The sequence below is a fragment of the [Clostridium] symbiosum genome, from assembly GCA_036419695.1.
GTDB lineage: Bacteria > Bacillota > Clostridia > Lachnospirales > Lachnospiraceae > Otoolea > Otoolea symbiosa_A.
The window spans coordinates 3690832-3748502 of sequence record CP143946.1 but is presented as its reverse complement, the minus strand read 5'-3'; the positions used below and the strand labels follow the sequence as shown (position 1 = coordinate 3748502).

Below are 57671 nucleotides of genomic sequence, written 5' to 3'. Positions count from 1 at the left end.
TCAGGTGAAAGTTCTTTTTTATTTTCTTAAATTCAATTGTACCCTTTTTTAATTCCTGGATTGCTCTTTTGAGTTCATTCCGGTTCTTTAAAGTTTCTTTTTTATTCCATTCAGTTTTTTATTACAGATGGTTTGAGGTTTTATTTTACTCCGGTGTTTTAGAGCGTGTCCTGTTTTTGTGACGGTGGGGAGGAAGCGGTATTCCCTCTGACATGGAGTCAGGCGGCAGATCAGCACTGGACGCAGGCGCATTCTAAGCAGCTGCACGATACGTATTGAAAAGCAGTTTATCAGAAAGCAGTTCATTAAAAGCAGTTTATCCTAAAAAGGAGGGAGGAAAGTTGTGAAAAAGGAAATATTCATTGTAGTATTTTGCACAGCCTTTGCCGTATTGTCGGCAGGGAGGGATTCGCTTGCCTCTGAGGAGGGGGAAGGGGAGATAAAATACACGGTTTCTTTTGTAGATGCTGACAATTATGACACGGAGATATTTAATATGCAGCAGGGAACTGTCCCGGAAGGAACAACGCTGAATGTATCCTTTCCGGAACAGATTATCGGATCGGACGGGCATATCTGGAGATCGGAGGCTGCCAGCCCGCAGGGATTTACCGTGTATCAGGCCGGAACCCATAAGTATTACGTCGAATATAAACAGGGAAAAAAGGTATTGGAACCGGATGGGCCGGATACGGACGGCAAAGCAAAGCTTGAGGAATGGCTTCAAAAAGCCTGGAAGGCCGACTGCGCCATCACCGGACAGTCAGCGGAGGAAAGCAGGGATCCCGCTTTGACGGTGGATAATGATTCGCGGAATAACAGCCGGATAACGAATCTGATTTCCATGATCCGGGACGGGGAATGGCATTATTTTTACATGATCGGCCGAAATTATGTACCTCAGACGCTGGTGATTGGTACAAACTTTGATGCGGAATATTCTGCCGTGACGGAAGAAACATTCCCGGTTGACAGGGAGGACTATACCGTGCTGCGCATTGGAGTACGCAGAAACTGGCGCCCGGAAAGCTGTGCTCACGAATGGGAGTCGGTGGAAACGGTTGTAAACGGCTGTCTGGAATATGGCCGGGAGGTCTGCCGGTGCCTGAAATGCAGGACGGAGGAGACCGTATCGCTGCCTGCTCCAGGACACCGCGATACAGACGGAGACTCTCTCTGTGATCTTTGCGGGAAACGGGCCTTTGAGCAGACGTTGGGCGATACGGTCCAGACCGTTATCAGGACAAAAAACGGGGACATCCCGCTTGCATTCCGCTGCCTGGATACGGACTATAACGGAACGGGAATGATGATGTACCTGGCCGAAGAAAATCTGGGGGAAGAAATCACGGGAGTCTGTTTTGAGGAGAACGATTATAACGATTCTCCGCTGAGAAAATACTTTAACATGGCTTTTGCAAACAACAGTTCCGTTGCGGCGGCTCTTCAGCCGATTGCAAGGGAGGATGGAGACGGCCGGGACGATTATGCTTCCCTGCTGTCGAAAGAAGAGTACGAACGGTATAAGGATTCCATCGGAGGGGAGGGAGACTGGTTTCTGCGCACCCTGACGGACGACGGTATCTATGCGGTCAATTCCGGCGGAATGCTGACACAGGCATCGGCTGCCGGAAATACCTCCTTTGGGGCAAGGCCCTTCATTCTATTGAAAAAGCCGGAGACCGGGGAACGGGCCGAATCGGTGTGGTGGAAAAAGGATGATATCCAGATGAGAAAGATAGGAAAAAAAATATACCGGTTCCGGTGCATTGATGAAGATTACAGCGATAATCAGGATGGACACCGGAAATCCGCCCTGTTTCTATGTGACGGCGTCATCCGGGCCGATGTGGACAGCGACAGCCGGAACTTGAAGAAACTGACATTCGGGACGGATAACAATTACAAAACATCCGTTATCAAAAAATGGCTCGATCAAAACAGTTTAAACAGCAGCTTTAATCTGGAGCCGGTTTCCATCGGTGTCAGTACCGCGTACACGGGCAGTACGGCAGCCGGAACCAGGGAGCAGATGGAAGACAGCCATCTGGTGCGTCACCCAATCGGATACCAGTTCATGCAGGGACGGCTGTTCTGTCTTTCCATGGAGGAAGCGCTTAAATACAGGGAAGAGCTTTGGCGGTTCGGTACTTTTCAGGGTGGGCCGGAGAGCTGGGTAAGTCCCTATTCACAGGGATATTATCTGAGGACACCGTTCTACAGTGAGGGAAATGACGGAGATTTTTGTTACGGTGACGACATTTATACGGTCGATTTGGTAAAGGGAAACATTCACACGGTAAAGACGTCAAGTGAGACGTATGGCATGCGGCCGGCGTTTACGCTGCCACAGGAATAAATCCGGGAGGAAGATAAAATGGAAAAGAGACTGGGAAGAAGAGGAAGAAACCTGACATCTGCGGTTCTTATCACGGCCGTGCTGCTTACGGGGGCGGCACCGGCAGCCGCGTCCGCGGGCAGCTTTGTTTTTGAAGATTTGGACGGGGCAGCCGGGCACGAACACAGGCCGGGTGGGAGAGATGCCGGTACGGGGAGTGAACTTTATGGAGAAGATGCATTTGCCGCTTCAGGCAGCAGTATGGCGTCCGGCAGTGAAATACCGGCATCGGTTTCGGTTGCATTATTTGCAGCAGGAGCCAGTTCCCTCGGAGACATATGGGATGGATGGGGAGGTGATTTCTCTTTCCTGAACGGGGATTTTGGGGATGGTTCAAAGCAGAAACCGTACCAGATTAAAAATAAAAGCCAGCTTATGGGACTTTCTCAGCTTGCCGCAATGGGAATGAGAGTCCAGGCCGGGGAGGGCGGCAATGAGATAATTGGTTCCTATGATGGAAAATACTTCAGGCTGATGAACCACATTGATCTGGGAGGCATGGACTGGAATCCGATTGGTTTTTACCGGGATTCCTCGGAGCTGGCCGGAGATGTGGCTGGCAAGTTCTGCGGACATTTCGATGGGAACGGGAAGACGGTATCCAACTTTAAACTGAACAATACGTCATGGAACCATGTCGGCTTCTTTGGAGCGGTGGAAGACGCCACAATCAAAAATCTGACGCTGAAACCGGGAAAGACCGTATATGGCGGGGATCAGACGGGAATTCTGGCCGGCAGCGCCAAGAATTCCAAAATCACGGACTGCACGGTAAACGGCAGTGTGTCGGCGGCAGGTACGGCCGGAGGTATTGCAGGAACGGTAGAGGGAACGGTTCCTTCCGATTCGGTGATCGAGAATTGTACGGCCAACGTTACCCTGAATACGGGCGGCCAAAGGGCAGCCTGTGTGGGAGGAATTGCAGGAAAGGCGGCGGGAAGCAGCATTGTGGACTGCCGCGTTGAAACAGGAGACAACGATACGGCCCGGATACAGGGGCGGGATGCTGTGGTTGGCGGCATTGCAGGTTTCCAGAACGGAACGGATATTTATAACAGCTACGTATCGGGTACTATCGGGGGTGTCGGCTCGAAGATTGTGGGGGGTATTACAGGCCAGTATGCGTCGGGTCATCTAAAAGTAGCCAGATTCGAGGGGACAATCGGTTTGTCGGGAACCGGAACAGCCGGTCACAGAGGACTCTTTATCGGCCACCGCGAGCCGGGGGATTACTATCGCTGGGGAACGGATATCGGCTATCTTTTCTCAGATTCGGAAGAAAAGATCGGTTTTAACGTATGCGGAAGTGAGATACCGGATGATAACGAATATACGTACTCAAGCAGAGTCGGCTATTCCCATTCCGGAGACTTGTACTGTTCCCTCGTGCAGGGAGGCGTGTCAAAGGATATATCCGATCGGTATTATTATGAGCTGCTGGAGGAGGGAATCCTCTCCATCCTCGATCGGGATCATGGAGGAGCCGGTGCGGAGGAAGCGGGATATTCCCTCGACCATTTTGCGCCGAACGATGCCGGACGGCCGACCAGGGGATACCTGGTGTCGGTTCCCAGAATCGATACGGTATCTTCCGGAATTCATTATTATGATGCGGCGCTGCTGGAAGTCCAGGGGAACGGCAGCTATTACCGCACCATTGATAAAGAAAACAGGGGAGCCATTGCACCGGGCAGGAGTGTTACGGTTACTACCTCACCGAAAGACACGGAGGAGGCAAAATTCCAGATGGAGGGGGTGCCGACCTACATAAAAAACGGCAGAGAAACCGATACGGTATACAGGAGCGGCGGGGAGTATATTTTTACAATGCCGGCTGAAGATACACAGGTAAATGCAGAATATAAAAAGGTTGCGGTGAAGGTATCTGTAATCCCTTCCGTTTTCAGCATCCATGTGGTCGAGGAACGCACCGGAAACCGTAAGAATCCAACAAAAATTACAAAGGTGACTGATCAGGGCGGAAAGCTGATTGCGAGCTATATCAACGGTGAACTTGAACATGGTACGCAGATCCAGCCGGTGCAAATCCAGGCCGTTGTGGATGTCAATAACGATGTGGCCGACAATTCCGTAAAATGGTCGGTAGACGACCCGAACTTAATTCTTCTCTCTGCGAATGATGACGAGGACACGGAAGGGTATACCAAAAAGAGCGCCACCATCCGCCTGAATATCAATGCCTCATTTTTTACGGACACAATCAGGAAACTGGAGAAAGAACAGGCGGAAAAGAATTACCGCTATCCGCTTCCCGATACGATTTTCGGGGCCGGACATCAAAACGGCGGCGTTGCCATCCTGACCGCATCCACCAGACCGGCGGCCAGTTTTGAAGGGAAACCTTGTACCGGCAATTGCAGGCTCAACGTCACCTTTCAGGTAAAGGATAAAACTTATGTGGGAAATGAGGGAGCCGCCCTGGATAAAGAGGAAATTGCATTTACCGTTACACGGACTCTGAGCGGAGACAGGAGGAAGCCGGACGAGAACATCCGGGTAACGCCGCCTCAGAATTTGACTGCCTCATTTACACCTGACTTCTTTGATAAAAAAGATATTTCCTGGTCGGCAGACGACCCGGCCTTATTAAGCGTTGACGGAGAAAACAAATCGGCAAGTGTGTCGGCCCGGAAAAATGCAAAGTGGATTCTGGATATCATAAAATCGGATGCCGGTATTCATGCAAATGACCCATATGCAGTTTTGAACGGTTCCGGAAGCAGGACTGCCGCAGTGACCGTGACGGCCGACGATATGCTTGGCAGCCGCCGGACCGCGGTCTGCAATGTCGTGATTCATTTTGTGACCGATGATCAGACAACGGTTTATGCAGAAGGGATATCGGCCGTTCCTGAGAGACTGAGCTTTGAACTGGGCTGCGAAAAGAGCGGAAACCGCAGTAATCCCGTCATTACCTGGACAGGCAACGGGACGAGGCAGCTCAATGTCGCCGTGCTGCCGGAGCAGGCATTTAACAGGGAATACCGCTTTACCGTTTCCGACGATTCACTGGAGATAGACGGGGATGGAACCGTGACGGTAAATACGGATGCCAAATGGATTCGCGAGGCCAATCAAACGTATCCCTATGAAGCAGGGCATACGGCGGTCATCACCGCAGTGGCGGAAGACGGCGGATTTAAAGCACTCTGTAACGTTGCATTCAAATATAAGCTGACCGACAATACTTACAGCTCCGGGGGCAAAGGCTCGTCCGGCGGAGGAAGTTCATCGGGCGGAGGTTCCTCCTCCGGCGTCAGCCCGGACGGAGGCGTAGGTCCTGCCGGTAACGGTCCGGCAGCGGGGACGGCAGCTCCGACGGGAAGCATTGTTGGAACCTGGGTAAATACGGCAGACGGCCTTTGGGCATTCACGGCGGGCGGCAGAACCTACCATAACGAGTGGGCTTATATCCACAACCCATACGCAGGCGGAGAACAGAGTGGCACGGACTGGTTCCGGTTTGATGAAACCGGCCATATGGTAACCGGATGGTATGCCGATACGGATGGAAACACGTATTATTTATGGCCGTTTCCAGATGGAACACAGGGCCGCATGGTGACGGGATGGCAGTGGATTGCCGGTTCGGATGGGAAAGAACGCTCCTTCTATTTTAATTCAATATCGGATGGCACCAGAGGAGCGATGTACCGCAGCAGAACAACGCCTGACGGAAAGAGTGTCAATGAGAAGGGAGAGTGGACGGTAAATGGAGCCGTCCAGATCAGGGAAAACGGCCGGTAAACAGAGATTAACCCGGGCGTACCGACCATTTATTTTCTTTGCGGTGAAAATACAGGGAAATCTGTTTTTTATATCCGTGATCAAGATATTCGCACTGATAGATGGTTCCAAAGATAGAGTTCGGTTTTCTGCCTAAAATTTTCGTAATCGGAATATCGATGTAAGTTCCGTCGGAATTCATATGGCGGAAGTATAAAGGCATACATTCACCTTCAACATTGTAACTTGCTATCACAGAAACAAAGGTGTTTAAGGACGGGTTGATCTGTTCAACCGGCGTCTGCTCTGGTTCGTAAAACGGCATGACGCAAGTCTCCTTTCATAGAATATGGGTAACTTTTTGTTACTGTTCACAGGTAGTATTCCGCGAGGTGTTTTTTTGTGAGTGGAGCGTGGCGGATGTCACAGAAAACCCGTGAAGATGATTATATTGTAACGAACAAATGTTCTGATTTCAAGAGGGGGAAAATGGGAAATCATATGGGAAAAGGTAAAACTGGAAGACGGGTGACGGCACTGCTGCTTTCCGCCGCATTGTTTTTAGGCAGCATATCATTTTCGGATTTACATACGGCATTTGCAGCAGCCGGGCAGGATATATCATGGACACAGGAAGCGCTGGATGCCGCGGCGGCCAAGGGCTATATACCGACCGGACTGGCTTACCGGACCAGTACGTCCGCGATAAAGCCGGAGTTTGGCTTCATGGGGGAGAAACAATATCTTCACGGTTCGGGAAAGTATTCAGAATTTACCAACCGGTATATTTACTGCATTAATCTCCATAAAGACAACGGCGGTAAATTGCTTTACGATTCGCAGGCATTCCACTCGGGCACTTATAATATCGACAGACTTCCGAATGGGATTATAAAAGGCGCTTCCAGCGAGCAAAGGAAATTCAATTTCCTCGTGATTGTCTATGCCGCTTCCTATCAGGCAAAGCAGGAGGTCAAAACACTGGAACCGCCTAATGCCAATGTGGGAGTAGACATATTGACGGTCTGCAGCCCAATCATCCAGAATGCCGCGGATAATGCCGTATTTACCGGAGACTGGGCGGCCGATTTTGCCTGGTTTAAAAATGTGATTTATCCGTTGACCCTGGCATCGGTAGGTCCGGTCAATACGATGGGGGATGCGGCCACGTACCGCCGCCTGACCTCCACGGACATTCCGCAATGGACACGGGAAAAGGGATGCGTCAACCGGGCTCAGGCAATATTCTGTTACATCTGGACGGCAGCGAAGCTTTCCAGCCACGTTGAACTGAACAATGGAAAAGACACCTGGAAATTTAAGGCAGCGTTGGAGGAGGACGGGCTTTACCACGTCCGAATTCCGTTTGACGGCGAAAATCAGTATATTACGGAGTATTTGCGCGTCATCCGGGCTGAATGCTATGGAGACTGGCAAAAGCAGGAGGATACCGCCTGCCTGCACTTTATTTCCCCGACGGGACAGACGCCGTCCGAAGGCAGCATTGCAAGACTGACGTATGCCGACAGTGAGGGAATGATTGCCGGAAACCTTTCAGAGGCAAAGCTGTACGAATTTAAATTCTATACCACAGGAAATCGGGAAACGGGTTTTGATAACGTCCAAAGCTATTTTTCCGCCATTATGGATCGGGAGCTTGAAATCTATCTTGTAACGGGAGATGTATCCGGCGGCTCTGCCGACATTCAGGTAAACCGGTATGAGCACGAAGAGTCCTGGAATGCCGATTATAACGTCAGGCTGCTCAAATATGACTCAGAGACTGGAAAACCGCTGGAGGGAGCCCGTTTCGATATATTGGAGGCTTTCGACGATTCGCAGCTTGATGAGACGGCGTTGGATATACAGGACAGCGCCGGAACCGATGTATCTTCGGGTTCACTGAATTCCACGGTCTGGGGGGACGATACCATTGCGTCGAATTACAGCGGGGACACAGGCCTTCTGAAGACGGATGCCCTGCTTTATAATTGGGCCAATGAAGGAGGCAGCCAGTTTGAACGGTGGGACGATCCGACGGACGATCCCTGCAATGATGATTCCGATGTCACGGACTCCACGGGGAGGCTGACCTATCAGGACGGAACCGGGACGTCGACCGGCGAACCGGCCCATTCGGATGTCCGGAGTTACATTTACCATAAGGGATACTGCGACGGTCATCCGGCTCCCGTGATTCAGTATGAAGAACCGGAGGATGAGGGAGGTGATGAAGACGGGGGAGACGGCGGTGAGGATGTGGAGGCCTATAACCAGCAGCTTCATGATGAAGCCTGGGCAGCCTGGTACGCAGAGGTGGAAACGTGTGCGGAGCTGACGTCGGAAGGCGGTTTCTTTCATGCGATTGAGCCGGAAATCGCCAGGGAGGCCATGGAGGCGGATCGGGACCGGTTCTATGAAGATTTTATATCACTGACCTATGATTACTCCGCCCGGGAACTGGAATCCCGGAAGGGGTATATCCTCCACGGCCTGCATGAGGATGACGTAGAAATTGAGTGGCGGACCGTAACTTCCAGCCAGTATAAGGATTTTGTGAAAAACGGCATATCCCATTCGGAAGGCACAGGAGACGTTGATAGTGATATCCGGTCTTCTGAAGCGCCGTTGCAAGCAGAATTAATTACGGTGCAGGGGGAGGATGGCTCTCAAGAGACGGATGGAGAAGAACAGTTTTCCGATAACGGGAAGAAATTTCTGTTTATTGATGAGGAGGGACGGTACACTTCTGCATTATACTCCGAGGGAAAAAAGAAAGCATATTCCAAAGGCAGCCCGTCAGAAGCCGATATGGCGGCACCGGAAGAAGCGGGCAGCTCCCCGGAAACAGTCGGCCTTCCGGAAGCAGCCAGCCCTTCGGAAGCAGTCAGTCTCTCGGAAGCAGCCAGCCCTTCGGAAGCAGACGGTTCCTCAGAAGCAGCCACCCCCTCGGAAGCGGCCACTCCGTCGGAGGCGCTCCGAAAAAGAATCGCATTAACCGGATTTATGGCGGAACAGCTTATAAACCACAACGCCGGAATCGGTTTGTATGCACTTTGGGCAGACAGGGGAGGCAGCATAAGAAATTCCATATCCTTTGAGAAATCACAGGCAGGGACGGTGAAGCAGGGGAAAAGTGGCACGGTTGACTGGACGTTTATCCTCTATGACCACCGGACCGAGGGAGAAGTTCATATCGGCAAGCAGGACCTGAATTTAAACAGAGGGAAAAACGGTATCTATGACAGCTATGGCGACACCCAGGGCGACGGTACGCTGGAGGGGGCCGTGTACGGTCTGTTTGCCGCTGCGGATATCGAGCATCCCGACGGAAAAACAGGTGTTGTATTTAAAAGGGATGAACTGGTGGCCGTGGCGGCTACCGATAAGAACGGAGAAGCCTCATTTCCCGCCATTACCGAGGCTCCGGGAACCCGTTTCAATTTTGATACCGGAGCGGTTGAGAGGCCGGAGGACGCCGGCCCGGAGAATCTTTATACCGGCCGGGAAAAGGCGGATGCGGTACAGGATAATGAACGGTTTGAGGGACACAGTGGGAACGGGAGCAGCCTGGCGTTGCAGGAAAGTACAGACGGAGACGGTACGGGATACCGAAAACTGACTTCCAACCAGGGCGTCGATGGGGCCGGGGACGGCGGGGCAGGCTACCGGATCCAGAATAATGAGGCCAACAATGGAAATTGCTGGATTGGCCGTCCGCTGCTCATCAGCCGGGAGGGCGGCAGCTACTATATCATGGAACTGGCGCGTTCCGAGGGATATGAATTGTCACGCTATGGCGCAGATGCGGACGTGACCAACCGGGAGGCGGATGCAGCCGGGAATTTACCGTCCGCGGAAGGAACGGTCCACATGTCTGAGATGGAGATGAACCGGAAGGGCGGTTATAACCAGTTTTCGGTGCTCAGTAAGGATGCGGCAAACGGATATGACATTGCGGTGACCGGACTTCGGGACGGCGCAAAATTCTATACGATCAAAACAGAGATTGTGGTAAATCCGGATGGAACTCATACGGAGCTGGTGCCGGTCAAAGAACCGGTTTACGGAATTCCGGGAACTCAGGTCATTATTGACGGAAAGGCCGTTGAGGCATCGGTTGGAGATATCATTGCACTCCCGAATGGAGGCAGCGCGGCGGTCAAACGGATTTCAGACGCCCCCCGGCTTCTGACAGGGATTCGTCCGGGCAATGCCTTTCAGGTGGAACCGCCTGAGATCATTGGTGAAGAGAAAACAGCGGTCAAAGCCGAGTTTATACAAAAGGTGAACGAGAGACTTAAAAAGGCCGGATATAAAATCCCGGAAGAAGGTTCCCCGTGGATTAAGGCAGCATTGAACGGAAGCTCAGAAAAGAGCTGGTGTGAGGCGGTGAATGACTGCCTGAAGCGTTACCGGGTATTCAATGCATTCCTGCTGGAAGATGTGGTGGAGGAAAACGGGGAGTTTTATGGGATTCTGCGTTACACCTATCTTCAGGCCGGGATATCCCTGCCGGCTCTTTATGACGAGACCGGAAAAAGCGTTTGGATCAGGAAAAAGATGACCTACCAAACAGATGGAAAACAGGTGGACGGATATCTGTACTTTGAATATCCCTCCGGCAGTTATGATATCACAGAAAAAAACGCCGCTGGTTTTGTGACGGCGGCAACGATAAGGCAGCAGTCGCCGGAAAAAAGCACCGTGGCCTGGGGCGAGGATCTTTCCAATATACGGCTTAAGGATGATTTGGGAAAACAGTACTGGGTCTATGCAGAACACGAGCAGGCATATGACAACAGAGGAAACCTGGTCTATAACACCCGCTATGAAAGTGAGGAGGCCGCCCCCGGATACGAAGAAAAAGTAACGGAAACTTTGCTTGACGGAAACTTCGATGAAGATACGATGCTCTATACCGTCCATGTGGCGCTGGAGCTGATACCGGCTGACGGCAGACTGGATTACAGGATCCGGTATGATGAAGAGTTTGTGGACGGTGGTAACACATCCTATCCCGACTATGTACAGAGGAATGCGATTGTGTCCGCATACCCGGTTAGAACCTTTCATGACACTTATATTAAAAATGTCCTGCTGGCCTACCCCGGACAGACGCGGATATATCAGGATGCCGGGACAAGAGAACACCCGATTCCGGTATTTGAGCGGATAATCCGTCAGAAAGTAAGGATTGTGAAAGACATAGGAACGACGCCGGAAGGAACTTATGCCCATAACACCAATGCCGGAACCGGCCATCAGGATGGTTTTACATCCGGCCCGGGAGGGATGGGGGCGAACGCCCACAAACTTCCGAACTTCCGTTTCAAGATATACCTGAAGTCGAACCTGGAACGGCTGTACCGGAACGGAGGAGGCGAAATAAACTGGATAGACCGTAACGGAAATGAAGTCAATATTGAAGCTTACAAAGCCTCTTATCCTGAGACGGAGCCATTCGGCAGCGTCCAGAAGCTGTATACCAAAGTACCTCACAAGGCGGGCTCCCTTACCACAGGTTCTGTCAGCAACAATACATGGGAAGAGGCGGTAACGGTTAACAGGGCTCTCTATTCCTTTGATGACGAGGGAAGAATAGGAGAAAACCAGAATACGGGGTATACCCGTCTGCTGGAAACGGTGACCCGGACAATGGAGGATGGGGCCGGTAAAACGAGACGGGTGGAGGGTTATAACTATGACAAGTTCTTTGAGGCCATCCGGACGGCCAATCATGATAAATGGGATGGAAAGGGGGATGACAGCACGTCCTTTAAACCGTCGGCCTTTATCCGCGGGCTTATATTTGGAACAAACGGAGGGGAAAAAGAGTATCCTGTTTCCCATAATAACAGTGCGTCAGAGAACCAGGCCAGCACATCAAAAGAGGCCAAAGAAAATGCGAAACGTTCCGATTCCGTGCGCCAGTTTGCGATCAACTGGTACCTGGATGAGGAAGTGAAGAAGCTGACGGAAGAAATCGGACAGGGAGAAAGCCAGGCGTCCGGTGGGAGTGAATCCTATCAGGATGAGGTTTACGACCGGGCGTTGTATGCGGCTATTCTAAAGGCGGAAAACTACTTAAGCCCGTTCTTTGCCTATGATCTGGATGAAATATATGCGGTTGCCTGGGACGGTGAGGCGGACGGAGGAAGCGACGGAGACAGGACTACGCTATCAGCGGATACGCTTTATGAAACGGCCGGATATTATTACGGCGTGTCAAAATACCTGCCGTACGGGGCCTATATTGCGGTGGAACAACAACCGTTCAGCGCTGAACTGGGAGATTTTTACAATAAACATTATAAAACGGATCAACCAAAAGAAATCATCCTGCCCGCCCTTTATGAGGAGGGAGAAAATGAAGGGACGCCGGTGGTCTATAACAGGAACTATCAATTCAGCAGTGAGGATACTCCGGAAGAATTGCAGAAAAAATATGATATCAGGATCAATGAAGAGTGGAAAGAAAACCATACGGATGACTTAAGAAACTACGTAATCCAGGCTCACAATAATGACGGTGACTTTGAAATCTATAAATACGGACTAGATTCCGCCAGACTGACCGGCCGGATTGCCTATCCGGGAGGCAGTTTTGACTATCAGGGTTTTTCGGTTACCCAGGAAGAATTTAATCCTTATAAAGATGTATACAAAACAGAGAATGCGGCCAGTGTTTACCGGAGCAACGAAAAGGTGGGGGCGTATTACCGTTATGCCTCCCTCTCAGAGCGGGCCGGTACTGCCGACAATGTGATGTATCAAAACGGAACCGCCGCCGATGATAGCAACCCGTCCGGATTCTATTTTAAGGATGGCGTAAAAACAATCACGGGAGCCTTAACCGGGTACGATGGAATGTATTTTGCCGCCCTTGTGCCGTGGACAGTGACAGAACCGGCCGATGCCGGGATAGATAAAACGGATGGCTTTACCGGATATGCGGATGGGAAGTTCAGAAATACGTTTTATGTTTCAAAACTTCGAATTGAAAAGCTGGATTCGGAATCTGGTGAAACGATTCTGCACGACGGGGCCGTATTTTCAATTTACAGTGCGGAGCGGGAGGATGGAGAATACAGTAACGGCCGGGTGAAATTTTATGAAACAGATACGGTTATCACCGGAAGCCGGGAATTCCTGACGGCGATGGGAGCAGCTGGAATCACACCGCTTGCCAGGCCCTCCCTTCCGTGGCAGGTGCCCTATAACGGAAAATATTATGGGACTGTGCCGGCCGGAACTCCGATCTGCCGGGAGAGCGAACAGGTTATAATGGCTGATGAATCAGGAGAGAAAACAGGACAGTTCCGGGCATTTACGACCACAAAGGATCGGGGAACGGAAAATGGCAGCCAGAACGTGGGATATTTAGAGACTCCGCAGCCTTTGGGAGCCGGCTGTTACGTCCTGTGTGAAATAAAGGCGCCCTCCGGTTATACCGGAAGCAGGCCGGTGGCGGTCGAACTTTATTCAAATGAGACTGCCTATTATCTGAATGGTTCTGCCGATAACCGGGTAGTGGCGGCGGTTTACGGGGAGAATGTCACAAGAACACAGGATAACGGCGGGGAGATTACAAATCCGGACGGCACGAAGCCAAACGGAAACAAGCCCCAGGACAAAGGAGCAACGGCAAGGATTTATCTGAATAATACGCCCATCCGCCTGGAAGTGGCAAAGATAAAACCGGATGATGATATGGTGTCATATGAACTGAAAGGCCGCCTGGAGGGCAGCATTACAGAACTGAAAGGACGTTATGGCTTGGAAAATCTGGAACTGGCCTGCAGCGCTTCGGGAAAATATCTGGGCTATGGGTGGAAAAAGGGATTTTTAGATTCCCTGAAGAAAAAGCAGGAGGCGGGCGAGAGTATAGAAATCCTGTATGAAGATGGAGTTTTTACCGGTAATGCAAGGCTCTTCAAAGTTCCGGAAACAGCCGATGATGTGAACCGGTATCTGCCCGGAGCGGTGATGACCCTGTATGATGCGATTGAAGTGAAACAAAACGGGGACAGGGAGGACTACCGGTTTGACGGTGTGAATGTGGAGCGGGACCGCTATGGGAATGTAATCAATATGTACGTTCAGAAGGGATTTGCCGGAACAGGGCTCAGATTTGTCCTGGATAAAACAAAGGCGGACAGTGACGGCCTTGATGATTACGGGAACTACACCTGTGATGATCAGGAAAACGACAGGGGAGCGGGAACATGGACCTATAAGACTGTAGAACGGGAGGATACCGATATCCTGTTTTATGACCTCGGAGGTCTTAATGTGCTCCGGAAAGAGAATGGTGTTCTGTATGGTTTTGATAAAGAGGGGAGGAAGATACGGGCCAAAAACAACAGTTCGCTTTTTGCACTGAAAAACGGGATGCCGTTTCTGGAAATCGTTTCTCCGGACTATGGGGCACTGCGGTATAACGAAAAAGACCGCGTGTTTGACCGGGTGCCGGAAGGAACGGTGCTGTACCATTTAGATGCGGAGAGGAACCGGGACAGCCTGGTTGAACCCTACACCGGAATGGCTTACGTGGTGGAGGAGAAGACCGGGAAAATCATGGTCTGGCCGGTGAAAATTTCAAAGGATCAGTATGGCAATGTGACGGCAAGAGAGAAGATTACCACCGGCCGTATTGCCACGATGGAAGCGGATACGGAACGGGAGTGGACCGTCGGAATGATGAAAAAGGGAGGGTTTAAAAAGACGGTAAATCCCGTTCTGAATGAGCACGGGCAGCCGGTTTATTACCGGAGAACGGATGAAACATATCAAAAAGGCAGCCCGGTTTACGACAGGGACGGCGATTATATCCGATACCGGTATGATGATAAGCTGAAACAATTTAATGATAACGCATGGAGGATTGACAAAATCCCCGCTCTTAAAGATATAGGCCCAGATCCGGAAAATCCGGCAGACGACCGTCCTCTCTATCACCGCCAGGGAGAAAGCTATATTATTGAAAATACATGGACGACCGGTGAGACAGCCCCAAACGATCCGTTCCAAAGCGGGATGACGGACGGGCAGGTGGACGTGCTTAAGAGGGTTCCGGCCGGTCTGTACATCATGGAGGAATTAACGGCGCCGGAGGGATATGTGAAAACAATGCCGGTTGGAGTGACGGTGGAGGATAAAACAGAGATTCAGACAGCCAGGATAACCGACCGGCCGATCGGCGGATACCTGGAAAAGGTGGACGCTCCGGCGGCCTTCCGTGTAAAGGTCCGGGATTGCGATAAGGCGCTTGACGAGGCTGAGACACGGACGGAAGGAAAGGCATCTTATTCCTATGGCAGTGTAAAGGGAGCCAGGCTGGCTCTGTTCCGGGCGAAACGGGTCGCCACAAACGATCTGGACAAGCACCCTTCCGGCTATTATCTGGAAAAGACGGAAAAAACTCCGGCCAGATGGACCAAATTTGATGAAAACAACCGGAAAAAAACGTTTGTGGCCGAATGGATTTCCGGTGACAGCCCAGAGTATCTGGAAGCAATTCCAAAAGGATTTTACATCCTCGAGGAACTAAGCGCGCCCGCCGGTTTTATCCGGTCATCAATGGAACTGGAAATAAAAGAAACGGAGGGACTGCAGCATTTCCTGCTGCCGAATGATCATACCAAGGCAGAGATATATAAATATACGGAGATGGATGGAATGAAACATCCTGTTACAAACGACAATCCCGCCGAATTTGCCCTGTATGACGGCAAGGGGGAGCTGTTTGACCGGTGGACGACGGATGACTGCGCTGAATATACAGCTGCCGTCGACACAACAAAATACAAAAAAACAGGGTTTTTAAATGCGCTGCGTCTTAAGTTCGGCGTATCAAAGACCACTGGGCTGAGCGGCTTTACCTACAATTACCAGAGCCTCTTCAAAGAATATGGGACTGCGTTTGATGAGCTTTACTGGGATGTGGAGCGCACCGCCGTTAGGGACGCTGCATCAGACAAAGTATTCAGGACGTCGACCGGTTATAAGATTATTGTGGGGCAGGATTCCATCACATTTCAGGAGGGGATGGATCCTGACGAGAGGGAGCATTTTACAGAAGGGTACCGAAAGAACGAAAACGCCCTTACCGTAAGCTGGCTGACCCGGAGAACGGCACGCAGGCTGACATCGGAAAATACAGATAAAAATGAGTCTGTTCGGCAGATCTGGGAGACAGATACGGGGAGCCAAATACTGATTTGCTCCGAAAAGAACCTGACGCCGGAAGGAAAATGGGACTACAATTTCGATTACAAGTTCAATTATAAAAGAATCAGGCCCGCTCAATATCCCTGCGCGGTAAGTTATGACACTTTGCAGGGCAACCACAGAATGGATTATATTCCACAGGGCCGGTACAGGCTGGTAGAGCTGAAAGCGCCAGAGGGGTTCGCCGGGGTTTCCGACAGGTTTATCACGATAGAGGAAACCACCGATATACAATTGTACTCCGTGGAAAATAAACCACGCTGCCTCTATGTAGAGAAGCTTTCAGAAGACGGAAAGGGGCTGCCCGGAGCCGAGCTGGCGTTATATCGTTCGGATGGCCGGGGAAACTTTTCACCGGTTCCGGAGTATCTTCAGGACACCTGGATATCAGGGGCGGAGGGTTATTATACGGAGGATGACTATTATGAGGGGAAAATACCGGATGGTTTCAAGGCCGGAGATATGAAACCGCACCGGATTGAATTCCTGGAGGCAGGAATCTATTATCTGGCGGAAATCAGGGCTCCGGAGGGATTTGAAACGATGGAGCCGCAAAAGGTGGAAATTACCGGCGATGTGCAGGATGGCAGTCCCCTCAGCGTCACGGCCGTGAACCGGATAAAAAAGGGAACGCTTCTCATAGAAAAGACAGATGCAAAAGACAATGATAAAAAACTTCCCGGGGCAAAGTTTGAGGTGAAGAACGAGAGCACAGGTGAGAGATATCTTCTTGTCACGGATGAAAACGGCCGTGCCGTGCTTTCTGGTCTGGTGACAGGTTCCCTCCGGGAAGGAAAATGGATTCCGTATCAATTTGCCGTGAGAGAACTGGCTCCTCCCGAACGGTATTCGCTGTCGATGGAGACGAAAAAATTCAGTTTTACCGATGTACAGGATAGCAAAATACTTACTTATCAGTGTGAATTCAAAGACGAATCTACCGATATTTTAGTTTCGAAAACCGATTTTGAATCGAATGAATTTGTAAAAGGAGCCAGACTTGCCATCTATCGGGCGGTGGAAGATGAGGGCGCGTTTGTGCCGTCGGGAGAACCGCTTGAGGAGTGGACTTCAGATGGAGGGAAACACCGCGTTATGGGAAAGTTGACGGCAGGAGGAGTCTATTTCCTCACAGAGCTTGAAGCTCCCGACGGATATCTAAGGTCATCCCCTATTCTGTTTGTCCTCTCCGATGACGGCAGGAAGATAAGCAGCATCTGCGATCAGGAGCGAATTGTTGATTTTAAGACATCGGAACTGTTTAGTGATGCGGTGGAATCAGTCTCGGTTCAGGGGCGACGGCCGGTGGGGACGGAACGATGGCTGACCCATCTGGATACAGGAAAAATATACGTTATTCCATCGTATCAAACCGCGCCTCTGACCGGAGCGGACGGACTGTTAAACGGCGCTCTGTATGAGGAAAAAGAAATCATCCGATACACGGACGGGAACAACCGGATCACAGGACGGCAGATCTTCCGCATGAATCTGAATACGGAGGGAGAATACCGGCCGAAACTCAGGACAGCCGAAAAGACACTCTTAAAAATGGAGACGGAGAGCCGTGGCCTGATTGAAGAATGGGAGGTGGAAAACAGAGAAGGGAGCGGATACCGCCATGAGATACAAAATCCCGTATATGAAGAAAAAAATGGGATAGAGGTGGCGGGAGAAAATGGAAAGAACGGTTCATCCGTTCAGCCCGACAGCGTTATAAGATATAGCCTTACCTGCAAAAATACGCAGAAGACGGAAAAGGATATGAAAGTTTCCATTCTTCTGGATCCGCAGCTTGAATACATGCCGGCCAATTCAGATCAAAGATGGAACAGAGAAAAGAGCGGAAGACTTACAATGACATTCGGGAATATGGCTCCCGGGGAAGAAAAAAGTATTCTCCTGACTGCGGCAGTAAAGCCGGATGCTGAAACGGCAGTTACCTGCAGAGCGGAAATTGGAGGCGTTCTGTGCCTGTGGAAGAATCCGGTTGCAGGGGAGGGAAGTCTCGCGATTGTGAACCGGCTGACAGGGACGGCGGCAGACCAGACTACATACCAGACCACAGGCCAGGCCGCAGACCAGATGGAACGGGAACAGGATACATATACCGTCGAACTGCACGATGGGAAGGGGCAGTCTTTGACAGGCAGTTTCAGCTATACCGGGAACCAGGAGGGGAGTGTGAAAAGCGGCGGCCGGATTGTGCTTAAGAGGAATGAAAGTATTGTAATCACGGGTCTTCCATGGGGAACCGCATATAAAGTGTTCCCATCGGACAGGGAAGACAACGGTTCATCCGTTAACACATTTGATACGGAGGGAACGGTTGGACGGAAGGCTAAGAGCGCAGTTTTCATCCATAGGAAAAACGACGGCTCTATCCGTGAAGTTTTTAAACGGGGAGACGTCTGCCATCTCACGGAAACAACGCTTTATGCAGACGGAAGCAGTCTTATAACGGGAAGAATCACGTTTACGCTGGATGAGTCTGCTGCCGCCGGCGGTCTGGACATGAAGGATCAACCGGTCCGTGTCCTGATTTCCAAGACGGATTTGTCGGGAGGGATAGAACTACCGGGAGCGGAATTCTGCCTGCGGGATGAAAGTGGAACTGTTTTAGATGAATGGGTATCCGACGGCAAGCCTCATGAGACGGATGCGCTGATGGAACCGGGAGAAACATATTGTCTATCGGAGTTAAAACCGCCTGACGGTTACGCGGCGGCGGAAGATATCTGCTTCACTGTCCCGGAAGACGGGGCAGTGACGACTGTCACAGTAAGTGACAGGCCGACGAGAATTCTCATTTCAAAGAACGGCGCAGAGACAGGGGCAAATCTGGCGGGAGCCGGGCTGGAAATTATAGACAGTGAAGGAAACAGGATTGAAAAATGGATTTCAGACGGCACTGTCCACATCCTGGAGGGAAAGCTCACAGCAGGAGAAACCTATACTTTGAGAGAAATTTCCGCCCCTCCCGGCTACCGTATTGCGGAACCTGTCAGTTTTACCGTGTCGGAGGGCGGCAGTGACGACACCATTATCATGGAGGATGAACCTACCCGGCTTATGATAGAAAAAGTTGGCTGTGAACCGGATGGAAAAACGGAGACGGGGAGGCTTGCCGGGGCGTTGATTCGGATCGAGGATAAGAAGGGGCGGGAAGTATACCGCTTCCTGACCCGGGAAGACGGCGCCCATGAAATTACCGGAATACTGAAAGCCGGGGAGGCTTATACGGCTGTTGAGGAGGAGCCGCCCTACGGGTACGAATATGCCAAACCCGTAACTTTTACAATTCCTGAAGAGGATGAAGTGGTATGGATAAAGCTTATAGACCGGAAGAAAGCAGAGCCGCCCCATGAGAGAGATAAAGGGAAAACGTTCCCGGAGATAGCAGTCCGCAAGTATGACGGCGTAACGTTAAGAGGAGTAGCCGGTGCAGAGTTTGCCGTCTACCGCAGTGACGGAAGTTTCCTGCTTTCGGTGTGTACAGGAGAAGACGGCAGAGCTGAAATTAAGGTACATGAGCCGGGAACGTACACGCTGGTAGAGACAAAAGCGCCCCCGGGATACAGGCCGTCGGAGGAGGAATATCCATTTACGGTAACAGGGAATGAGAACGGAAGGAAAGAACTGTCCGTCGCAAATTATCCGGTTCCGGAAACAGCCGGCGTTATTACGGTACATTATGACAGGAAGCTTGGAGGAGCCGGAACTTTTTTCCTGAAGAGAAGAAGGCTGTTTCCGCTGCCGATGGCCGGTGATGATTCGGCCGGAGTGGGTGACTTAATATTGGGGGCCATTCTTTTAGGGGCAGCGGCGATGCTGTGGACGCGGAGGAGAAAACGGAAGAAACGTGAAAAGGACGGCCGTGCTGAAGGATAAGGCATACAGGAAGACCAGGCTGTACTGAAAGAACAGGAGGATAAACAGTATGAAAGAGGGCATGGGAAAAAAGATTATATTTGCCGTGGCCGCCGGTCTGTTTGCCGTGGCGGGGAGTATCCCCGCCATGGCGGCAGAGATTAAGAAAGTAAAGATAAAGCTGGTGGCGGAGACGTTTGATGAAAAAGGGAAGCCGGAAGTGAATTTTCTGACGGACAGTGATGAGTATGAAATCGTTGGTTTTGAAGAGCAGCAGGATCATGTATATGAAGTGGAGCTGGCGGCGGAGGACGGGAAAGGTTTTGGAAGGATGGAGCAGAAAGATATCAGACTTACGGGGATTAAAGCCACATGCAGCAGGGCCGTCAGGAGGAGCGGAAAAGAGGCGCTGGAACTGACAATCAAAGCGGAAGGGCTTGACGATGTCGTCGGTGAGATCGGCCGGGCCAGTTTCGGGGATGGCTTGGCTGTGTGGGACAAGGCCGACAACGCCTGTGCCTATTCCGTAATGCTGTTCAAAGATTCAAAACGGATCGGATATACCCACAGAACGCAGGGAAACAGTTATAATTTTTCACCGCTGATGAAAGAGAAGGGAATTTATCACTTTAAGGTCTATCCTCTCTCCGTGAATGAAAAAAAGGGAATTCCGGTTGAATCGGAATGGTACCCGGTAGATGAGAGCAGAGCGGAGAAAAACAGGACGGAGTATGGGACGGTAAAAATGGAATTTCCCGGTTGGGAACAGGATGAAACAGGCTGGCGTTACTGGCAGAAGGACGGAATTTTTCCGCAGGAGAGCTGGCTGTTTCTGGATGGAGACTGGTACTATTTTGATTCCTGCGGATATATGGTGACAGACTGTTTGATACCCCGTAACGGCCGGCAATATTACCTGAATACAGACGGAGCGGCCAAGGAATGGGAAGAATAGTGAAAAACATTGAAGAGCAGTGAAGAATATTAAAGAGCAGTAAAGAACAGCAGTGATGAAACCGGTCAGGCCTAAAATAGGGAAATGTCTATATCCGGCAACGGTTTTAAGCGGCTTTTGGCATGACAGTAATAAGAGGGGGTAATAAGTGCAATTATTAAAATTATATAAATAAAATAAAAAAAGTGATTGAACATACAGGAGATCTATGATACCATGTAAAGCACAAATATATATCCTATCAGTTCCGTCCTGCGTCTGGGCAGGCAACGGGAGCTTCCGTCTATAGAAGTGGTAGGGTACTCTGGAGAGTCTCCATTTTGAGGAGCGCCGAAGGTGTAAGACAGATTCAAGTCCATGGTATCTGTTGATCTCTCAGGCAAAAGGACAGGGCATACATAAAAAGCAATGGGATAAGTCCCGTTGTATGCAAATGTTCTACTCTTTGGAGAGCTGGTATTTATCAGCTCTTATTTTATTGCCGCAAAACGGCAGCGCAATTAAAAACATAGAGGAGGATAACAAAAATGGACGCATTATTAGCATTGGTAACAAAAGGTAACGATTTTCTCTGGAGTTTTCTGCTGATCGTACTGTTATGCGGTACCGGTATTTACTACACAATCAGGCTGAAATTTATTCAGGTGAGAAAATTCGGTGAGGGATGCAGGCAGGTATTCGGCCATATCAAGTTGAATGGCGAAAAGCATGAAAAGGGTGAGATGAGCCCGTTCCAGTCTATTGCAACGGCAATCGCAGCACAGGTTGGTACCGGAAACCTGGCAGGTGCGGCAACGGCCCTGATCGGCGGCGGTCCGGGAGCGATTTTCTGGATGTGGGTCAGCGCTTTCTTCGGAATGGCTACTATTTATGCAGAGGCAGTACTTGCACAGACCTATAAAACCGAGGTAAACGGTGAAGTGACGGGAGGCCCTGTTTACTATATCAAGGCGGCCTTCAAGGGAACATTCGGTAAGGTGCTTGCCACTTTATTTGCAATTTTCATCATTCTGGCCCTGGGTTTTATGGGCAATATGGTTCAGTCCAACTCCATCGGAGCAGCTTTCGTGGAGGTGTTCCATGTATTTAACCTGAACATTCCTCCGGTAGCCGTAGGTATCGTCGTTGCAGCATTTGCAGCATTTATTTTCCTCGGCGGCACACAGAGGCTTGCAGCGGTAGTTGAAAAGATTGTTCCGATTATGGCAGGCGTTTACATTGTGGGAAGCGTTATCCTGATTGCAATGAATTTTACCCAGATTCCGGAGGCATTCAGATTGATTTTTGTGGGAGCCTTTGATCCCCAGGCAGTACTCGCTGCAGGCGCCGGTATTGCGGTAAAAGAAGCGATCCGTTTTGGCGTGGCAAGGGGATTATTCTCCAATGAGGCCGGTATGGGTTCCACACCGCATGCCCATGCAAGAGCAAAAGCGGAGACACCTCATCAGCAGGGACTCTGCGCTATGATCAGCGTGTTTGTCGATACATTTATTATCCTGAACCTGACCGTATTCTCCGTTCTTACAACAGGCGCAATGAGCTCCGGTAAAGACGGCACGGCTCTGACACAGGCCGCATTCATGCAGGGATTTGGTACATTTGGAATTATATTTGTGGCAATCTGCCTGCTGTTCTTTGCATTTTCAACAATCCTCGGCTGGCATTTCTTCGGGCTTATCAATGCAAAATACCTGTTCGGTAACAATGCCGCCAAGGTATATTCCGTGATTGTTGTCATTTGTATTGTGATTGGCTCAACCCTGAAGCTGGAACTTGTGTGGTCACTGGCAGACTTCTTCAACGGACTTATGGTAATTCCGAATATCATGGCGCTTTTGGCGCTCAGCGGAGTTGTTATAAAGGCAGGACAGAAGCTGAAATAGAGACTAAATATAGAAGCTGGAATAGAGACGGATACAGAAAGTAAAATAGAAGCCGGAATAAAAACTATAAAATACAGCCGTGGAAAGCAGCAGAATAATCTGCCGATTTACACGGCTGTTTTATAGCTTTTTAAATGGCCGATTGGCCGATACCCTGTTTTGTATAGGCCCCCCGGTATTGATATGGACTCCGGCGCCAAACCGGACATTATTTCTGATTTTAACAGGGGTTTTAAGATTTCTTCCTGTTCCGCCCCGGGCTCACTGTTTTTCCGTTACCATCATATACCGGTTATGGGCGTCTTTCATACAGGCGATCAGCGGTTTTTGGGTCAGGGCAAAATAACGTTCCCTGATTGTCCGTTCCAGTTCATCCAGATCCGTTTTGATGCTTTTGCCGATAAACATGGATGCTACAAAATTCCTTGTGACGGCAAGGATGGTATTGCATTCGATGTCCAGGATCTTTCCCGAGTCTTTTTCAACTACGAGGCTGATGTAAAATTCTCCGTGGAGGGTATAGATGGCATCCTCCCGGCTCGGTTTGGCCTGGCCTACTATCAGCAGAGTATCATTATTATACATAGTATTAATTCTCCTTCCGGTCTTACTTCAATGTACCGTCTTCCTATGGTTTCAATTCTTTTCCCACCATGAGATTATATCAATACCACGGCAATTTTTCCATACAAAAAATCCTGTTTCTGGATTATCTGCCGGAAACAGGGAATTGCTATGGCAGAATCCTGTCTTTCCCCGCCGGATACCGGTGTTATGGAAAAGGTGGGACGGAATTTGTCTGGCGGGAAACGGAATGATGTGTTAAAATGACGTTGTTAAAGTTGGGGAAATGGGGAGGCAGGAAGTCATGACTTTAAATCAGCTGAATTATTATGTGGAAATTGTCCGGCAGGGAAGTTTCACCAAAGCCGCAGAGAAACTCTTTGTAAGCCAGTCGACACTCAGTAAGGCAATCCGGGCTCTGGAGGAAGAGTTTCAGATGGAGCTTATTAACCGGGGAGCCAAGGAGTTCCAGTTGACGGCGCAGGGCGATGTTTTTTACGAATATGCGGTCAGGATACTGGATTTTTATCATACACAGACGCAGGAACTGTTTCAGCGTCTTCACAGTGCAAACGGCACGCTGAAACTGGGAATTCCGCCGACGGCGGGAGCCATTTATTTCTTTTCGATTCTATATAAATTCCGAGAAACGTATCCGGGAATTGATCTTAAAATAGAGGAAATCACATCAAAAGCAGTCCATGAACTGGTGGCTGCCGGAAAACTGGATATGGGAATTGTGATAGAACCGTTTTCCGATGACAAATTTTACAAGCGGCCCAGCTACACCTCCGAGGCCGTTCTTCTGGTTTCCCGGAAGCATCCGCTTGCGGCAAAACGCAGCGTTTCATTTTCAGCCCTCCGGGGAGAGAAGTTCCTGCTCGTAACACCGGATTATATGTTCCATGACGTTGTATTGGAAAAATGCCGGGAGGCGGGATTTGTACCCGATGTCACGTTTGAGAGTTACCAGTGGGAACTGCTGTTTGAGATGGTAGCCGATAATCAGGGGATCTGCATACTGCCGAAACCGCTGGTGGACAAATTTAACAATACGCGGGTACATCAGATTCATTTAAAAGAACCCGAGTTCCCCTGGACTCTTTCGCTGATTTACCGCAAGGATAAATTTATCACGGTTCCGATGCAGTGTTTTCTGGATCTGTGTTTCGGAACATGACACAAGGGACGAAAGTGACGGAATATGGTGGAAAGAACAGCAGAGTGCAGGATCAATGCCATTGCAGTATGGCACTGGTCCTGCACTCTGTTTTATATCATAGGAAAGTGATCCTATGATATAAAAAGCCCTCCGGTCAGGAGCGTATTGCGGCGGGCATGAATTGAATTCATACCCCATTAAAAAAGGCCATTTTTCATTTGAAAAACACCATGCTATAATCAAACCACAAAGCCGCAATGGCCATGCGGATCAGAGCAAGTTTCAAATTCAATCAACAAAAACAGCGCTGGAATTTATTGATAAGAGGGACTCAATCTGAATAAGAAAGTTACGGTAAATGGGTTTCACTTGAAAAGAGGAAAGGAATTGTGAATTATGGGGAATCAACAAACAAAAGCTTCTTCATCTAGAGCTGTTATAATCGAATTCGTAATGTTTTTCACCTATGCGTTTTTTGCGGTAAACTGGATTGCGGGGAGTACGCTGACACCGCAGATTATGGAACATTTTAACCTGAAAACTTTTGCTTCGGCAACCTTTATTTCAAACGCGATTACGCTGGCAAAAATCATCGGAAATTTCATGGCGGCAGGTATTTTAAGCAGGCTGTATCCGAAAAAGGCCATCGGCCTTGGTTCCGGGCTGATTGTACTGGGAAGCGTACTGGCAATTTTCGCCCCGCAATACTGGCTGTTCATTCTCGGGCGTTTCATCATGGGATTCGGAGGAGCATTATATGTGGTATATTTCAGCCCCGTGGTGATTCATTATTTTGAGTCCAGGAAACGTCTCACGGTCAATGCGCTGAATGGCGCGGCGTACAATTTCGGCGGTATTGTCGCCATGTTAATTGTAGGACCGGTGATTGCCTGGCTCAAAACCTGGCAGTACAGCATGGGATTTTTTGCAGTGGTCAGCGCCATTCTTTGGGTCTTATGGCCGGTTATCGGCCAGGACTTTGAACTGAACCAGGGGACCGGGACAAAAAAGGCGCCGTATACGATCGGCCAGGCCCTGAAAGAAAAAATTAACTGGATTCTGCCGTTTACCTACTCCGGTCTGCTTACTTTTTACATCGTCATGCTGAATATCTTCCCGATTTCGGGAACAACGGCAATCAGCAGCAAGGCACTGAGCACGCTCGTGGCGGTGGGAGGAATCATCGGTTCCCTGCTTGCCATTGCAATGGGAAGAGTCTATTTTAAACGCCTTCCGGTGATTCGCATCTCCGGCCTCGCCATGACACTCTTCGGCGTTCTGATGTTCAGGACGGACAGCGGAGCCTTGTCGGCAGTGGCGGCTCTTCTCATCGGGCTGTTTATGTTCCTGCCGGTCAGCTCCCTGATGATGATTCCACAGGAACTTCCGGGAATGACACCGGCCAAACTGACAACGATTATGGGACTTTTCTGGGCGCTGTCCTACATTATTGAGACCGCCGCCTATTTTATCATCGGTTTTATTATCGACCAGTTTGGTTACGGAATGGGATTAAACTTTGCATTGATTATGAGCGTTACATTTTTTCTGGGTTCCTTCCTTCTGCCGGAAACAGGAAAGGATGGCGCAAAGGAAACATCCGATGCAAAACTTAAATGCAGCTAAGGTTACCGCCGACAGCGGATATTATAAATAGAAGAGGAGAGTAAAAATGAAATCATTCGAAGAAATCTATCGTGAAAAAGTGATGACAGCCGACGAGGCCCTAGAACTGATAAAAGACGGAGACTATATGTTTTCCGCACAGGCGGCGGGAGAGCCGGCGGCAATCCTGTCCCATCTTCAGCACCTGAAAGAGACGGGAGTTAAAAATACTACCATCAATACCTGTCTTCCATTACAGTATTATGATGCATTCAAGGATCCGGAAATGCAGGGGGTAATGTCCCATAACGGATGGTTTTTCAGCCCCGGACTGCGAGATGCGCATAAAAAGAAACTGGTCAGCGCCATCCCACAGAGTTCCACCTCGGTTCTGCGTAAAGTGCTGAGCCGTCTGGAATATGAGAAGCGCCGCCCGGTAGTCCTGGCGACCGTTTCTCCGATGGACAGCCACGGATATATGTCGCTGTCCGTGAGCGCAATCTATGAGCGGGATTTAATCAACAGCGGAGCGCTGACAATTCTGGAGGTGAACCCTAATTTCCCACGTACCTTCGGAGACACGCAGGTCCATGTTTCCGAGGCAGACGCCCTCGTGGAATCCGACCGTCCCATCCCGGTGAGCAAGGTTGCGCCGTATACGGAAGTGGACGCGGAGATTGGAAAATATGTGGCCTCCCTGGTAGAGGACGGTTCCACAATTCAGCTGGGAATCGGCAATATTCCCAATGCCGTTGCTGCCGAGTTGAAGAGCAAAAAGCATTTGGGGATTCACACCGAAATGTTTACGGAGACCATGGTCGACCTGATCGAGTGCGGGGCGGTGGATAACTCCCGCAAAGGTCTTTTAGACGGATATTCGGTCTGCTCCTTTACGATGGGAAGTAAGCGCCTTTATGATTATATTGATAATAATCCGGCCGTACTGTTTAAATCATGTACATTTACAAATGACCCGTACACGATCGGACTTAACAACCGATTTGTCTCAGTCAATGCGACCCTGGAGGTGGATCTCACCGGCCAGTGCGCCTCCGAGACGGTGGGCCATGATCAGTGGTCGGGCACCGGCGGCCAGTCCGAGACGGTGCAGGGCTCCCAGATGTCCAAGGGAGGAAAATCCATCATTGCAATGCATTCCACATACAAGGCTAAGGATGAGAACGGCGGGGAAGCGCTGCGCTCCAAGATTGTGCCATTCCTGCACGAGGGGGCCGTCGTCACCACATCCAGGAACGATACGGATTATATTGTTACCGAGTATGGAATCGCATGGCTGCGCGGAAAAAATGTGGCCGAGAGGGCGGAGGCGTTAATCAGCATCGCCCATCCCGATTTCCGCGACGAGCTGAGGGAAAAAGCAAAAGAATACGGAATTTGGTAAATAACAACGAAAAGCACGCTTCGCGGACTTTTCACTGCAACTTACTAAAAAGAGCGCCCGATACCTGTTTTTAAGCAGACACCGGGCGCTTTGCATTTATATGAAACCGGAAGAGGTACGGATAAATGCTACCATGCGATACCCTGGGCCATCATCGCATCCGCAACTTTTTGGAAGCCGACAATGTTGGCGCCCGCTACCAGATTATAGCCGAGGCCGTACCGCTTCGCCGCGTCGGCCGAGCCGTCATGAATTTCGGTCATGATCTGATGCAGTTTTGAGTCAACTTCTTCGGCAGTCCACGAAAGTCTTTCGCTGTTCTGGCTCATTTCAAGTCCGGATACAAGCACGCCCCCGGCATTGACGGCTTTGGATGGAGCAACCACCATGCCCGGCTGTGCCATCAGGAATTTAAGCGCTTCATTTGTAGTGGGCATATTGGCGACTTCAATATAGTACTTAACACCGTTTGAAACAATTTTTTTCGCCTGTTCCAGATCGATATCATTCTGGGTAGCGCAGGGCATGATAATGTCAACCTTCTGTCCCCAGGGTTTCTCGCCGGGGTAGAACGGCACGCCGAATTGATCCGCATAGTCCTGGACTTTGTTGCGTCCGGACGCCCTCATTTCCAGCATGTAACTGATTTTTTCATCGGTCACAATGCCGTCCGGATCGTAAATATATCCGTCCGGTCCGGAGAGTGTAACCGCTTTAGCGCCTAATTCGGCCAGCTTCTTGGCGGCGCCCCATGCCACGTTGCCGAATCCGGCCAGGGCAACGGTCTTACCGGCCAGCGTGTCGTTCTCATGCTTCATAACCGCTTCCACATAATAAACGGAACCGTAACCGGTAGCCTCCGGGCGGATGAGGGAGCCGCCGAAGGATCTGCCCTTTCCGGTAAGGACGCCGTTCTTAAATCCGCCGACAATTTTACGGTACTGGCCGTACAGGTATCCGACTTCGCGGGCGCCGACGCCGAGATCTCCGGCGGGAACGTCCACATCCGGTCCGATATGGCGGTATAATTCAGTCATAAAGGCCTGGCAGAACCGCATAACTTCCCTGTCACTTTTTCCGTTTGGATCAAAATCGCAGCCGCCCTTGGCGCCGCCCATTGGTAGCGTTGTCAGGCTGTCCTTAAACGTCTGTTCAAATCCGAGAAACTTCACAACCGAAAGATTGACTTCCGGTGAAAAACGAAGTCCGCCTTTGTACGGTCCGATTGCTCCGTTAAACTGTACCCTGTAGCCCGTGTTTACATGGATTTTTCCGTTGTCATCCTCCCAGGGAACACGGAATTCGATGACTCTTTCCGGGATGACCATCCTTTCCAGGAGCGCGTTATCCTCATATTCAGGATGCGCATCAATCACAGGACTTAAAGAAGTGAGAACCTCTTCAACCGTCTGGACAAACTCCGGCTCATTCGCATTTTTTTCTCTTACCTCATTCAGAACTTTTTTGATATATGCATTCATGGAAATACCTCCTCTAAAATTGATTGTTTTGGAAAAATTAATAGGTCTGATGGCAGTACATTTTTTCAAATTCTTCCCGGATCAACGGTGAAACCCACTCGCTGGAGAACATCGGATGGGAAGTGGCGATTTTATAAACTTCCTGCCTGATTTCATCGAGCACGGCCGGATTGTCCTTGTTCTTAAGCCCCCGGCCCAGCATACGGCCGATATTGTACATTTCCTCTTCCTTGGCGCCTCTTGTGGTCATGGTAGGGGAGCCGATTCTGAGACCGCTTCCAAGACGGGGCGGAAGTGTGTCATAGGGAATCATATTTTTATTGGTGATTATGCCGAGACTGCAGAGAAGAGTCTCCGCCTCCTGTCCGTTGGCAATGACGGGAGTTACATCCAGCATGACCATATGTGTATCCGTGCCTCCGGTAATCAGGCGCATCCCCTCATCTTTACAGCCTTTTGCAAGTGCTTTTGCATTCAGGCAGACCTGTTTTGCATATTCTTTAAATTCCGGTTGAAGCAGCTCCTGAAAGAGGACTCCGCGTGCGGCCAGCATGTCGCCTTTTGGGCCGCCCTGAAGTCTTGGAAATACACCGCGGTCGATTTTCTGGCCCAGATCCTCACGGCAGAGGATAACGCCGCATCCGCGGGGACCCCTCAGTGTTTTTTGGGTGGACATGGTGACAACGTCGGCGTAGGGAACCGGGCTTGGAATGGCGCCTCCGGCGATCAGGCCGCAGTCATGGGCACAGTCTACCCAGAAATAGGCGCCTGCCTCATCGCAGATTTCCCGGAATGCTTTATAATCGATGGCGCGTGGATAAGAAGATGCGCCGGTTACAATGAGTTTGGGCCTGTTTTCAAGGGCCATCTGCCGGACCTGCTCCATATCAATGCGCTCGGTCTCCTTATTCACGCCATAATGGAGGGCGTTAAATTCACGGCCGCTGTAGTGGAATTTGGCTCCGTGGCTTAAATGGCCTCCATTGTCGAGTTCAAGGGCGAGGAAGGTGTCACCTTTCTTTAATAAACCGGTGAGAACCGCCATGTTGGCAATGGTAGCGTTGCCCGACTGGATATTGGCGTGTTCGGCGCCAAAGACCTTCTTGACACGTTCAATGGCAAGGAGTTCGGCCTGGTCTGCCAGCTGGCAGCCGCCTACAAACCGTTTTCCCGGGTAGCCTTCGGTGTTTTTGTTTGTAAATGCGGAACCTTCCAGGGCGGAAGCAAGTGGGGAAACAACGTTTTCTGAAGCAATAAGACCGATTGTTTCAAACTGGCGCTTTTCTTCGCGGTGAAGAAGGCCGGACATTTCAGGGTCAAAGACATCAAGTAATTTGACAGCATCCTGTTTTGTTGAGTTGGACATGAGAAAATCCCCTTTCATAGATAATTTATGGTTTATTTCGAACGCCTGCCGGCAATTCTACTCCTGTGAAATAAAAAAGGAAGAACAAACAGACATTGGTTGCAATGCCGGGTTTGTTCTTCCCTAAGATGATTAATCGGGGGGTGGCCGAATAATCTTTAAAAAAGATCGTATAATGGATGTTAAAACACTAAAGCTTAGCTTCCGGATACGCCATAAGATAACGGTTCTGCGCGTCCCTCAGAGCGACAAGGACCGCCTTTTGGGCCAGCGCCAGGAATCTTTTTTTGATGATTTCGCTGATGAGGGCGACGTCGGTGACAATATTTTTCCCAACGAGAATTTCTCGTAGAAAGAGATTGGTGTCTTCCATAACCATGTTGGCGCTGGCATTGATAATCGTGTTCGTATGAATATCAATTACCATACTGAGGGAAAATGCACCGTACATGGCGTTGATGGCATCTTCTTTTGATACCTTGGCAACGCCTGTGATAAATACTGAATCTTCCGGAAAAATTTTAACCATACAAGTTCTCCATTTCTTTAAAACAACGAAAAGCACGGTTCGCGGACTTTTCATTACCAATAACAAAAAGACGAGAGAACTACTCCATAATGATAGTTCTTTCGCCTAATTTATTTTAGTTCTGAGAGGATATCCCAAAACCAATATATTCGACTGACATCAGAATAAATGATCTTGAAAAAATAGTCAATCATAAAAATAGCTAAAAATTAAGCGACAACTTTGTTCAATATTTCTATTGTCATCTTTTGAAAACTATGCTTTACTAATCTCAAAGTAAATGCTTCTGCGCAGAACATTGGCTTCAGACAATTGAAACCTTATATGCACGTATACGGATGCAATGGATGCTCTCCCTATATGAATGTTTTTAAGGCTCAAAAGAATAGCATACATCTTAAGATGCATGCAGTTCTTTTGGGCCTTTTTGTATATAAGAATATCACATTATAACTTAAGTGAAATGAGAAGGGGAGGGGACAAAGATATGGAATTATCTTTAAATCTTTATCAGTCAATGGCATTGGCGGTTGCAGTGTTTTATCTTGGAAGTTTTTTGAAATCAAGAGTCAAATTTTTTCAGAGGTATTGTATTCCCAGTCCTGTCATCGGCGGAATTATTTTTGCCATATTAAGCCTGGTTTTCTATGAATTCGGAATTTTGAATCTTACGGTTGATACGACGCTTCAGAGTGTATTTATGAACCTGTTCTTTACAAGCGTCGGTTTTACCGCCGGCTTTGGAATGCTGAAAAAGGGGGGGAAAACCCTGGTAATCTTTATGGCGGCGGTTGCAGCCTTAATCACCATCCAGAATGTATGCGGCGCGGCGCTCTGCAAAGCGTTCGGGCTGAATCCGCTTATGGGGCTGGCCCTTGGTTCGCTCCCGCTGACGGGCGGCCATGGAACGTCTTCCGCATTCGGTCCGCTGCTGGAGAATATGGGGGTTGAGAATGCGCTGACGGTGGCCGTAGCAGCGGCAACCTATGGCCTGATTGCAGGCAATGTGATCGGAAATCCGCTGGCCAGCCGTAGAATCAGGAAGATGGAGCTGAAAAGCCGCGGTTCCTCCGAAGTGGCGCAGGAGGCTATGGATGAGTTAAAGAAAAATACCGACGTCACGGAAAAACTTGATGTTGGAAAGGGAACTCTTGGTCTTGCGCTGTTATTTACCGCGACGGGAATCGGAACTCTGATCAGTATGGTATTTGAGCGGGCGCATATTACACTGGCCTCTTATGTGGGCGCCATGCTGGTTGGTATTATTATCAGAAATGTCTGTGACAGCAGAAATGTAAAAATCCCGGTTCAGGAAATCAGTACGATCGGCTCTATCTCCCTTAACTTCTTCCTGGCACTTGCCATGATGGGAATGAAGCTGTATCAGCTTGCCGATTTGGCGATGCCGATGATCGTGATTCTTTTGGTTCAAACCGTGCTGGCCGGATTGTTTGTATACTTTATTACCTTTAATCTCTGTGGCAGGGACTACGACGCGGCCGTTCTGTCGGCCGGACACTGCGGATTCGGAATGGGAGCCACGCCGAATGCAATGGCCAATATGGATTCCCTGACACAGGTATACGGTCCGTCCGCGAAAGCCTATCTTATCATTCCGGTCTGCGGAGGGTTTTTCACCGATATTATTAATTCACTGCTGATTACGGCCTTTATGAACTTCCTGTAATTTATGTCATGATTCATTTTGCCGCAATACGTTTAATGAAGTACGCTTATATCAATACCTTTTATTTTTGTAGCCGATGTACTCGCGCTATGCTGATTTGAAAGGGTAGAAATCATATTTTGATTTCTACCCTTTTAAATTGAGTAAATTTCATCATTTCACCGGCGGCTGGCGGTGATTGGCTCACAAAGTTCATGTTCCATTATTTTTAAGGAGGTCAGAATTATGGATAATCGTCCGGTTGGCATTTTTGATTCAGGAGTGGGAGGGCTGTCGGCCGTAAAAGCCATGCTTCAGGCGGCGCCCAATGAGAGTATTATTTATTTTGGGGACACAGCGCGCGTTCCTTATGGGAACAGAAGCAGAAATGAGATAACCTGCCTGTCGATGCAGGACGTGAATTTCCTTCGTATCTTTAATCTGAAAACAATTCTGATAGCATGTAATACCATAACGGCAAACTGTATTGATGCGCTGAGGGCGGCAAATCAGGATATTCCGATTATCGGCGTGGTGGAATCGGCGGCAATTGCGGCCGCAGAAGCAACCAGAAATAAAAAAATCGGTGTAATTGCAACACAGGCAACGGTGGAAAGCGGAATTTACAGGAGGAAACTCGAAGATACTCTGCCCGGGGTTAAGGTATTTGAGCAGAAGTGCCCAAAGTTCGTCCCCTTAATCGAGAGAGGCCATATCAATCCGGACGATCCGAAGCTGCTCCCGGTGGTGGAAGAATACTGTAAGGGGTTGAAGGAGGAGAAGGTCGATGTGGTAATACTCGGCTGCACCCATTACCCGCTGATCCAGGAAGCTATCCGGAACTATATGGGCAGCGGCGTAACCCTGATTGATTCCGGAGGAGAATCCGTTAAAGCGGTGCTTAAGGGACTCTCGGAAAAAAACCAGAAAGCGGCTCCTCTCATCAAAGGAAGCGATAAGTATTTCTGCAGCGGGGATGTTGGAAGATTCGGCACCGTGGCAAATATGTTTTTACAGAAGAATATCCAGCCGTATGCATCGGAAATTAATATAGAAAGATTCTAAGTGTTTGTTTGCAGAGGAGGATTCCATGATGTATTTCTGTGCATTTTTGGATAAACATTCCGAGCTTTGCCGACGTGAAACGGCATTTGAATAATCACGATTATAAAACAGGAGGTAGATCCATGGCTGAAATATTAGATGGTAAGGAAGTAGCCGCCAGATTGACGGAAGAACTCAGAATGAGGGCGGAAAACTTAAAAAGCAGGGGCGTAGTGCCAAAATTGGCGATAGTGCGGGTGGGAGAAAGGGTCAGTGACGTCAAATACGAACAAAGCGCGGCGAAAAAATGCGCCACAATCGGGATTGAGGTGGAACTGTTCCATCTGGGCGGAGAGGCTTCACAGGAGGAGCTGATTGCCTCAATAGAAGCGGTAAACCGGGACGGTTCCATCCACGGCTGCCTGATATTCAGGCCGTTCCCTGAAGGATTCGACGATGCGCTGATACGTTCGAAGCTGGACCCGGACAAGGATGTGGACGGAATCACCAATGGTTCCCTGTCGGGCGTTTTTACCGGGACGAGGACGGGCTATACCCCCTGTACCGCAGACGCCTGCATGAGAATCCTGGAACATTATGGCTATGATCTGGAAGGGAAAAATGTGGTTGTTATAGGGGCAAGCCTTGTTGTCGGCAGACCGCTGGCCCTGATGTTTCTGACCAGAGAGGCCACGGTTTCACTCTGCCATATTAAGACACGGGACGTCAAACGTTATTGTGACAACGCCGATATCATCGTATCCGCTGCAGGCCATGCGGGGCTTGTCAAGAGGAATATGGTGAAACCGGGACAGACCGTTCTCGATGTAGGCATTAATGTAAATAAAGAAGGAAAACTGTGCGGTGATGTTGATTTTGACGCGGCCGCCGAAATTGTGGACGCAATAACTCCCGTGCCGGGAGGCGTCGGCTCCGTGACAACTTCCGTGCTGGCAATGCATACGATAGAGGCGGCGGAAGCTGCATGGGCTCCAAAAAACTGAGATTATACAGAACTACACAGAGCTGCGCAAAGCGCTGAAAAAGGCAGTCGCCCGGAGCGCAATTACTTAGAGCGCAGCCACAGCTCCGGAAGTTGTAAAAAACTTTGCAGCCGCCGTCACCACCGGCAATATCCTGGGCGGCGTATCCGCGGAATCGCCATGTGGCTGGGGCACGCACGCCGGGACAGATAGGGGTTATGAAAATAAGAATTTATGTCGAAAAGAGTTTGTGAAGATAAGAGTAAGGTATCAAAGTGTCTATGGACGCTTAATTAACCTTACTCTTTTTAAAGGCGGTAATCTGCCGACAGAGTGTGCTGTCTATCATGGCACGTAAGTCGGCTGCCCTTTATAATCAATTCTCATGCCTCAAGCGGTTCTGCTATCTGTAATTCAACATCAAATGCCGCTCTTTGCGCCTGTCGTCCGGAATAAAGAGAAACGGTTCGGTTTTCATTTCATCCAGAGTTTTCTTTGTCAGTTCCGACACGGCCCGCAGGACAGACAGATGAGTGGCCAGGTCCAGATGATCCACGGAAAGGGTCCTCTGTTTCGTGCATCCGTCTACGCCGCCGGCGTCCACGACACGCCGGAGAAGTTCGGTTTCCTTTTCCTCCGAAGGAAGTAAAAAACGGCCGGTATTGATTGAGAGGAGAGCAGAGAGCCCCCAACCCCACCAGTTGGAAACGCCGCTTGCCAGAGCAAGTTCGGCCGATTCCAAGGCACAGATTTCACTGCCGCAGGGAACATTTTCAAGGATTTGACGGCGGAAAGCGCCCATTCCCATCTCGTTGCCTCCGTCTCCAATTGAGATGGTATGCGCTCCGTTCTTTTTTGCTTCGGATAAGAAGGAAGAAGAATCCACAATCATATCATCAATGATTTCGCCGCGCATATTGTGGTAATGGCCGTCCGCTGCTTTTCCGGGCCGTTCCAGGCTGATAAAATGTGTCGGCCTGAATTCATAAAGAACCGTCCGGATAAAAGATAACGAGTTATTGTCCGGAAGCAGGACGAGAGAAGCTCTGGGAGCGGCAAAACGCAGCGCCTCCTTTAAAAGAGGGAAGGAAGCGGCATCCGTAACAACGATGGTCTGGCACCCGGTTTTTGTCAGCGCCGAAGCGAGGTTGGCGGCGCCGGACGGACCGTCCGTTTCGCCGACAAAAGTTCCGTCCGGCAGACGGACCGGAAAGCCGGTTAAAATCACCGCACGTTTGGCGTCTGCAAGGACAGAGGCCGTTTCAGCAAGCGGTGAAGCGGGAAGTGAGGCCAAAAGGCCGCGTCCTCCCATATCCTGTTTCATAATCAGGTCCAGGGTCTTATAAAAGTTCATAACATCAATCCTCCAGGTATTTGCATAATGCAGATATGCGCAGCTTTTTTATCCGCAGGATAAATCCTGAAAATAAAAAAAGACCCACGCATCCTGTAAAGATTCATGGCTCTTATTTACGGAGGGAACATCCGGGCAGGAGTCCCGATAAATAAAAGAATCAATTTGTATTTCATCCTTATTGTAGTGGATGGGGAAGGATTTGTCAAATGGTATTTAAGTTGAGATGCGGGGACGGGGGAGTGGGAGAGTGTATATGAGTCTTCAGTCCCGGTTTATAGGGGGTGGTGAGGGGGAATCTTTTCTCCTTCCTTCCCCGGGCAGGTTGTCGACGGGACTGAAGACTCACAACCAAGAAAACAAGAGGCTGCCCAAACGTTCGTTTTGCGTTTGAGCAGCCTCCCTATCTGTTTAAAAACTCCTGATATCACTCTTTCCCACTCCAGCAATAAGTACAGAGCTTACATGGTGAAATCCCGATGGAAGCGATTAAGTCGTCAAGCCTGTGGTACTGAAGTGTCGTGAAGTTGAGTTTTTTCCGGATGCATTCTATCATGTCCTTATAATTCTGGCTGTCGGGGTTAGCGTAATCTGCCAGGACCTCGGCCGATACGTTGTCGCCCTCGCGGTCTCTTATGATCCTTCTGGTAATCAGATCCAGATCGGAGTTGGAGCGTGAGAAGTTCAGGTATTTACATCCGAATAAAAGCGGCGGACAGGCCGGCCGGATATGGACCTCCCTGGCTCCGCTCTGGTATAAAAATTCCGTTGTCTCGCTGAGCTGTGTGCCGCGCACAATGGAGTCGTCGATTAAGAGAAGGCTCTTGTTCCGGATCAGGGAGTCAACCGGAATCAGCTTCATGCGGGCAATCAGGCTTCTCTGGTTCTGGCTGGTCGGCATGAAGGAGCGCGGCCAGGTCGGGGTATATTTAATGAAAGGACGTGAAAAAGGAATGCCGGACTCGTTGGCATATCCGATTGCATGGGCAATACCGGAATCAGGGATACCGGCTACCAGGTCGGCCTGCGCATGATCACGTTTGGCCAGCATACGGCCGCAGTTGTAGCGCATCTCCTCCACATTGATCCCCTCATAGGAAGAGGTCGGGTATCCATAGTATACCCAGAGGAAAGAACAGATTTTCATTTCTTCTCTGGCAGGGCTCAAAACTTCAATGCCATCCGCTTTCATCAGGACGATCTCGCCCGGGCCCAGCTCCCGATAGGCGGAATAGCCCAGATTAATAAAGGAAAAACTTTCAAAGGCAGCACAGTATGCGCCTTCTTTTCTTCCGATAACGGCAGGGGTGCGGCCGAGCCTGTCCCTGGAAATATAGACGCCTTCCGGGGTCAGCAGCAGAATGGTCATGGATCCCTTGATTTTTTCCTGGGCCAGCAGAAGACCGTCCACGATGGATTCGGCCTGGTTAATGATGGCGGCAACCAGCTCGGTTGAGTTGATTTTGCCCCCGCTCATCTCAAGAAAATGAATGTGGCCTTTTTCATAGGCTTCTCTAACGAGCTCTTCCTGGTTGGCAATTTTACCGACCGTCGTAATTGCATAGCTTCCCAGATGAGACTGAATTAAGAGGGGCTGAGGTTCCATATCGGAAATACAGGCGATGCCCATATTGCCTTCCAGTTCTTCGACATCCCTTTCAAATTTCGTACGGAACGGAGAATTCTCAATATTATGAATAGAACGGTTAAAACCACCGGGTCCATAGACGGCCATACCGCCTCTTCTTGTTCCCAGATGAGAATGGTAATCTACGCCGAAAAACAGATCCATCGTGCAGTTTGTCTTAGATGCAACACTGAAAAATCCACCCATTTTTAACTTCCTTTCAATATTTGGTAAGTTTATTTTTTTATCCCGATCTTATATCTGAAGATACAAAATTTTTGCATGCTCATAAGAATAAGAACATCATTTTCATCATAGCATATATTAGGGGGATTGGACAATAGACTTTATTTATTAAAAATTTTAATAGATAACCCAGGTTTTCATGATAATGCACTGTTTGGCAGAAAAAGGGAGCAGAAATACCGCAATTCAGGTAAAACGGGGTTCCTTTGAGGGAAGGCATGTGGTACAATTGGTGCAATATAATGAAAACATGCTCTGCAGTTTTCGTTATTGAGTGGCAGTGAAAAGTTTGCGAAGCGTGCTTTTCATTGTTATCGGTGCTGGCAACAAAAATTTTCTAAGTTGAGGAGAGGAAAATGATTAAGTTAAACGGAAAAACAGGAAAAAGAATGGCGGCCATGCTTCTGGCAGCGGCCTTTATGATTGCAGCGGCGCCTGCTTCGTATGCGGACGGGCCGTCCGGTCCGGCGTCGGATACAACGATAGTGGAAAGTACCAGGAATGAAGCCACGGGCCCCGGAGCCCAGAATCAGGAACAGCAGGCAGGACAGGCAGAACAGCAGGCGGGACAGGCAGAGCAGCAGGCGGGCCAACCGGAGCAGCAGCCAGTACAGCCGGAGCAGCAGCCGGTACAACCCGAGCAGCAGCCGGTACAGCCGGAGCAGCAGCCCGCCCAGCCGGAACAACAGCCTGCCCAGTCGACGGAAGGGCTTGTTGCGAGCGGAGGCCGCTATATTGATCCAACCAAACCGATGGTGGCCCTGACCTTTGACGACGGCCCTTATGCGCCGGTCGGGAACAGAATTATGGACAGTCTGGAACAGAATAACGGACGGGCTACATTTTTCGTTGTAGGCAACCGCGTAGCGTCCTACAAGACAGAAATCAAGAGGATGCATGACAACGGCCACGAAATCGGCAACCATACATATGAGCACAAATATCTGAATAAGCTGGACGCAGCCCAGATCCGCAGCCAGATAGAACGCGGCAATCAGGCGGTGGCCGCGGTCACGGGCGAGTCTCCGGCTCTTGTACGTCTTCCGGGAGGCAGCAAGAACAACACGGTACTTGCCAACATCAATCAGCCGATTATCATGTGGAACATCGATACTCTGGACTGGAAGACAAAGAATGCGTCAAAAACCATCCAGTCGGTGCTCGGAAGTGTAAAGGACGGCGATATCGTACTGATGCATGAGCTTTACACGGCTTCCGGTGACGCCGCCGTAGCGCTGATTCCGGCGCTCACCGAGCGGGGGTACCAGCTGGTAACGGTCAGCGAACTGGCCAGATTCAGAGGCGGCCTCAGCAATAAGGGAGTTTACTACAGCTTCCGCAAGTAGCAGGGCGAAACGGTGGTTACTGCCGTTTCTGTGCATCGTAGAGCGGTAATTATGTACTACGGAACCGTTATAAATTAAATTGATAAAAAGCAGCAGCACAGGATGGAAACCGTTGAGTTCCCGCCTGTGCTGCTGCTTTTTGAAACCTTCGTCCCATGCAAAAGTGTATTTTCATGCATTCTTTACTCCCAGAAACCGTCCTAACGGAATATCCTAAAGTAAAGAAGGAAGAAAGCTGGGCATATTTTGTGGATCAGGCAAAAAAATGGATACATTGTGACGGGGCATACCGTCTCGGCCTGACTGGAAAAGGCGTAGGTGTAGCAGTCCTGGATACGGGGATTTTTCCCCATACGGACTTTGAAAATAGAGTTGTCGTATTTAACGATATGCTGAAGAGAAGATTCCTGCCTTATGATGACAACGGTCACGGTACACACATTTCGGGAATTATCGGAGGAGGAGGCCTGGCCTCCGAAGGAAGATACCAGGGCGTTGCGCCCGGATGCAGCCTAATCAGTGTGAAAGTCCTTGATCAGAAAGGAAACGGCTTTGCTTCCGATGTGCTGTCCGGACTTAAATGGATTGAAAAGCACAGACAGGAGTTTGGTATCAGGATCATCAACATATCGGTAGGCTCCTTCACCAGGAAGGGGATGAGCGAGGATTCGGCTCTTGTTAAAGGGGTTGATGCCGCCTGGGATGCGGGTTTTATCGTGGTGGTGGCCGCAGGCAACAACGGGCCGGGGCAGCATACGATTACGACGCCGGGAATCAGCCGTAAGGTAATCACGGTAGGCTGCTCCGATGACTACAAAGAAGTGGATGTGGCGGGAAGCCGCATGATTGACTATTCCGGCCGGGGACCCACCAGCGCCTGCGTATGCAAGCCTGACATTGTGGCTCCCGGCTCCAGTATTATAAGCTGCGCCAACCGGCAGAACGGCTACACGGTCAAAAGCGGCACTTCCATGTCAACGCCTCTGGTTTCAGGGGCGATTGCCCTTTTACTGGAAAAATATCCCTGGATGAGCAATAAAGACGTGAAACTCAGGCTGCGCGAGCGGGCCGTTGATCTGGGACTTCCCCATAACCAGCAGGGCTGGGGCCTTTTAGATGTGGGACGTCTGGTGAATTGAGCTTTTTTCAGAAAAGGCCAATGCTTTCCCCAGAATTATCTGAAAAAAACACCGGCCCCTATTGACTGGCTGTAAAAAATGATTCATTGAAAGGCGGTGTAAGGTTCGAAAACGTACCTTATATCGCTTACATAATCTGTCTGCTGTCCTTCAGCATAACGTCATGGGCTCCGCCCTCGACAATACTTGTGGAGGAGATCAGGGTCATCTTGGCATTCTTCTGCAGTTCCGGAATGGTCAGGCAGCCACAGTTGCACATGGTGGAGCGTACTTTGCTCAGGGACAGGCCTACATTATCCTTCAGGCTTCCGGCATAAGGCACAAAGGAGTCCACACCCTCTTCAAAGGAGAGCTTTGCGTCGCCTCCCAGGTCATATCTCTGCCAGTTTCTGGCTCTGGCGCTTCCCTCGCCCCAGTATTCCTTCATATAGCTTCCGTTGATATTCACCTTTTTGGTAGGGCTCTCGTCAAAACGGGCAAAGTATCTTCCAAGCATCAGGAAGTCAGCGCCCATTGCCAGAGCCAGGGTGATGTGGTAATCGTGAACGATGCCGCCGTCCGAGCAGATCGGCACATAGATACCGGTTTCCTTATAATAATCGTCACGCGCCTTGGCAACCTCGATCAGGGCGGTAGCCTGTCCGCGTCCGATGCCTTTTTGTTCCCTTGTAATACAGATGGCTCCGCCGCCGATGCCGACTTTAACAAAATCCGCACCCGCCTCAGCCAGGAAACGGAATCCTTCGCTGTCTACAACGTTGCCTGCGCCGACCTTGACGGTGTCGCCGTAATTCTCTCTGATATAATCAATTACGATCTTCTGCCATTCGGAGAAACCTTCGGAACTGTCGATACAGAGCACGTCGGCGCCCGCTTCGAGAAGAGCCGGGATGCGTTCCGCATAATCCCTTGTATTGATTCCGGCGCCCACCAGATATCGCTTGGAGGAGTCGATCAGTTCGTTTTCATTGGTCTTATGGGAGTTGTAATCCTTGCGGAATACCATGGAAACAAGGCGCTGCTCCTTGTCAATGATCGGCAGGCTGTTTAACTTGTGCTCCCAGATGATGTCGTTGGCTTCCTTCAGCGTGGTGGTTTCATCGGCCCAGATCAGATGTTCGAAGTTGGTCATGAATTCACTTACCTTTGTGTCGAGAGACATACGGCTCACCCTGTAATCACGGCCCGTCACAATGCCTAAAAGTTTGCCTCCGGCCGTTCCGTCGGAAGTTACGGCAACGGTGGAATGGCCTGTCCGCTCTTTCAGATCCAGGATGTCCTTGAGGGTGTTTTCGGGAGTGATGTTGGAGTCGCTGCTGACAAAACCAGCCCTGTAGTTCTTCACGCGGGATACCATCTGAGCCTGGCTCTCAACGGACTGGGAACCGTAAATAAAAGAAAGCCCGCCTTCTCTTGCCAGAGCGATGGCCATATTGTCATCGGATACCGACTGCATGATAGCGGAGGTCATGGGGATATTCAGGCTTAAGGCCGGTTCTTCACCCCTTGCGTATTTAACCAGAGGAGTTTTCAGGCTGACATTAGCCGGAATGCATTTCGTGGATGAGTATCCCGGAATCAGCAGATATTCACCGAATGTGTGGGAAGGTTCGTTCATGTAAATTGCCATAATGATTCGTCTCCTTATCTCTTAACTTTATTTGTATGATTCATTTCCATTTTACCTATTTTTATTATTATACTGAACTGGATCTCTGCCGTCAATGGGGCAGGATGAATATAATTTTATTTAAGCGCAGCTAATACATTGTCCACGGAATCTGTCCGCGTAAGGCGGACTTTTCGGCAGGATATGGAAGAAGACAGGCATGGTAAAGTCAGGCAGCAGCAGGTTCCAGCCTTTTATTCGGTTTTATATTGGGAAGAGATAAAATGAGTTCCCCGTTTTGTCGGAATTTATACAAAATACTTTACAAAATGAAGAAAAATAGCTGTGATTCAGTGCATTTTCAATAGACTGCGGCGGCAATCGGCGATATAATTAGGACATCTGAAGAGTAAGGATACGAGCGTTAAGTATTGGCCGGACGGGGAGTTGCCGGCTGAGCGAAAAGCCCAGGCTTGCGGTTCGTATTCTGCATCCTGCTTCATACAGCAGTGGAATGGAAACGCTGAAAGCGGCCTTCTTTACTTGCTATATGAGCAAGGTAAAAAGGAGGTTATTTTTTATGTCAACAAGACAGACTGCAAAAACGGGAACAAGGGCTTCTTTCGGGAGCCTGCAGGTACTTATCATGATGGCGCTTTTTATAGCGCTCAGTATTGTGTTGGGCAAACAGCTGTCATTTACGGCCGGACCGTTCCGCATCAGTTTTGAAAACCTTACGGTGCTGATGGCGGGAATCTTTTTCGGTCCCCTGGCCGGACTTACGGTGGGAGCGTGTGCCGACCTGATTGGCTGCCTTCTGGTCGGATATGCGATTAATCCGATCATCACGGCCGGAGCGGCATCAGTGGGATTTATCTCGGGACTTGTATACAAAAACTGCTTCCGTTCCAAACCAAAACTCAGGCTTGCGGCATCGGTGGGCGCAGCGCATGTCATCGGTTCGATGATCATCAAATCCATTGGCCTGCGTATTTATTTTGGCTACCCGCTGCAGATGATCGCATTGAGAGTGCCGTTATACATTGTAATCGGCTGTGCGGAGGGATATATTATTTACCTTCTCCTGCGCAACAAGGCGTTTGGCAGACAGCTTGAAAGGATGAAAGACAGATGAAATATGAAGAGGCAATAACCTATATAAAAGAATCGACTTCTCCCGGAACCATGCCGGGACTGGAGAGGGTAGGCAGACTGCTTTCCCTTCTCGGCAATCCGCAGAACGAACTCAAAATTATCCATGTGACGGGAACCAATGGAAAAGGTTCCGTCTGCGCCATGCTGGAATCCATTCTGGATGCGGCGGGCTACAGGACAGGGCTTTTTACATCGCCCTATATCAGAAAGATGAATGAATGCATCCACCTTGACAAAAAGCCCATTGACGACAGGAGTTTTGCGGATGTCATCGGCTTTATCCGTCCTTTGGCGGATACGATGGAGGAAAAACCGACGGAATTTGAAATCCTGTCCGCCGCAGCCATGAAGTTTTTCAGCCAGAAAAAATGCGACGTCGTTATCTGTGAGACCGGTATGGGCGCCAGACTCGATGCGACGAATACAATGAAGGAAACGCTTGTCTCAATTATTGTAAATGTGGAGCTGGATCACATGGGCTTCCTGGGAGACACGATAGAGAAAATCGCCTTTGAAAAATCGGGTGTTATAAAACCCGGCTGCCCCGTTATTTTCGGTGGGACAAGAGAGGGAGCAAGGCAGGTTATCGCAGAGCAGGCGAAGCTTAATAAGGCGAAGTTAACAGAGGTTGACTACGGCGCGCTGCAGAATGTGGAAACGGATCTGGGAGGCTGCTCCTTTGATTTTAATGAATACAAGAATGTAAGGCTCTCCCTGCCCGGTCTATATCAGCCGTCCAATGCCGCGGTAGCGCTCACGGCCCTGTCTGTTATGAAAAAAAGAGGCATTTCCGTCAGTGCCGAGGCAGTGAAGCAGGGAATGAGAGCCGTATCCTGGCCGGCCCGTTTTGAAACATTGCTGAAAAATCCGCTCACAGTCTATGACGGAGCCCACAATATGGCGGGAATGACGGTTGCCGTGGAGAGCATCCGAACCTATTTTAAGGGTGAAACGGTCAATATCTTCATGGGAGTTATGGCGGACAAGGAATACGATGCCATGGTTGACATGCTGAAACCATATACGGAAGCCGTGTATACCGTTACGCCGGATAACCCCAGAGCCCTGCCGGCAAAAAAACTGGCGGACTGTTTTAAAAAGCACGGTGTGGAAAAGGCCAGGCCCTTCGATACGCTCAGGGAAGCGGCGCTCTGCGCGCTGGAGGACTGCATAAAGACAGGAAAACCTCTTGTCGCACTGGGAACGCTTTATATGTATGAGGAGGCGGAACGCACCTTCAGACAGTGTGCGGCTGAGCTGGGCCTTGATGAAGGTTCTCTGCCCATACAGGAATCAATCGACGGACGTTAATGAGGGAAACAGTATGAAAATATCGATTCTAAATGAAAATACGGCGGGGAAACGGGGGTTCCTTGCGGAACACGGCCTCTCCCTGCTGATTGAGCATGAGGGAAAGCGCTGGCTCTTTGATACGGGGCAGACGGATGTGTTCATGAAGAATGCGGCCCTGCTTCACGTGCCGCTTACGGAGCTTTCGGGTATTATCCTGAGCCACGGCCATTTTGACCACTGCGGAGGCCTTGAATTTCTGGTCAGGGAGTATCAGAAGAACGGGAAGAAGCTGCCTCCCGTTTTCGTCAGGGAGAGCGCGTTTCTTAACAAAACGGCAATCAATCACGATCACAGAACATACCGTATCATCGGTATTCCATGGAAACGGGAACTGATAGGGAGCGCCATCCGTCTGACCAAAAGCCGGGAAGAGATAGCTCCAGGAGTGACGGTCATGGGTGATATCCCATATACGCCGGGGCTTGAAAAAAAGCCGGATTGGTTCTTCATAGACAACGGGACGGAGAAGATCCCCGATTACATGAGCGACGAGCAGATGCTCGTATTCGAGACGGAAAAGGGGCTCTGCCTGTTTGCCGGCTGCTGCCATCCGGGGATATTAAATTGCCTGGAATACGTCTCACAGGCTTTTCCCGGGCAGAAAATACACAGTATTTTTGCCGGAATGCACCTGGCCGGGGCGTCCACGGAGCGGATTGCACAGACGGTAAAAGAGCTTGGAAAAAGAGATTTTGATCTCCTTATGCCGGTCCACTGTACCGGCATCGAAGCCATGGGCCGGATGAAAGCATCATTCGGCGCCGGATGCCGTCTGGTGGAGACGGGAATGACGCTGGAACTTTGAGTGTCAAAGGCACGGGAGGAAAGACGCGCAGCGCGTTAACCTCCCAGTGTCACATCCTGTTTCCCATACCAGGCAAATGCTTCCTCCACATGGCGCGGAGTGAAATCAGGCCAGTAATCATCCACCACATAAAAATCGGAATAAACCGACTGGAGCGGCAGAAAACCGGACAGCCGTCTTCTCCCTCCCCACCTGATAATCAGATCGATCCGGGAGATATCAGAGGTCTGAAGCTTTGGGCCGACATTTCCTTTCTTAAATCCAAGATCCCATTCCCAACTGTAATTGACAAGAAAATTAATCTTCATACCGCCGTTTCCAAAGTCCTTACGCGTCGTGTAGGGCAGCAGTTCCTCCGGAAACATGGCGGATTCGGTATTTCCCGCCACAAGCAGGCTGGCGTCCTCTTTGGACAGCACCTTTACCGCGGCAATGCAGGCCTTTGTAAATGCCTGGCGCTGGAGGGAAGGGCGTTTTGTGTTATCCGCGGTGAAACCGTAGAAGGACATTTCTTTCACACCGAGTTTCTGGCAGGTATGGAACAGCGACATGCCGGGGGAAATCCCGCGTTCATATCCGTCTTCCTTTTTCAGCCCGTTTCCGACGGCCCATCTTCTGTTTCCGTCGGGAATAATCCCAACGTGTTCCGGTACTCTCATTTTAGTTCCTCCGCTTATCATTCAATTTCTCCTAATTCCCGCACAGCGGCCGCGCAGGGGCCGGGGGAATCATCCTGTGTGGAGTATTGCCGGAAAATGGAAGAAGTATTCAGAACAGAAGAGGAGACAGCAGTGAAAAAGCGAACGTCCATACCGGATAAAAAATGCCCTTACCACCGGTTACTGCAAACCCGGCGGCAAGGGCATTTTTATGTTTAGTGGACAAAACGGTTGATATCACGGTTTGCTCCGAGAATCACGAGGATGTCGTTCGGCTTAAATACGTAGCTTGCTCCCGGGAGCGGATGCAGGGTATCGCTGTATTTGATTGCCAGGATAGTAATGTTGTATTTATTGCGGACATTCATATCGACGATGCTTTTGCCGATCCACGCGTCGGGAACCGGAATTTCGTAAATAGAGTGTTCCTGGGTCAGTTCGATGTAGTCAAATATATTATCGGAGCTGTAACGGACGGCGGAGCGGACCGCCATTTCTTTTTCCGGATAAACCACCTGGTCGGCGCCGTTTCTCAGCAGGAACTTGGCGTGGATATCACGGCTTGCACGGGAAAGGACGAATTTAGCTCCCAAATCCTTTAAAAGGGATGTAATTTCAAGAGAACTCTGGAAATTATCTCCGATTGCCACGACGCAGACGTCAAAGTTGCGGATTCCCAGGGAACTCATATATTGTTCATTGGTACAGTCGCCAATCTGGGCGCTGGTGACATAAGGCAGGACAGCGTTGATTCTCTCTTCAGAAGTATCGATAGCCATAACCTCGTGTCCGAGCTCGTGAAGTTTCATTGCCATAGTGGAGCCGAAACGGCCCAGACCGATGATAAGAACAGTTTTCATTTAAAATATCCTCCAAATTTTATGATAATCAGCCGACGGTGATACGTTCCTGGGGAAGGAGCACCGGAAGTTTCTTTTTGTTTGTGAGTGCATAAAGCATGGTGAGGCCGCCGACACGGCCGAAATACATCAGTAAAATTAAAATGATTTTTGAAAATACGCTTAAATGGCCTGTGATGCCAAGGGACAGGCCGACGGTTGCAATAGCCGACGTGGTTTCAAAGGCCGCCTGCATCAGGTTGACGTCGTCCAGCCAGGTGATGAGAAAAGTGGCCGTCAGCATCAGGGAAATATACATCGCCAGTATTGCAATGGCATTTCGGAGGATATCGTATGGAATCCTTCTTTTATAACACTGGATGCTCTCCTGGTTCTGGAACGCGGAGCGTATGCACAGGATGGCCAGGGCGAACGTAGTCGTCTTGATACCGCCTGCCGTGGAACCCGGTGAACCGCCGATAATCATCAGGATGACAATGAGCAGCTGGGCCGCCTCCGAAAGAAGGTTTAAATCCACACTGTTAAAACCGGCTGTCCTTGTCGTAACCGACTGGAACAGGGAGGCCATAAAACGCTCCTGGAGCGTCAGACCGTCCCAACAGTCCCGGGTAAACTCAAACAGGAAGAGGAACAGGGCCGGAAAGAGGATCAGGCAGATCGTCGTGGTGAGAACAATCTTAGTCTGTAAATGGTAATATTTATGCTGGAGCTTATGGGTCTTAATATCGTCCCAGACAAAGAAACCAATACCGCCGATAACGATTAAAAGCATGATCGGAATGTTGATAAAAGGATTTCCCGTGTAGCTTGTAACCGAGGAGGTGGGACCGCTGGTGCCTCCCATCAGGTCGAATCCGGCGTTGCAGAAGGCGGAGATGGAGTGGAATACGGAGAACCAGATCCCCTTCAGGACTCCCATCTGCGGGCAGAACTGGAATGCCATGATAACGGCTCCCATGACCTCAAAAAAGATGGTCCCTTTTACGATAAAGCTGGTCATGCGGACGATTCCTCCTACCTGCGGGGCGGAAATGGATTCCTGCATAACGTAACGCTGTTTCAAACCGATCTTCCTGCCCGACAGGATGGTGATGGCGATGGCGAGCGTCACAACGCCCATGCCTCCTATCTGGATCAGGATAATGATGACCGCCTGGCCAAAGGTGGACCAGTAGGTATAGGTGTCATGAACGATCAGGCCGGTCACACAAGTGGCTGAGGTAGCCGTAAACACAGCGTCGATAAATGGAGTCGCTTCACCGGTCTTCGATGCAATGGGAAGGCTCAGAAGAACAGCTCCTGTGATAATAATAAGGAAGAAACCGCCAAGAATAATCTTGGCCGGAGTCAGCGACCACACTTGTTTTCCAATCATATTGATTTTTCAGCTCCTAAATTCTTATATTTTATTATTGCCTATTGATTATATAAAGAACCGCCTGAGATGTCAACGTAAGAAAATGTAATGATTATTACAGCAGTCCATAAATACCGCCGCCCGTCTCCCGGAAGGAGGAGCTAAAAAGAGGAGAACTGTATACAGGAATCTCTGTGGACATACGGCCCGGGAAATGATATAATGCTCTTACTTCTGAAAATAAAGTTTTTACAACATGTCTTGCGGTGCCCGCTGTCGGCTGTGTACCGCCGTTCTGACCGGCTGCTGTTAACTACCGTGCCCAATCCCGCGTTTTACGATGCACGGAAACGCAAAAAAAGCCGTTTCTCGCCGCATATCCCGGTTTTTTACAAAAAGCACGCATAAACACCCTGCGTGAATAGTAACTCCGGCTGCATTGTCCGCATAAAACCGGGAAAATAAGGGTTGACATTTTAAGTCACTTATACTATTATAAGAACAAGAATAGAACGTTTGTTCGTATTGAAAAATCATTGGAGGATGAGATGAACAGAGATGACAAGATGAAGGCACTCGATGCCGCACTGACACAGATAGAAAAGGCATACGGCAAAGGTTCCGTGATGAAGCTGGGAGATTCCGGAGCCAACATGAATATAGAGACAGTTCCGACCGGTTCCCTCAGCCTTGATATTGCGCTGGGACTGGGCGGCGTACCGAAGGGAAGAATCGTGGAAGTTTACGGGCCGGAGTCCAGTGGTAAGACTACGGTTGCACTCCATATGGTTGCCGAGGTACAGAAGAGAGGCGGAATTGCAGGCTTTATCGACGCCGAGCATGCCCTGGATCCTGTTTATGCGCGTAATATTGGTGTAGATATCGACAACTTATATATTTCCCAGCCGGATAACGGCGAGCAGGCTCTGGAGATTACGGAGACGATGGTGCGATCCGGCGCGATTGACATTGTCATTGTCGACTCGGTTGCCGCCCTTGTTCCGAAGGCGGAGATCGACGGCGAGATGGGAGATGCCCACGTAGGCCTTCAGGCCAGGCTGATGTCCCAGGCTCTGCGTAAACTCACCGCTGTTATCAGCAAGTCCAACTGTACCGTTATCTTTATCAACCAGCTTCGTGAGAAGGTCGGAGTCATGTTTGGAAACCCGGAGACCACCACAGGAGGACGGGCCCTTAAGTTCTATTCCTCCGTACGTCTGGATGTCAGAAGAATTGAGACGCTTAAGCAGGGCGGCGAGATGGTCGGCAACCGTGTCCGTGTTAAGGTTGTCAAAAACAAGATTGCCCCGCCTTTCAAGGAGGCAGAGTTTGACATCATGTTCGGCAAGGGAATTTCCAAGGAAGGAGATATCCTTGATCTGGCCGCGAAAGAAGATATTGTGGAGAAGAGCGGAGCCTGGTATGCTTACGAAGGCAGCAAGATCGGACAGGGAAGAGAGAATGCAAAGAACTTCCTGATGGCCAACCAGGAACTGTGCGCCGAGATAGAGGCCAAAGTACGCGAGAAGTACGGGCTGCGCGAAGGAGCGGCGGCCGGTGCCACAGAGAAGAAGGATGGAACTTTACCGCCGGTAGAGAAGAAGGCTGACGCCGAATAGACAGGGAGCAATCGGAGGCCCGGCGGCCAAAAGGGGCAGGAACTTCCATCCGCGTATGAATATGAATCAGAATTTGAAAATAAGAGAGTAACGGTTCGGGAGGCTTGATATGACAGTAGACAAAATTGAGCCCCTTGATAAACGAAGGAGCAAAGTCTTCATTGATGGAGACTTTGCCTTTGTTTTATATAATGGGGAGATACGGCATTACCATATAGAGGCGGGCGGAGAACTGGCCGAAGCGGTTTACCGGGAGATACTTTACAGCGTAATCTGTAAAAGAGCCAAGGAGAAGTCCCTTTACCTTCTGAAATGTTCCGGCAGGACAGAGAGTGAAGTGAGGAGGAAACTGAAATCGGGCTTTTATCCTGAGACGGCCATCACCGAGGCGATCGACTTTCTGAAGCGTTACCATTATCTGGATGACCGCGAATACGCGAGGAACTATGTGGAACTGTACGGAGATAGAAAGAGCAGGACGGAGCTGATTACTTCTTTAATGAAGAAGGGGATCGACAAGGGAACGGTGGAAGAGTTCTGTAATGAGCTTCAGGCCGACAGTTCCGGCCAGATTATGAACCTGTTGAAGAAGAGGCGGTACGACCCTGGATGCACGGACAAGAAAGAACGCCAGAAGCACGTGGCATATCTGATGAGGAAAGGTTTCTCCTATGAAGAAATACGAAATGCAATGGGATTATTTGGAGAAGAGGATTACATGATTTAACGGATTTTCCATCCTTTGTTAAATAGTGACGAAAAAAGCCGTGATTACCGCCGGTGGTTCCGTGAGAAGTTTTTTTCGGCTGAGACGGGGCAGAAGTCTGAAAAGACGCGGGAGCAGCGGTGTGAAAGGGCGCCCCTATCTGTTTTTATGCACTGTAAAGCGTGTCATTGACAGCGGTTTGGCCTGTTTTTGGAAGACTGTGAATAGTAACCGAAAAGAGGGTTTCAGACTCTTAATATACTTGACATAATGTATAAAACAGTTTAAAATTAGATCGTTGTATTCTTGTACAATGAAAACTAAATAAGGAGGTGCTCCTGTGTCACAAGTAATAATTCCGTTCATTACAGGTATTATTGTAGCTGTTATTACTTGGTTTGTGGCCATTAACTATCGTCAGAAAACGTATGAAGCGAAAATTGGCGGTGCTGAGGAACGATCAAGGGAAATAATAGATGAAGCATTAAAAGTTGCAGAGACTAAGAAGCGAGAAGCTCTCCTTGAAGCAAAGGAAGAGTCCTTAAAGACAAAGAATGAGCTTGAGAAAGAAACAAAGGAAAGAAGAGCTGAGCTTCAGCGCTATGAACGACGTGTACTGAGCAAAGAAGAGAATTTGGACAAGAAGTCCGAGGCAATGGAAAAAAGGGAAGCAAGTCTGGCAAACAGGGAAGAGGCCCTCAAGAAGAGAACCGCCGAAGTGGAGGAGCTCTATGATAAGGGTACGCAGGAACTGGAGAGGATATCCGGTTTTACTTCCGAGCAGGCGAAGGAATTCCTGCTTAAATCTGTTGAAGAAGATGTTAAGCATGACACTGCAAAGCTGATTAAAGAAATGGAAACCAAAGCCAAAGAGGAAGCTGATAAGAAAGCAAAAGATTATGTGGTAACGGCCATTCAGCGCTGTGCTGCTGATCATGTGGCGGAGACGACAGTTTCCGTGGTGCAGCTCCCCAATGACGAGATGAAGGGACGTATTATCGGACGTGAAGGACGTAATATCCGCACCCTTGAAACACTGACAGGCGTAGAATTGATTATTGACGATACGCCGGAGGCAGTCGTACTTTCCGGATTTGAGCCAATCAGAAGAGAAGTGGCAAGAATTGCCCTGGAGCGTCTGATTGTGGATGGCCGAATTCATCCGGCCAGAATTGAGGAAATGGTAGAGAAAGCACAGAAGGAAGTAGAGACTATGGTGCGCGAAGAAGGAGAGGCAGCTCTTCTGGAAGTCGGCATTCATGGAATCCACCCCGAGCTTGTGAAACTGCTTGGTAAGATGAAGTTCAGGACAAGCTATGGACAGAATGCGTTAAAGCATTCAATTGAAGTGGCTCAGCTGGCGGGTCTGCTTGCCGCAGAGGTAGGCGTGGACGTCCGTACGGCGAAGCGCGCAGGTTTATTACATGATATTGGAAAAGCTGTTGACCATGAGCAGGAAGGTACTCACGTGGAATTAGGCGTTGCCCTTTGTAGAAAATACAAGGAGTCAGCGACGGTAATTAACGCAGTTGAGTCCCATCATGGCGATGTTGAACCGCAGAGCCTTATTGCATGTCTCATTCAGGCCGCTGATACAATTTCAGCCGCCAGGCCGGGCGCAAGAAGGGAAACTCTGGAGACATATACGAACCGGTTGAAACAGTTGGAGGATATCACCAATTCCTATAAGGGAGTGGACAAGTCCTTCGCAATCCAGGCGGGACGTGAAGTCCGCATAATGGTAGTGCCCGAGCAGGTCAGCGACGATGATATGGTGCTGATGGCAAGGGATATATCGAAGAGAATTCAGGAAGAGCTTCAGTATCCTGGTCAAATTAAAGTAAATGTGATCCGCGAATCAAGAGTTACCGATTACGCGAAGTAATTCTCCGAAATGAAAAATAAATGCCCTAAAACCGTAAGAATCAAAGATTCTATGGTTTTAGGGCATTTTTTGAATTCTTATAATGTTACATTCTATTAATCTGTACGTTTATAATCTTGTGCCGTTTTTATCTGTTACAAGTTTTCCTTTGTAATACAACTCCCCATTTTCCCCCTTTGAAAAACGGCAGAAAAATTCATCGTAATAGAACCAGGGATCCTGAGGCGTTATTGCATGCGGCTTTTCCAGCGTAGTAGTATACCGTACCATAGGTACACCGCCTTCTGTTTTCCACTCCCGGTTTAAATATCTGCCGGTTCTCCAGCAATCCGGTGTATCCTCGTCCGAAAGTTGATACCTCGTTACCCAGTAATGAACCGTTCTTGCGGCATTGGTATTATTTAAAAGAGTGCCGCCTCCTACATCTTTTTCTCCCATCTGAATCCATATGGGGACAGGAATATCGGTACGGACACCAGGGGTATCGAAATTTCCCATAAAACCGCCTGTAACGACGCCGGAGTTGCTGGCTGCCGCTGCAAAGATATCCGGCATGGCAAGTGCTGCACGCTGGGCCATGGCTGCGCCCATGGAGTGTCCGCAGGCGTAAATCCGTCCCGGATCCACCGGATACCGCGATTGGATATCAGCTAACATATGGCGGATCAATTTCTCATCATCCATATGATCCGAAAGCCCGGCTGCATTCCAGGCCGGATGCGGCATTACATTTTCCTGTTTCCGCATAGTTCCCGTCGGCATAGCCAGGATAAAACCCCTTTCCCTGGCCGTCTGCACCCATTCATGAGAGTAAAGACCACTGAGGGCGCTGGCAGAGCCGCCATGAAAAAATACGACCACAGGAATTTTATCATCCGCCAAAACGGCAAGCCGTTCCGGAATATATTCGTACCAATGGCGTCTGAAACCGTCTATCTGAATTTCCTTCCGCCTGATTCCCCATTGCTCTTCCGTGCGGTAAGGATGGAGGTCGTCATTCAGTATTCCGGTGGCCCGGACTGTTTTAGACAAGAAGCGCTCCCATACTTTTTGACTCACATCCTTTCCAAACAATTCCGTATCCAGCCACGCTACGCGCGCAACCGGCTGGTGGTCGACCGAAGAACCGTGCTGTGCCGCATCGGGAAGCCATACGGTCATATTGTCCTGCTGGTAAGCTTTTTCTTCCGTTTTATCGGCACGGCGCCAATAGCGGATTACATACTCAGGATACAATTCCCGAAGGCCAATAAAACATACCGGGCAAGCTACTTCTCTTTTCGGAATGTCTGAAGCCGCAGTCCCTTTTTCGCCCTCCTTCTCAAGTTCATCCCGGCTCATCACGATTTTGCCGAAAAAAGCCGCTGATGCATAGATGGCAGGATTTGCACTCACATAACGGTGTCCATGCTCCGCGCCCTCACCGTATGCTGCAAAATAGCTGAACGCCCTTTGCGTATCCATATAGGTCCTGTCGTTTCTTACCCGATTTAATGATACCAGCCGGGACGCGGCCTCCCCGTCGGTCAGCCACGGATCTTCATTACTTCCCGCCATCAGGAGAAGAAGTTTTTCCTTCATGGAAATTTCTATCCATCCGGTTCTTTCCAAAAACGCATCCACACTCTCAGAATTGGGAACCAGCAGTACCAGATGTTTACAGCTGTATTCCATGCCTTCGGGGAAATAAACCCAGTATTGATGCATTCCGTTTTCTGTTTCCATCGTCCCCTGGTAACCGCCGGTCAGAAGCGTCTCATAAGGGTGCTCCGAAGATATATTTGAATACTGTTTTGTGAAATCATTGGGGAATTTTTTCCATTCCATATTTTTATGCCTCCTACCACTGCATTTCGTTTTCAGGATTCTTCTTTAAATAAATTCTTCCGTAGACTGCGCTATAGATGATTACCGCGGCGGAAATTGCCGCCATAATATTGTACACGCCGCTATATCCGCCGAACATGCCCGCCCAGACGGGAATCATAATATTGGCAACCGTCATTCCGATGTCATTGCCGATACCGACCGTGCTGCTGGCAACCGCCTGTTTATCCAAGGGCATCCGTTTCATAGCCATTGTTCTGCCCGCCATTGCATTTCCGCCGCAGAGCACTCCATAAATGACCGCCGCCATGATAAGACCCGTCATGGAAGTACTCCGTGCCATCACCAGACAGGCCAGGGCGTATCCGGCTCCCGATGCATAGACACACCACCTGGCGCCATACTTATCCATGACCCGTCCGAAATATGGTTTGGTTACATACATAATCAGGTTGGCAACCGTTGCAAACAGACCGGCATTCATGATATTAAGCTCCGTTTTAGCGAATTTTACGACCCAGGAAGCGCCCATCATAATGCTGACAAACTGAAAAGCAAAAGAAATTACCAGGATCGGCAGGCATTCAATGGAAAACAGATTTTTAAGCCGGATACTTTTTAAGGCATCCACAAATTTTTCCTGCCCTTCTTTTATCTTTGACTTGTACGGAAGTGAAACGATCAGAAGCAGGGATATTGCCGTAAAAACAGAAGTCGCAATAAAACTGGCCTCAAATCCCAGACTGTTTGCAATTGCAAGAATCAGCACTGCACTGAAGCTGGAGGCAATGACCTGCGCCATGGAATAGACGGACATTGCCATACCCAGGTCATCCTTATCCACAACTTCTCCGACCATAATAAAACCGGCACTGTTTTGTAAAGCCCAAGCCACTCCGCGTACAATCTGTGCGGCATATAAGCCACTGACGGATCTGGCGAAAATCAGGATAATGCTGGACAGCGTCAGCATTGCATAACCGACTAACAACATTTTTTTCCTGTTAAATTTGTCTACCAGAATGGCGGTAACCGGCCGCATTACTAAACCGATCATCGACACCATGCCGGCAATCGAACCGACTACGACTGCCTCAAGTCCCAGCTCATCCGTCCCGTATGTAACAAATTCACTTCCCACACTGGAGAAGGCCAGACAGGCAAACAGATAGCTTATGATCAGTGTCAGAAAGTTTCGTGAAAAAATGACCTGAAAAATACTTTTTGTTGATTTTTGCTGACTTACCATGTGATTTCCTCGCTTTCATTGTGTATTAATCCCTTTATCAGACTATACGAAATTTCACTCTGAAAAGGAATATGCACCCTGCACAAGAAGCGCTTTGAAAATTCAGCAGCCAAATGGCCGCTGGCTATTTGGGCTGTTCCGGCGTCCGGTACGGTACAGGAAATCTGATAATCTGGACCCTGGACCCGCAGAAAACAGGTATTTCTTCGGGGTAGATTGATTTTAATTAATTGCGTAAATTTGGCAGCGCTTTCTAACCGTACTTTAACCATACATCCTGTATAATGAATACGTGATCACAACATATCAGCAATAAAACGACGAAATAACAAACCGTAAAATTGCAGCAGCAAAATTACAGGAAAAAAAGTAATAACAAAAAACAACAAAAAAATCACAAATAGCAGGAGGTAACAAATTATGGTAAAAAACAAAACTACATTCGCCCTGGCTGTCGCAGCCGTTACAACGATGTCGATGGCATTTTCCGCATTTGCAGCAGAGAAGGAGTATAAGGAGACCGCGGCGGCGCCTGCAAAGTCGGCTACCTGCGATTACAGTATCGCCGCAAAGGATCTGGACGGCAAAACGGAAATTTCCTTATCCGAACTTAAGAAGGATAAAGACGGTAATTTCTATGCAGTCGCACCGGACGGTACGAAAATCACCATCTCCACAACCAGGCCGGAACAGGGGGGGAACGATGATATCATAGTAAGTTTTGTGCCGAAGGAGGATTCCGGCAAATAATCTGGCCGGATGAGATACAGAGCTATTGAGAATACTCTTCTAAAAGAAATTTTAATAAGGTATTTTAAATAGGTATTTTAAAAAGAAAATGAAAGAATTTAAAAAGTATTGGAAATGAAAGGATTTGGTGGGATATGAGGCTTTTAGTTGTAGAGGATGAGGAGGATATGCAGGAGGCGCTGTGCTACGGCCTCAGAAAGCGCGGCTATGCGGTGGATGCATCGGGCGACGGCGCGGATGCCGCGGAACTTTGCCGGATTAATGATTATGATCTGGTGGTTCTTGATTTAAACCTTCCCGGCCTGGATGGGATGGAAGTGCTTAACTATATCCACTCTTTGAATAAATCCACAAAAGTGCTGATTCTGTCCGCCCGCTCTGAGATTTCAGATAAGATTATGGGCCTGGACGGCGGAGCCAGCGATTATCTCACCAAACCGTTTCACTTTGACGAGCTGGAGGCGCGCATCCGTGTGCTGCTGCGCCGCTCCTTTATCCAGGAGGAGGCTGCCCTGAAATGCGGGAACCTTGTTTTGAATACAAACTCAAAGACCGTGAGCTATGACGGCCGTCCGGTGGAATTATCCATGAGGGAATTTGCCATCCTGGAATACCTGATGGCGGGAATGGGACGGCCAATCAGTGCGGAGGAGCTGCTGGAGCATGTGTGGGACAGCGAGGCCGATCCGTTTTCCAATCAGGTTAAGGTTTACATCAGCGTGATACGGCGCAAGCTTCAGGCGGTTACCGGGAAAGAGATTATACGGAGCATCCGGGGGGCCGGATACGTGATTGACAGGGAGGAGGAGCCATGTTGAAAAGATTATCGCTTCGCATGAGGCTGACTCTTTTGTCGGCCATGGTGATGGCCGGAGTGGCTGTTATATTGACCAGTATGTTTCTGTTCGGCGCCGACCGGATCTTTGTGCAGGATTTGCCGAATCAGATTACATATGAGCCAAAGGATATGACGATTTCCACGGAAATCAGCAATAAGAGCGGGGCGGAAGACATGCAGGCCATCATATTCACGGTAAAAGAGGCGGGAAACCGGTTTAATCTGTGGGGGCTGGCCGGCCTTGTTCTGATGCTTGTTTTCGGAACGGGCGCAACATGGTTTATGGCAGGCCGGGTACTGAAACCGCTGGGGGATTTGTCAAATACAATCGAAGAGATCAGCGGTAACGATTTATCGCGGCGCGTGGATACAGAGATACAGGACAGGCAGGACGAGATC

The 57671-nt window shown here is 49.6% G+C and carries 35 protein-coding genes and 2 riboswitches (1 of these 37 running past the window's edge); of the genes, 22 read left to right on the top strand and 13 right to left on the bottom strand.

Features of this window, described 5'->3' with window-relative positions:
* The first annotated feature begins 343 nt into the window (after window positions 1-343).
* On the top strand, window positions 344-2359 hold the full coding sequence (locus V3C10_16895) for a hypothetical protein (GenBank protein WVP60980.1): 2016 nt from the start codon (window positions 344-346) through the stop codon (window positions 2357-2359).
* Between the two features lie 18 nt (window positions 2360-2377).
* Window positions 2378-6166, top strand: a complete 3789-nt coding sequence (locus tag V3C10_16890; GenBank protein ID WVP60979.1) for a peptidase A26 — start codon at window positions 2378-2380, stop codon at window positions 6164-6166.
* Between the two features lie 7 nt (window positions 6167-6173).
* On the opposite strand, the gene V3C10_16885 is transcribed toward V3C10_16890, so the two are convergent.
* Complete coding sequence (locus V3C10_16885; protein ID WVP60978.1) at window positions 6174-6470, bottom strand: hypothetical protein; 297 nt, start codon at window positions 6468-6470, stop codon at window positions 6174-6176.
* 164 nt (window positions 6471-6634) lie between these two features.
* Between V3C10_16885 and V3C10_16880 the strand changes: the two genes are divergently transcribed.
* The 3 genes from V3C10_16880 to V3C10_16870 all read left to right on the top strand — a co-directional run bounded on the left by V3C10_16880 (window position 6635) and on the right by V3C10_16870 (window position 23086).
* The gene (locus tag V3C10_16880; GenBank protein WVP60977.1) at window positions 6635-20269 is read left to right on the top strand and encodes a SpaA isopeptide-forming pilin-related protein; all 13635 of its coding nucleotides are present in this window, start codon (window positions 6635-6637) and stop codon (window positions 20267-20269) included.
* A 49-nt stretch (window positions 20270-20318) separates the two neighbouring features.
* Entirely contained in the window at window positions 20319-21203 is an 885-nt protein-coding gene (locus tag V3C10_16875) for a hypothetical protein (GenBank protein ID WVP60976.1), read from the top strand.
* A gap of 294 nt (window positions 21204-21497) precedes the next feature.
* A riboswitch (glycine riboswitch) is annotated at window positions 21498-21604 on the top strand.
* A gap of 126 nt (window positions 21605-21730) precedes the next feature.
* The gene (locus V3C10_16870; GenBank protein ID WVP60975.1) at window positions 21731-23086 is read left to right on the top strand and encodes a sodium:alanine symporter family protein; all 1356 of its coding nucleotides are present in this window, start codon (window positions 21731-21733) and stop codon (window positions 23084-23086) included.
* Window positions 23087-23347: 261 nt separating this feature from the next.
* On the opposite strand, the gene V3C10_16865 is transcribed toward V3C10_16870, so the two are convergent.
* Window positions 23348-23671: a DUF3870 domain-containing protein gene (locus tag V3C10_16865; GenBank protein ID WVP60974.1), complete on the bottom strand. Its 324-nt coding sequence runs from the start codon at window positions 23669-23671 to the stop codon at window positions 23348-23350.
* A gap of 283 nt (window positions 23672-23954) precedes the next feature.
* On the opposite strand from V3C10_16865, the gene V3C10_16860 reads away from it, so the two are divergent.
* The 3 genes from V3C10_16860 (at window position 23955) to V3C10_16850 (ending at window position 27819) form a co-directional block, all read left to right on the top strand.
* Window positions 23955-24830, top strand: coding sequence for a LysR family transcriptional regulator (locus V3C10_16860; protein WVP60973.1), 876 nt, complete (start codon window positions 23955-23957; stop codon window positions 24828-24830).
* Window positions 24831-25208: 378 nt separating this feature from the next.
* Window positions 25209-26438, top strand: a complete 1230-nt coding sequence (locus tag V3C10_16855) for an MFS transporter (GenBank protein WVP60972.1) — start codon at window positions 25209-25211, stop codon at window positions 26436-26438.
* Between the two features lie 46 nt (window positions 26439-26484).
* Window positions 26485-27819 carry an acetyl-CoA hydrolase/transferase C-terminal domain-containing protein gene (locus V3C10_16850; protein WVP60971.1) on the top strand — a complete coding sequence of 445 codons (1335 nt, stop codon included), beginning with the start codon at window positions 26485-26487 and terminating at the stop codon, window positions 27817-27819.
* A 128-nt stretch (window positions 27820-27947) separates the two neighbouring features.
* Here V3C10_16850 and gdhA read toward each other — a convergent pair whose 3' ends face one another.
* The 3 genes from gdhA to V3C10_16835 form a co-directional block, all read right to left on the bottom strand.
* Window positions 27948-29300 (bottom strand): NADP-specific glutamate dehydrogenase, encoded by a 1353-nt coding sequence (gene gdhA, locus V3C10_16845; GenBank protein WVP60970.1) that lies wholly within the window; start codon window positions 29298-29300, stop codon window positions 27948-27950.
* 37 nt (window positions 29301-29337) lie between these two features.
* Window positions 29338-30666 carry a serine hydroxymethyltransferase gene (gene glyA, locus V3C10_16840; protein ID WVP60969.1) on the bottom strand — a complete coding sequence of 443 codons (1329 nt, stop codon included), beginning with the start codon at window positions 30664-30666 and terminating at the stop codon, window positions 29338-29340.
* 190 nt (window positions 30667-30856) lie between these two features.
* The gene (locus V3C10_16835) at window positions 30857-31195 is read right to left on the bottom strand and encodes a DUF3870 domain-containing protein (protein ID WVP60968.1); all 339 of its coding nucleotides are present in this window, start codon (window positions 31193-31195) and stop codon (window positions 30857-30859) included.
* Window positions 31196-31682: 487 nt separating this feature from the next.
* On the opposite strand from V3C10_16835, the gene gltS reads away from it, so the two are divergent.
* The 3 genes from gltS to V3C10_16820 all read left to right on the top strand — a co-directional run bounded on the left by gltS (window position 31683) and on the right by V3C10_16820 (window position 34909).
* Window positions 31683-32882, top strand: coding sequence for a sodium/glutamate symporter (gltS, locus tag V3C10_16830; protein ID WVP60967.1), 1200 nt, complete (start codon window positions 31683-31685; stop codon window positions 32880-32882).
* 225 nt (window positions 32883-33107) lie between these two features.
* Window positions 33108-33926 (top strand): glutamate racemase, encoded by an 819-nt coding sequence (murI, locus tag V3C10_16825; GenBank protein ID WVP60966.1) that lies wholly within the window; start codon window positions 33108-33110, stop codon window positions 33924-33926.
* Between the two features lie 122 nt (window positions 33927-34048).
* Entirely contained in the window at window positions 34049-34909 is an 861-nt protein-coding gene (locus V3C10_16820; protein WVP60965.1) for a bifunctional 5,10-methylenetetrahydrofolate dehydrogenase/5,10-methenyltetrahydrofolate cyclohydrolase, read from the top strand.
* Between the two features lie 382 nt (window positions 34910-35291).
* Here the strand turns inward: V3C10_16820 and V3C10_16815 are convergent, their stop codons facing one another.
* Window positions 35292-36242 (bottom strand): DUF4392 domain-containing protein, encoded by a 951-nt coding sequence (locus V3C10_16815; protein WVP60964.1) that lies wholly within the window; start codon window positions 36240-36242, stop codon window positions 35292-35294.
* A gap of 427 nt (window positions 36243-36669) precedes the next feature.
* A complete protein-coding gene (locus V3C10_16810) occupies window positions 36670-38076 on the bottom strand; it encodes an amidophosphoribosyltransferase (GenBank protein ID WVP60963.1) in 1407 nt (468 codons plus the stop codon).
* Between the two features lie 395 nt (window positions 38077-38471).
* On the opposite strand from V3C10_16810, the gene V3C10_16805 reads away from it, so the two are divergent.
* The gene (locus V3C10_16805; GenBank protein WVP60962.1) at window positions 38472-39461 is read left to right on the top strand and encodes a polysaccharide deacetylase family protein; all 990 of its coding nucleotides are present in this window, start codon (window positions 38472-38474) and stop codon (window positions 39459-39461) included.
* Window positions 39462-39709: 248 nt separating this feature from the next.
* A complete protein-coding gene (locus V3C10_16800) occupies window positions 39710-40600 on the top strand; it encodes a S8 family peptidase (GenBank protein WVP60961.1) in 891 nt (296 codons plus the stop codon).
* Window positions 40601-40727: 127 nt separating this feature from the next.
* Here the strand turns inward: V3C10_16800 and V3C10_16795 are convergent, their stop codons facing one another.
* On the bottom strand, window positions 40728-42230 hold the full coding sequence (locus tag V3C10_16795; protein WVP60960.1) for an IMP dehydrogenase: 1503 nt from the start codon (window positions 42228-42230) through the stop codon (window positions 40728-40730).
* 382 nt (window positions 42231-42612) lie between these two features.
* Window positions 42613-42711, top strand: a riboswitch (THF riboswitch).
* Between the two features lie 78 nt (window positions 42712-42789).
* Between V3C10_16795 and V3C10_16790 the strand changes: the two genes are divergently transcribed.
* From V3C10_16790 to V3C10_16780, 3 genes are read left to right on the top strand one after another with little or no spacing between them, the layout of a single operon-like run.
* Window positions 42790-43344 (top strand): folate family ECF transporter S component, encoded by a 555-nt coding sequence (locus V3C10_16790; GenBank protein WVP60959.1) that lies wholly within the window; start codon window positions 42790-42792, stop codon window positions 43342-43344.
* Complete coding sequence (locus tag V3C10_16785) at window positions 43341-44675, top strand: folylpolyglutamate synthase/dihydrofolate synthase family protein (GenBank protein WVP60958.1); 1335 nt, start codon at window positions 43341-43343, stop codon at window positions 44673-44675. The genes V3C10_16790 and V3C10_16785 overlap by 4 nt, the downstream gene beginning before the upstream one ends.
* A 13-nt stretch (window positions 44676-44688) precedes the next feature.
* A complete protein-coding gene (locus tag V3C10_16780; protein ID WVP60957.1) occupies window positions 44689-45522 on the top strand; it encodes an MBL fold metallo-hydrolase in 834 nt (277 codons plus the stop codon).
* A 35-nt stretch (window positions 45523-45557) separates the two neighbouring features.
* Here V3C10_16780 and V3C10_16775 read toward each other — a convergent pair whose 3' ends face one another.
* The 3 genes from V3C10_16775 to V3C10_16765 form a co-directional block, all read right to left on the bottom strand.
* Window positions 45558-46181, bottom strand: coding sequence for an undecaprenyl diphosphate synthase family protein (locus tag V3C10_16775; protein ID WVP60956.1), 624 nt, complete (start codon window positions 46179-46181; stop codon window positions 45558-45560).
* A 215-nt stretch (window positions 46182-46396) separates the two neighbouring features.
* A complete protein-coding gene (locus V3C10_16770) occupies window positions 46397-47041 on the bottom strand; it encodes a TrkA family potassium uptake protein (protein WVP60955.1) in 645 nt (214 codons plus the stop codon).
* Window positions 47042-47069: 28 nt separating this feature from the next.
* Window positions 47070-48416 (bottom strand): TrkH family potassium uptake protein, encoded by a 1347-nt coding sequence (locus V3C10_16765; GenBank protein WVP60954.1) that lies wholly within the window; start codon window positions 48414-48416, stop codon window positions 47070-47072.
* 530 nt (window positions 48417-48946) lie between these two features.
* Between V3C10_16765 and recA the strand changes: the two genes are divergently transcribed.
* The 3 genes from recA (at window position 48947) to rny (ending at window position 52608) form a co-directional block, all read left to right on the top strand.
* Window positions 48947-50017 carry a recombinase RecA gene (recA, locus tag V3C10_16760; GenBank protein ID WVP60953.1) on the top strand — a complete coding sequence of 357 codons (1071 nt, stop codon included), beginning with the start codon at window positions 48947-48949 and terminating at the stop codon, window positions 50015-50017.
* Between the two features lie 109 nt (window positions 50018-50126).
* The gene (locus tag V3C10_16755; GenBank protein WVP60952.1) at window positions 50127-50744 is read left to right on the top strand and encodes a regulatory protein RecX; all 618 of its coding nucleotides are present in this window, start codon (window positions 50127-50129) and stop codon (window positions 50742-50744) included.
* Window positions 50745-51063: 319 nt separating this feature from the next.
* Entirely contained in the window at window positions 51064-52608 is a 1545-nt protein-coding gene (gene rny, locus V3C10_16750; GenBank protein WVP60951.1) for a ribonuclease Y, read from the top strand.
* A gap of 108 nt (window positions 52609-52716) precedes the next feature.
* Here the strand turns inward: rny and V3C10_16745 are convergent, their stop codons facing one another.
* Window positions 52717-54435, bottom strand: a complete 1719-nt coding sequence (locus V3C10_16745; protein ID WVP60950.1) for an alpha/beta fold hydrolase — start codon at window positions 54433-54435, stop codon at window positions 52717-52719.
* Between the two features lie 13 nt (window positions 54436-54448).
* On the bottom strand, window positions 54449-55684 hold the full coding sequence (locus V3C10_16740; GenBank protein WVP60949.1) for an MFS transporter: 1236 nt from the start codon (window positions 55682-55684) through the stop codon (window positions 54449-54451).
* Between the two features lie 420 nt (window positions 55685-56104).
* On the opposite strand from V3C10_16740, the gene V3C10_16735 reads away from it, so the two are divergent.
* From V3C10_16735 to V3C10_16725, 3 genes are all read left to right on the top strand, one after another.
* Window positions 56105-56434, top strand: coding sequence for a valine--tRNA ligase (locus V3C10_16735; protein ID WVP60948.1), 330 nt, complete (start codon window positions 56105-56107; stop codon window positions 56432-56434).
* A 134-nt stretch (window positions 56435-56568) separates the two neighbouring features.
* A complete protein-coding gene (locus tag V3C10_16730; GenBank protein WVP60947.1) occupies window positions 56569-57252 on the top strand; it encodes a response regulator transcription factor in 684 nt (227 codons plus the stop codon).
* Window positions 57246-57671, top strand: the 5' end (the start) of a protein-coding gene (locus tag V3C10_16725) for a HAMP domain-containing sensor histidine kinase (GenBank protein ID WVP60946.1). Its footprint extends 720 nt past the window's final position; the window shows 426 of its 1146 coding nt (coding positions 1-426); its start codon is at window positions 57246-57248; the stop codon falls past the right edge of the window. The genes V3C10_16730 and V3C10_16725 overlap by 7 nt, the downstream gene beginning before the upstream one ends.

Coding starts and splice junctions, on each gene's coding strand:
- V3C10_16855 (WVP60972.1), top strand. CDS start 25,209: ATGGGGAATCAACAAACAAAAGCTTCTTCATCTAGAGCTGTTATAATC.
- gdhA (WVP60970.1), bottom strand. CDS start 29,300: ATGAATGCATATATCAAAAAAGTTCTGAATGAGGTAAGAGAAAAAAAT.
- glyA (WVP60969.1), bottom strand. CDS start 30,666: ATGTCCAACTCAACAAAACAGGATGCTGTCAAATTACTTGATGTCTTT.
- V3C10_16835 (WVP60968.1), bottom strand. CDS start 31,195: ATGGTTAAAATTTTTCCGGAAGATTCAGTATTTATCACAGGCGTTGCC.
- V3C10_16785 (WVP60958.1), top strand. CDS start 43,341: ATGAAATATGAAGAGGCAATAACCTATATAAAAGAATCGACTTCTCCC.
- V3C10_16875 (WVP60976.1), top strand. CDS start 20,319: ATGAAAGAGGGCATGGGAAAAAAGATTATATTTGCCGTGGCCGCCGGT.
- V3C10_16790 (WVP60959.1), top strand. CDS start 42,790: ATGTCAACAAGACAGACTGCAAAAACGGGAACAAGGGCTTCTTTCGGG.
- V3C10_16755 (WVP60952.1), top strand. CDS start 50,127: ATGACAGTAGACAAAATTGAGCCCCTTGATAAACGAAGGAGCAAAGTC.
- gltS (WVP60967.1), top strand. CDS start 31,683: ATGGAATTATCTTTAAATCTTTATCAGTCAATGGCATTGGCGGTTGCA.
- V3C10_16740 (WVP60949.1), bottom strand. CDS start 55,684: ATGGTAAGTCAGCAAAAATCAACAAAAAGTATTTTTCAGGTCATTTTT.
- V3C10_16810 (WVP60963.1), bottom strand. CDS start 38,076: ATGGGTGGATTTTTCAGTGTTGCATCTAAGACAAACTGCACGATGGAT.
- V3C10_16765 (WVP60954.1), bottom strand. CDS start 48,416: ATGATTGGAAAACAAGTGTGGTCGCTGACTCCGGCCAAGATTATTCTT.
- V3C10_16820 (WVP60965.1), top strand. CDS start 34,049: ATGGCTGAAATATTAGATGGTAAGGAAGTAGCCGCCAGATTGACGGAA.
- V3C10_16735 (WVP60948.1), top strand. CDS start 56,105: ATGGTAAAAAACAAAACTACATTCGCCCTGGCTGTCGCAGCCGTTACA.
- V3C10_16870 (WVP60975.1), top strand. CDS start 21,731: ATGGACGCATTATTAGCATTGGTAACAAAAGGTAACGATTTTCTCTGG.
- V3C10_16770 (WVP60955.1), bottom strand. CDS start 47,041: ATGAAAACTGTTCTTATCATCGGTCTGGGCCGTTTCGGCTCCACTATG.
- V3C10_16815 (WVP60964.1), bottom strand. CDS start 36,242: ATGAACTTTTATAAGACCCTGGACCTGATTATGAAACAGGATATGGGA.
- V3C10_16775 (WVP60956.1), bottom strand. CDS start 46,181: ATGAGAGTACCGGAACACGTTGGGATTATTCCCGACGGAAACAGAAGA.
- V3C10_16805 (WVP60962.1), top strand. CDS start 38,472: ATGATTAAGTTAAACGGAAAAACAGGAAAAAGAATGGCGGCCATGCTT.
- V3C10_16890 (WVP60979.1), top strand. CDS start 2,378: ATGGAAAAGAGACTGGGAAGAAGAGGAAGAAACCTGACATCTGCGGTT.
- V3C10_16795 (WVP60960.1), bottom strand. CDS start 42,230: ATGGCAATTTACATGAACGAACCTTCCCACACATTCGGTGAATATCTG.
- V3C10_16865 (WVP60974.1), bottom strand. CDS start 23,671: ATGTATAATAATGATACTCTGCTGATAGTAGGCCAGGCCAAACCGAGC.
- V3C10_16880 (WVP60977.1), top strand. CDS start 6,635: ATGGGAAATCATATGGGAAAAGGTAAAACTGGAAGACGGGTGACGGCA.
- V3C10_16730 (WVP60947.1), top strand. CDS start 56,569: ATGAGGCTTTTAGTTGTAGAGGATGAGGAGGATATGCAGGAGGCGCTG.
- V3C10_16850 (WVP60971.1), top strand. CDS start 26,485: ATGAAATCATTCGAAGAAATCTATCGTGAAAAAGTGATGACAGCCGAC.
- V3C10_16780 (WVP60957.1), top strand. CDS start 44,689: ATGAAAATATCGATTCTAAATGAAAATACGGCGGGGAAACGGGGGTTC.
- V3C10_16860 (WVP60973.1), top strand. CDS start 23,955: ATGACTTTAAATCAGCTGAATTATTATGTGGAAATTGTCCGGCAGGGA.
- V3C10_16885 (WVP60978.1), bottom strand. CDS start 6,470: ATGCCGTTTTACGAACCAGAGCAGACGCCGGTTGAACAGATCAACCCG.
- recA (WVP60953.1), top strand. CDS start 48,947: ATGAACAGAGATGACAAGATGAAGGCACTCGATGCCGCACTGACACAG.
- murI (WVP60966.1), top strand. CDS start 33,108: ATGGATAATCGTCCGGTTGGCATTTTTGATTCAGGAGTGGGAGGGCTG.
- V3C10_16745 (WVP60950.1), bottom strand. CDS start 54,435: ATGGAATGGAAAAAATTCCCCAATGATTTCACAAAACAGTATTCAAAT.